Source organism: Kineococcus gynurae, assembly GCF_042433995.1.
GTDB lineage: Bacteria > Actinomycetota > Actinomycetes > Actinomycetales > Kineococcaceae > Kineococcus > Kineococcus gynurae.
On sequence record NZ_JBHLUI010000012.1, the window covers coordinates 396,844 to 452,583 of the forward strand.

The 55,740-nt window shown below is 73.4% G+C and carries 55 protein-coding genes and 1 pseudogene (2 of these 56 cut by a window edge); 30 read left to right on the forward strand and 26 right to left on the reverse strand.

From position 1 onward, the window contains the following. The 4 genes from ACFFKU_RS17795 to msrA form a co-directional block, all read right to left on the reverse strand. Nucleotides 1-724 carry the 5' portion of a hypothetical protein gene (locus ACFFKU_RS17795; protein WP_380140093.1) on the reverse strand. The gene continues 374 nt to the left of window position 1, outside the view, so 724 of the gene's 1,098 nt are visible here — the first part of the coding sequence; its start codon is at nt 722-724; its stop codon lies beyond the left edge, outside the window. After that, nucleotides 721-1,965 carry a sensor histidine kinase gene (locus ACFFKU_RS17800; protein WP_380140095.1) on the reverse strand — a complete coding sequence of 415 codons (1,245 nt, stop codon included), beginning with the start codon at nt 1,963-1,965 and terminating at the stop codon, nt 721-723. The genes ACFFKU_RS17795 and ACFFKU_RS17800 overlap by 4 nt, the downstream gene beginning before the upstream one ends. Before the next feature lie 24 nt (nt 1,966-1,989). Further along, nucleotides 1,990-2,724 carry a response regulator gene (locus ACFFKU_RS17805; protein ID WP_380140097.1) on the reverse strand — a complete coding sequence of 245 codons (735 nt, stop codon included), beginning with the start codon at nt 2,722-2,724 and terminating at the stop codon, nt 1,990-1,992. 87 nt (nt 2,725-2,811) lie between these two features. Further along, nucleotides 2,812-3,528: a peptide-methionine (S)-S-oxide reductase MsrA gene (gene msrA / locus ACFFKU_RS17810; protein WP_380140099.1), complete on the reverse strand. Its 717-nt coding sequence runs from the start codon at nt 3,526-3,528 to the stop codon at nt 2,812-2,814. A 103-nt stretch (nt 3,529-3,631) separates the two neighbouring features. On the opposite strand from msrA, the gene ACFFKU_RS17815 reads away from it, so the two are divergent. Beyond that, nucleotides 3,632-4,819 (forward strand): cystathionine gamma-synthase, encoded by a 1,188-nt coding sequence (locus ACFFKU_RS17815; protein ID WP_380140101.1) that lies wholly within the window; start codon nt 3,632-3,634, stop codon nt 4,817-4,819. 7 nt (nt 4,820-4,826) lie between these two features. On the opposite strand, the gene ACFFKU_RS17820 is transcribed toward ACFFKU_RS17815, so the two are convergent. Next, nucleotides 4,827-6,071, reverse strand: a complete 1,245-nt coding sequence (locus ACFFKU_RS17820; protein WP_380140103.1) for an MFS transporter — start codon at nt 6,069-6,071, stop codon at nt 4,827-4,829. 498 nt (nt 6,072-6,569) lie between these two features. After that, entirely contained in the window at nt 6,570-6,707 is a 138-nt protein-coding gene (locus ACFFKU_RS17825) for a hypothetical protein (protein WP_380140105.1), read from the reverse strand. A gap of 115 nt (nt 6,708-6,822) precedes the next feature. Here ACFFKU_RS17825 and ACFFKU_RS17830 point away from each other — a divergent pair, with 115 nt between their 5' ends. Together ACFFKU_RS17830 and ACFFKU_RS17835 are read left to right on the forward strand one after the other, a co-directional pair. Continuing rightward, a complete protein-coding gene (locus ACFFKU_RS17830) occupies nt 6,823-7,143 on the forward strand; it encodes a helix-turn-helix transcriptional regulator (protein WP_380140107.1) in 321 nt (106 codons plus the stop codon). After that, nucleotides 7,140-7,670: a hypothetical protein gene (locus tag ACFFKU_RS17835; RefSeq protein WP_380140109.1), complete on the forward strand. Its 531-nt coding sequence runs from the start codon at nt 7,140-7,142 to the stop codon at nt 7,668-7,670. The genes ACFFKU_RS17830 and ACFFKU_RS17835 overlap by 4 nt, the downstream gene beginning before the upstream one ends. A gap of 43 nt (nt 7,671-7,713) precedes the next feature. On the opposite strand, the gene ACFFKU_RS17840 is transcribed toward ACFFKU_RS17835, so the two are convergent. From ACFFKU_RS17840 to ACFFKU_RS17850, 3 genes and pseudogenes are all read right to left on the reverse strand, one after another. Then, nucleotides 7,714-8,460: an aminoglycoside phosphotransferase family protein gene (locus ACFFKU_RS17840; RefSeq protein ID WP_380140288.1), complete on the reverse strand. Its 747-nt coding sequence runs from the start codon at nt 8,458-8,460 to the stop codon at nt 7,714-7,716. Between the two features lie 33 nt (nt 8,461-8,493). Beyond that, on the reverse strand, nt 8,494-10,548 hold the full coding sequence (locus tag ACFFKU_RS17845; protein WP_380140112.1) for a vWA domain-containing protein: 2,055 nt from the start codon (nt 10,546-10,548) through the stop codon (nt 8,494-8,496). 55 nt (nt 10,549-10,603) lie between these two features. Beyond that, nucleotides 10,604-12,048 (reverse strand): annotated as a pseudogene (locus ACFFKU_RS17850) (sugar porter family MFS transporter). Between the two features lie 182 nt (nt 12,049-12,230). Here ACFFKU_RS17850 and ACFFKU_RS17855 point away from each other — a divergent pair. The 6 genes from ACFFKU_RS17855 (at nt 12,231) to ACFFKU_RS17880 (ending at nt 17,256) form a co-directional block, all read left to right on the forward strand. After that, a complete protein-coding gene (locus ACFFKU_RS17855; RefSeq protein WP_380140114.1) occupies nt 12,231-13,787 on the forward strand; it encodes a CoA-acylating methylmalonate-semialdehyde dehydrogenase in 1,557 nt (518 codons plus the stop codon). 174 nt (nt 13,788-13,961) lie between these two features. Next, the gene (locus tag ACFFKU_RS17860; RefSeq protein WP_380140289.1) at nt 13,962-14,435 is read left to right on the forward strand and encodes an RNA polymerase sigma factor; all 474 of its coding nucleotides are present in this window, start codon (nt 13,962-13,964) and stop codon (nt 14,433-14,435) included. Then, complete coding sequence (locus ACFFKU_RS17865) at nt 14,432-14,911, forward strand: hypothetical protein (protein ID WP_380140116.1); 480 nt, start codon at nt 14,432-14,434, stop codon at nt 14,909-14,911. Before ACFFKU_RS17860 ends, ACFFKU_RS17865 begins: the two co-directional genes overlap by 4 nt. Nucleotides 14,912-14,949: 38 nt before the next feature. Then, complete coding sequence (locus ACFFKU_RS17870) at nt 14,950-15,195, forward strand: hypothetical protein (protein ID WP_380140118.1); 246 nt, start codon at nt 14,950-14,952, stop codon at nt 15,193-15,195. Between the two features lie 23 nt (nt 15,196-15,218). After that, on the forward strand, nt 15,219-15,671 hold the full coding sequence (locus ACFFKU_RS17875) for a hypothetical protein (RefSeq protein WP_380140120.1): 453 nt from the start codon (nt 15,219-15,221) through the stop codon (nt 15,669-15,671). Between the two features lie 265 nt (nt 15,672-15,936). Beyond that, nucleotides 15,937-17,256: an HNH endonuclease signature motif containing protein gene (locus tag ACFFKU_RS17880; RefSeq protein ID WP_380140122.1), complete on the forward strand. Its 1,320-nt coding sequence runs from the start codon at nt 15,937-15,939 to the stop codon at nt 17,254-17,256. A 12-nt stretch (nt 17,257-17,268) separates the two neighbouring features. On the opposite strand, the gene ACFFKU_RS17885 is transcribed toward ACFFKU_RS17880, so the two are convergent. Beyond that, on the reverse strand, nt 17,269-18,321 hold the full coding sequence (locus ACFFKU_RS17885; RefSeq protein ID WP_380140290.1) for a LacI family DNA-binding transcriptional regulator: 1,053 nt from the start codon (nt 18,319-18,321) through the stop codon (nt 17,269-17,271). 237 nt (nt 18,322-18,558) lie between these two features. On the opposite strand from ACFFKU_RS17885, the gene ACFFKU_RS17890 reads away from it, so the two are divergent. Then, nucleotides 18,559-20,658, forward strand: coding sequence for a nucleoside/nucleotide kinase family protein (locus tag ACFFKU_RS17890; protein WP_380140124.1), 2,100 nt, complete (start codon nt 18,559-18,561; stop codon nt 20,656-20,658). 7 nt (nt 20,659-20,665) lie between these two features. Here the strand turns inward: ACFFKU_RS17890 and ACFFKU_RS17895 are convergent, their stop codons facing one another. Together ACFFKU_RS17895 and ACFFKU_RS17900 are read right to left on the reverse strand one after the other, a co-directional pair. Then, nucleotides 20,666-21,568: a hydroxymethylglutaryl-CoA lyase-like TIM-barrel protein gene (locus ACFFKU_RS17895; protein ID WP_380140126.1), complete on the reverse strand. Its 903-nt coding sequence runs from the start codon at nt 21,566-21,568 to the stop codon at nt 20,666-20,668. Further along, complete coding sequence (locus tag ACFFKU_RS17900) at nt 21,565-22,797, reverse strand: CaiB/BaiF CoA transferase family protein (protein ID WP_380140128.1); 1,233 nt, start codon at nt 22,795-22,797, stop codon at nt 21,565-21,567. Before ACFFKU_RS17900 ends, ACFFKU_RS17895 begins: the two co-directional genes overlap by 4 nt. A gap of 49 nt (nt 22,798-22,846) precedes the next feature. Here ACFFKU_RS17900 and ACFFKU_RS17905 point away from each other — a divergent pair, with 49 nt between their 5' ends. Beyond that, entirely contained in the window at nt 22,847-23,431 is a 585-nt protein-coding gene (locus ACFFKU_RS17905; protein WP_380140130.1) for a DUF1802 family protein, read from the forward strand. 4 nt (nt 23,432-23,435) lie between these two features. Here the strand turns inward: ACFFKU_RS17905 and ACFFKU_RS17910 are convergent, their stop codons facing one another. Then, complete coding sequence (locus tag ACFFKU_RS17910; RefSeq protein WP_380140132.1) at nt 23,436-24,863, reverse strand: sigma 54-interacting transcriptional regulator; 1,428 nt, start codon at nt 24,861-24,863, stop codon at nt 23,436-23,438. A gap of 104 nt (nt 24,864-24,967) precedes the next feature. Between ACFFKU_RS17910 and ACFFKU_RS17915 the strand changes: the two genes are divergently transcribed. Further along, a complete protein-coding gene (locus ACFFKU_RS17915; RefSeq protein ID WP_380140134.1) occupies nt 24,968-26,266 on the forward strand; it encodes an ATP-binding protein in 1,299 nt (432 codons plus the stop codon). 45 nt (nt 26,267-26,311) lie between these two features. Continuing rightward, nucleotides 26,312-27,451: an AI-2E family transporter gene (locus ACFFKU_RS17920; protein ID WP_380140136.1), complete on the forward strand. Its 1,140-nt coding sequence runs from the start codon at nt 26,312-26,314 to the stop codon at nt 27,449-27,451. Between the two features lie 48 nt (nt 27,452-27,499). Here ACFFKU_RS17920 and greA read toward each other — a convergent pair whose 3' ends face one another. Together greA and ACFFKU_RS17930 are read right to left on the reverse strand one after the other, a co-directional pair. After that, nucleotides 27,500-27,988 carry a transcription elongation factor GreA gene (greA, locus tag ACFFKU_RS17925; protein WP_380140291.1) on the reverse strand — a complete coding sequence of 163 codons (489 nt, stop codon included), beginning with the start codon at nt 27,986-27,988 and terminating at the stop codon, nt 27,500-27,502. A gap of 159 nt (nt 27,989-28,147) precedes the next feature. Further along, the gene (locus tag ACFFKU_RS17930) at nt 28,148-28,579 is read right to left on the reverse strand and encodes a DUF4307 domain-containing protein (RefSeq protein WP_380140138.1); all 432 of its coding nucleotides are present in this window, start codon (nt 28,577-28,579) and stop codon (nt 28,148-28,150) included. Nucleotides 28,580-28,700: 121 nt separating this feature from the next. Between ACFFKU_RS17930 and mca the strand changes: the two genes are divergently transcribed. Both mca and ACFFKU_RS17940 read left to right on the forward strand, forming a co-directional pair. Further along, nucleotides 28,701-29,603 (forward strand): mycothiol conjugate amidase Mca, encoded by a 903-nt coding sequence (gene mca, locus ACFFKU_RS17935; RefSeq protein WP_380140140.1) that lies wholly within the window; start codon nt 28,701-28,703, stop codon nt 29,601-29,603. Further along, the gene (locus ACFFKU_RS17940) at nt 29,600-29,851 is read left to right on the forward strand and encodes a hypothetical protein (RefSeq protein ID WP_380140142.1); all 252 of its coding nucleotides are present in this window, start codon (nt 29,600-29,602) and stop codon (nt 29,849-29,851) included. The genes mca and ACFFKU_RS17940 overlap by 4 nt, the downstream gene beginning before the upstream one ends. Here ACFFKU_RS17940 and ACFFKU_RS17945 read toward each other — a convergent pair. Next, complete coding sequence (locus ACFFKU_RS17945) at nt 29,848-30,777, reverse strand: Gfo/Idh/MocA family protein (RefSeq protein ID WP_380140144.1); 930 nt, start codon at nt 30,775-30,777, stop codon at nt 29,848-29,850. The genes ACFFKU_RS17940 and ACFFKU_RS17945 overlap by 4 nt on opposite strands. 126 nt (nt 30,778-30,903) lie before the next feature. Here ACFFKU_RS17945 and ACFFKU_RS17950 point away from each other — a divergent pair, with 126 nt between their 5' ends. Together ACFFKU_RS17950 and ACFFKU_RS17955 are read left to right on the forward strand one after the other, a co-directional pair. Continuing rightward, entirely contained in the window at nt 30,904-31,686 is a 783-nt protein-coding gene (locus tag ACFFKU_RS17950; RefSeq protein ID WP_380140146.1) for a hypothetical protein, read from the forward strand. Nucleotides 31,687-31,741: 55 nt separating this feature from the next. Beyond that, entirely contained in the window at nt 31,742-33,796 is a 2,055-nt protein-coding gene (locus tag ACFFKU_RS17955) for a thioredoxin domain-containing protein (protein WP_380140148.1), read from the forward strand. Between the two features lie 7 nt (nt 33,797-33,803). Here ACFFKU_RS17955 and trhA read toward each other — a convergent pair whose 3' ends face one another. Then, complete coding sequence (trhA, locus tag ACFFKU_RS17960) at nt 33,804-34,493, reverse strand: PAQR family membrane homeostasis protein TrhA (RefSeq protein ID WP_380140150.1); 690 nt, start codon at nt 34,491-34,493, stop codon at nt 33,804-33,806. A gap of 88 nt (nt 34,494-34,581) precedes the next feature. On the opposite strand from trhA, the gene ACFFKU_RS17965 reads away from it, so the two are divergent. The 3 genes from ACFFKU_RS17965 (at nt 34,582) to ACFFKU_RS17975 (ending at nt 37,980) form a co-directional block, all read left to right on the forward strand. Then, nucleotides 34,582-35,343, forward strand: coding sequence for an isoprenyl transferase (locus ACFFKU_RS17965; RefSeq protein ID WP_380140152.1), 762 nt, complete (start codon nt 34,582-34,584; stop codon nt 35,341-35,343). A gap of 385 nt (nt 35,344-35,728) precedes the next feature. Then, the gene (gene phoH2 / locus ACFFKU_RS17970; RefSeq protein ID WP_380140292.1) at nt 35,729-36,976 is read left to right on the forward strand and encodes an RNA 5'-3' helicase PhoH2; all 1,248 of its coding nucleotides are present in this window, start codon (nt 35,729-35,731) and stop codon (nt 36,974-36,976) included. Nucleotides 36,977-37,302: 326 nt separating this feature from the next. Beyond that, nucleotides 37,303-37,980 carry an aggregation-promoting factor C-terminal-like domain-containing protein gene (locus ACFFKU_RS17975; protein WP_380140154.1) on the forward strand — a complete coding sequence of 226 codons (678 nt, stop codon included), beginning with the start codon at nt 37,303-37,305 and terminating at the stop codon, nt 37,978-37,980. A gap of 21 nt (nt 37,981-38,001) precedes the next feature. Here the strand turns inward: ACFFKU_RS17975 and ACFFKU_RS17980 are convergent, their stop codons facing one another. Then, the gene (locus tag ACFFKU_RS17980) at nt 38,002-38,892 is read right to left on the reverse strand and encodes a hypothetical protein (RefSeq protein ID WP_380140156.1); all 891 of its coding nucleotides are present in this window, start codon (nt 38,890-38,892) and stop codon (nt 38,002-38,004) included. A 214-nt stretch (nt 38,893-39,106) separates the two neighbouring features. Here ACFFKU_RS17980 and rpsD point away from each other — a divergent pair, with 214 nt between their 5' ends. The 3 genes from rpsD to ACFFKU_RS17995 all read left to right on the forward strand — a co-directional run bounded on the left by rpsD (nt 39,107) and on the right by ACFFKU_RS17995 (nt 40,556). Continuing rightward, nucleotides 39,107-39,715 carry a 30S ribosomal protein S4 gene (gene rpsD / locus ACFFKU_RS17985; protein WP_380140158.1) on the forward strand — a complete coding sequence of 203 codons (609 nt, stop codon included), beginning with the start codon at nt 39,107-39,109 and terminating at the stop codon, nt 39,713-39,715. A gap of 95 nt (nt 39,716-39,810) precedes the next feature. Continuing rightward, entirely contained in the window at nt 39,811-40,362 is a 552-nt protein-coding gene (locus tag ACFFKU_RS17990) for a ferritin (RefSeq protein ID WP_380140160.1), read from the forward strand. 50 nt (nt 40,363-40,412) lie between these two features. Beyond that, complete coding sequence (locus tag ACFFKU_RS17995) at nt 40,413-40,556, forward strand: hypothetical protein (RefSeq protein ID WP_380140162.1); 144 nt, start codon at nt 40,413-40,415, stop codon at nt 40,554-40,556. Between the two features lie 34 nt (nt 40,557-40,590). On the opposite strand, the gene ACFFKU_RS18000 is transcribed toward ACFFKU_RS17995, so the two are convergent. Then, nucleotides 40,591-41,055, reverse strand: a complete 465-nt coding sequence (locus tag ACFFKU_RS18000; protein WP_380140164.1) for a peptidase inhibitor family I36 protein — start codon at nt 41,053-41,055, stop codon at nt 40,591-40,593. Between the two features lie 161 nt (nt 41,056-41,216). Between ACFFKU_RS18000 and ACFFKU_RS18005 the strand changes: the two genes are divergently transcribed. Next, nucleotides 41,217-42,245 carry a LuxR C-terminal-related transcriptional regulator gene (locus ACFFKU_RS18005; RefSeq protein WP_380140166.1) on the forward strand — a complete coding sequence of 343 codons (1,029 nt, stop codon included), beginning with the start codon at nt 41,217-41,219 and terminating at the stop codon, nt 42,243-42,245. A 50-nt stretch (nt 42,246-42,295) separates the two neighbouring features. On the opposite strand, the gene ACFFKU_RS18010 is transcribed toward ACFFKU_RS18005, so the two are convergent. After that, on the reverse strand, nt 42,296-43,696 hold the full coding sequence (locus tag ACFFKU_RS18010; protein ID WP_380140168.1) for a class II fumarate hydratase: 1,401 nt from the start codon (nt 43,694-43,696) through the stop codon (nt 42,296-42,298). Nucleotides 43,697-43,864: 168 nt separating this feature from the next. Here ACFFKU_RS18010 and ACFFKU_RS18015 point away from each other — a divergent pair, with 168 nt between their 5' ends. The 5 genes from ACFFKU_RS18015 (at nt 43,865) to ACFFKU_RS18035 (ending at nt 49,791) form a co-directional block, all read left to right on the forward strand. After that, nucleotides 43,865-45,193: an extracellular solute-binding protein gene (locus ACFFKU_RS18015; protein WP_380140170.1), complete on the forward strand. Its 1,329-nt coding sequence runs from the start codon at nt 43,865-43,867 to the stop codon at nt 45,191-45,193. Continuing rightward, complete coding sequence (locus tag ACFFKU_RS18020; protein WP_380140172.1) at nt 45,190-46,146, forward strand: carbohydrate ABC transporter permease; 957 nt, start codon at nt 45,190-45,192, stop codon at nt 46,144-46,146. The genes ACFFKU_RS18015 and ACFFKU_RS18020 overlap by 4 nt, the downstream gene beginning before the upstream one ends. Before the next feature lie 8 nt (nt 46,147-46,154). Then, a complete protein-coding gene (locus tag ACFFKU_RS18025) occupies nt 46,155-46,991 on the forward strand; it encodes a carbohydrate ABC transporter permease (RefSeq protein WP_380140293.1) in 837 nt (278 codons plus the stop codon). 13 nt (nt 46,992-47,004) lie between these two features. Further along, the gene (locus tag ACFFKU_RS18030; RefSeq protein WP_380140174.1) at nt 47,005-48,273 is read left to right on the forward strand and encodes an ABC transporter ATP-binding protein; all 1,269 of its coding nucleotides are present in this window, start codon (nt 47,005-47,007) and stop codon (nt 48,271-48,273) included. Between the two features lie 204 nt (nt 48,274-48,477). Further along, entirely contained in the window at nt 48,478-49,791 is a 1,314-nt protein-coding gene (locus ACFFKU_RS18035) for a GNAT family N-acetyltransferase (RefSeq protein ID WP_380140176.1), read from the forward strand. 3 nt (nt 49,792-49,794) lie between these two features. Here the strand turns inward: ACFFKU_RS18035 and ACFFKU_RS18040 are convergent, their stop codons facing one another. Both ACFFKU_RS18040 and glpX read right to left on the reverse strand, forming a co-directional pair. Further along, nucleotides 49,795-50,715: a carbohydrate kinase family protein gene (locus tag ACFFKU_RS18040; RefSeq protein ID WP_380140178.1), complete on the reverse strand. Its 921-nt coding sequence runs from the start codon at nt 50,713-50,715 to the stop codon at nt 49,795-49,797. A 7-nt stretch (nt 50,716-50,722) separates the two neighbouring features. Next, complete coding sequence (glpX, locus tag ACFFKU_RS18045) at nt 50,723-51,763, reverse strand: class II fructose-bisphosphatase (protein ID WP_380140180.1); 1,041 nt, start codon at nt 51,761-51,763, stop codon at nt 50,723-50,725. Nucleotides 51,764-51,827: 64 nt separating this feature from the next. Between glpX and ACFFKU_RS18050 the strand changes: the two genes are divergently transcribed. Next, the gene (locus ACFFKU_RS18050) at nt 51,828-52,433 is read left to right on the forward strand and encodes a DUF4245 domain-containing protein (protein WP_380140182.1); all 606 of its coding nucleotides are present in this window, start codon (nt 51,828-51,830) and stop codon (nt 52,431-52,433) included. Between the two features lie 43 nt (nt 52,434-52,476). On the opposite strand, the gene ACFFKU_RS18055 is transcribed toward ACFFKU_RS18050, so the two are convergent. The 4 genes in view from ACFFKU_RS18055 to ACFFKU_RS18070 are tightly spaced (at most 5 nt apart) and all read right to left on the reverse strand, a layout consistent with a single transcriptional unit that may run on beyond the window. After that, nucleotides 52,477-52,731 (reverse strand): exodeoxyribonuclease VII small subunit, encoded by a 255-nt coding sequence (locus tag ACFFKU_RS18055; RefSeq protein ID WP_380140184.1) that lies wholly within the window; start codon nt 52,729-52,731, stop codon nt 52,477-52,479. A gap of 5 nt (nt 52,732-52,736) precedes the next feature. Beyond that, nucleotides 52,737-54,032 (reverse strand): exodeoxyribonuclease VII large subunit, encoded by a 1,296-nt coding sequence (gene xseA / locus ACFFKU_RS18060; protein WP_380140186.1) that lies wholly within the window; start codon nt 54,030-54,032, stop codon nt 52,737-52,739. Beyond that, a complete protein-coding gene (locus tag ACFFKU_RS18065; RefSeq protein ID WP_380140188.1) occupies nt 54,029-55,474 on the reverse strand; it encodes a sensor histidine kinase in 1,446 nt (481 codons plus the stop codon). The genes xseA and ACFFKU_RS18065 overlap by 4 nt, the downstream gene beginning before the upstream one ends. Then, nucleotides 55,471-55,740: the final stretch of a response regulator transcription factor gene (locus tag ACFFKU_RS18070; RefSeq protein ID WP_380140190.1), read on the reverse strand. Its footprint extends 423 nt past the window's final position; 270 of the gene's 693 nt are visible here — the last part of the coding sequence; its start codon lies off the right edge, out of view; its stop codon occupies nt 55,471-55,473. Before ACFFKU_RS18070 ends, ACFFKU_RS18065 begins: the two co-directional genes overlap by 4 nt.

The window sequence follows — 55,740 nt, forward strand, 5'->3', positions numbered from 1 at the left end:
GCAGCTGCCGCTCCAGGGTCCGGGCCGCCCGGGCCGCCGTGTCCCAGGCCGCGTCGTCGTCGGGGGCGGTCCGCGCCACCGTCGACAGCAGGGGCACGACGGTCTGCTCCAGGTCCGTGCGCCGGGACCGGTCGCTGACGGCCCGCGCGGCCGTCGCGGCCCGCTCGGCGGCCACGCTCTCGACCTCCGAGGAGTACCGGGCCAGGGTCCGGGCCGTGGCGTCGAACAGGTGGCGGGCGGCGAGCGAGGCCGAGAGCCAGAGCAGGGCGGGCTGGTTCAGGGCCGCGATGGTCCCGCCCCGTGACCACGGCAGGTCCTCGGCGGTGAGCACGCCCGCGGTGATGACTCCCGCCGAGGCCAGCACGGCGGCCACCGCGGGGAGGCGCCGGTGCCGCAGCACGAGGGCGACGACGATGATCTGACCGGCCCCCGGCCACCAGTTGGGGTAGGTCCGCCAGCTCTCCGGTTCCAGGAACGGCATGACCAGCAGACCGCTCAGCGGGACGACCGCGGCCGCCGCCCAGGCCGCCCGCCGCCCGAGCGCCAACGGGCGTCCGAGCAGCGGGCGCAGCAGGTACGCCGAGGTGCCGACCACGAGCAGGCAGGTGAGGGACATGAGGACCGGCTGGGTCGTCGCCCCCAGCCCGAGCAGGGTCACCAGGACGGCGTGGGAGAAGAGCCAGAGCCCGGCTCCCACCAGGCAGGCGCGTTGCAGGGGGGTCATGGTCGGACCCGCCCGGGCTCCGGATCAGCGGGGCCACCCGGGTCGTCCGGGGCCGAGGGGACCCCCGAGGTCTCCGGCCCGGGCAGCGTGGGGACCCGCAGCCGCACCCGGGTGCCCTCGCCGCGCCGGGAGGTGATCGTGGCCGAGCCGCCGACCGAGGCCATCCGGCCCCGGATCGAGACGGCCAGCCCGAGTCCGCGCCCCCCGGAGCGGTCGGGGTCGAAACCGACCCCGTCGTCGGCGACGTCGACCACGAGGGTGTCCGCCGGCCCGGGCACGACCTCGAGGTGCACGGTCGGCACGGACCCGTCGGGACGGCCGGCGTGGCGGGCCACGTTGCGCAGCGCCTCGGCGGCGGCCACGGTCACCGCCTCGGCCACGTCGGCCCCGACCCGCGCACCGGTCGTCGGCGGGGCGACCCCCACGAGCTGCACCCGTTGACGGCGGGCCATCCGGTTCAGGTCCCGCGCGAGCAGTCCCACGGCGACCGAGGACGCGGGGGGCGCGGAAGGGGCGGTGTCGCCGCCGAGCTGGGCGCGGGCCCCGGCCGCGGCCCGGGTCGCGGTCCGCCGGTCCTGCCGGGTCCGGGCCGCGGCCACCGTCCCCAGCGTCGCCAGCACCTCGTCGTGCACGATCGCGTCCCACCGGGCCTCGGCGGCGGCCCGCGCCGCGACCGCGGCCGCCTCCGCGGTCGCCTCGGCCAGCCGGGCGCGGGCCCGGCCGACCCCGTCGGCGGCGTCGACCATGGCCTGCGAGGCCACCGCCGTCATCGGGGCGACGACCAGGAGCAGGGTCAGGTCGACGACGGTCTGCGTCGCGGGGCTGCCCGGCCCCATGAGCACGTCGTGGAGCACCCGCAACCCGCAGTGCGCGAGGCCGGCGATCAGGCCCCCGCGCAGACCGAACGCCAGCGCCCCGGCCGCCATGGTCAGCGGGGACAGTCCGAGCACCCAGGGCGGTTCCGTCCCCACCGGCGGTCCGAGCAGGGCGTGGGTCAGCAGCGCGAGGTCGCCCCACACCAGCAGGAGCAGCCCGGGGCCGCGCAGGGACGGTCCCGGGTCGCGCAGCAGCCAACCCAGCCGGGCCGCGACGGCGACACCGCTGACGGCGACCGCCACCGTCCACGCCGGGGCCTGCCGCCCCACCGCGAGCGCCGAGGCGGTCGAGAGCCCGGGCAGCGTGCTCAGCATCGACAGGACGAGGGTGAGCAGCACCAGCCGCCGGGCGTTGACCGGGGTCACGTCGAGCTGACCGCGGGCACGGCCTCAGCCCTCGCCGGGGCCGCTGCCGGTCACCGGCGCGATGACGCCGTCCTCGACCGCCCGGTGGTACAGCTCCATGCGCGTGTAGGCCGGTCGGTCCACGGCCGCGTACTTGGCCCGGATGCGTTTGAGGTAGCTCTTGGCCGTCTCGTGCCCGACCCCGAGGCGCAGCGCGACCGATCGGGCCGGCATCCCACCCGCGTAGAGCTCGAGCACCCGCCGTTCCTGCAGGGAGAGGTGGTCGGCGAGGGTCTGGGAGTGCTGGAGGGTCGCCGCGGTCTCGGCCGACTCCGGGGTCTCCCCGGCGCCGGCCGCCCACAGCGCCTCGGCCACCGTGGCCACCGGCCGGTCCTTGAGCAGGACACCCAGGGCCCCGGCCCGCAGGGCCTCCAGGGCCGCGTCGGGACTGCGTCCCTCGGTGTAGACGAGCACCGCGACCCCGGCCCGGAGGAGCCGCTCGACGTTGCGGGCCGGGCGCGACTCGTCGCCCAGGCGCAGGTCGAGCAGCACCACGTCGACCGGTGGGGCCTCGGGCGCACGGCTCACGGACCGCGCGAACCCGGCGAGGAGTTCGTCGACGGTGGGGGCGGTGGCGACCAGCCGGATGCGGTGGTCGAGCTGGGCGAGCTCGACCCGCAACCCGCTCAGCAGTGCGGGGTGGTCGTCGACGGCGGCGACGCGCAGGTCCCCGCCGCCCTCCGCCCCGTCCCCGCCCGGGTCGTGCACGCCGTCCGGCACGACGGCCCCCTCCCTGCCCGGACCCGCTGCCCGGGCCACGAAGGTATACACCGTAGCGATGTCGTACAGGGTGCAAGGTCCCTACCCTCACCCGGCGGGAGGGTAGGAGACCCGGGCAATCAAACGGCGACGGTCAGCTGCCGGTGCGGCCAGGCCGATCTGGCAGGTCAGGCCGTTGGGACCGTGCGTGCAGTACCCGTTGGGGATCTTGTGCAGGTACTGCTGGTGGTGGTCCTCGGCGTAGTAGAAGGGGCCGGCCTCGCTCACCGGACGGATCTCGGTGGTGATCTGCCCGTGCCCGTGCGCGGTGACCTCGGCCTGGAAGGTCTCCCGGGTCTGCTGCGCGGCCCGCAGCTGCTCGTCGGTGCTCGTGTAGATCGCCGAGCGGTACTCGGTGCCCCGGTCGTTGCCCTGCCGGTAGCCCTGGGTCGGGTCGTGGTTCTCCCAGAACACCTTGAGCAGCTGTTCGGCCGAGGTCTGCTCCGGGTCGTAGGCGACCAGGACGGTCTCGGCGTGGCCGGTGCGACCCGTCACGGACTCCTCGTAGGTCGGGTTCTCGGTGAACCCGCCCTGGTACCCGACGGCGGTCGTGACGACCCCCGGCTGGCGCCAGAAGATGCGTTCGGCCCCCCAGAAGCAGCCCATCGCCAGGGACAGGGTCTGGGTGCCCTCGGGCCAGGGGCCCTCGAGCGGCGTACCGAGCACCTCGTGCGTGCGGGGCACGAAGAACGGACGGGTGGGCCGGCCCGGGAGGGCGTCGGCGGCGGTCACCATCTCCGTCTTGAAGCGGTTTCCGAACAGCATGTCGTCAGGCTCCTTCCGCTGTCGTACCCCGATCAACCACGACCGGCCCGCAGACGTTCCCGGCGCCCGGGGCCGGGTCGCGGGCCTCGTAGACTCCTCCGCCGTGAGCACCCCCGCGACCCCCCAGCACGGCTTCTCCACCCGCGCGCTGCACGCCGGTCAGGAGCCCGACCCCGCGACCGGTGCGGTGGTCACCCCGATCTACCAGACCTCCACCTACAAGCAGGACGGCGTCGGCGGTCTGCGCACGGGGCTCGGGACCGGCTACGAGTACTCGCGCTCGGGCAACCCGACGCGGACCGCGCTGGAGATCCAGCTCGCCTCCCTGGAGCAGGGTCACCAGGCCTTCGCCTTCGCCTCCGGCCTCGCCGCCGAGGACGCGATCCTGCGGGCCCTGCTCAAGCCCGGCGACCACGTCGTCGTCCCCAACGACGCGTACGGCGGCACCTACCGCCTGGTCAAGCGCGTCGCCGAACCGTGGGGCGTCGAGCACACCCCGGCCGACCTCACCTCCCTCGACGCGGTCCGCGCGGCGATCCGTTCAGGGACCACGCGCCTCGTCTGGGTCGAGACCCCCACCAACCCGCTGCTCTCGATCGGCGACATCGCGGCGCTCGCCGAGCTCGCCCACGAGGTGGGGGCCCTGCTCGTGGTCGACAACACGTTCGCGACGCCCTACCTGCAGACGCCGCTGACCCTGGGCGCCGACCTCGTCGTGCACTCCACGACGAAGTACTGCGGCGGGCATTCCGACGTCGTCGGCGGGGCGGTCGTGGTCCGGGCCGGTGACGACGGTCGCGGCGAGGACCTCGCGGAGCGGATCGGGTTCCACCAGAACGCGATGGGGGCCGTGCCCGGGGCGTTCGACTCCTGGCTGGTGCAGCGCGGGCTGAAGACGCTCGGGGTCCGGATGGACCGGCACTGCGAGAACGCCGAGCGGATCGTGGAGTTCCTGCTCGGGCACCCGCGGGTCGCCTCGGTCCTCTACCCGGGGCTGCCCGAGCACACCAACCACGCCGTCGCGGCGCGGCAGATGTCGCGCTTCGGCGGGATGATCTCGTTCCGGACCCGCGGCGTCGAGGACGCCCTGCAGGTCTGCAAGTCCACCGAGCTGTTCACCCTGGCGGAGTCCCTGGGCGGGGTCGAATCGCTCATCGAGCACCCGGGTCGGATGACGCACGCCTCGGTCGCCGGGTCGCTGCTGGAGGTCCCCGACGACCTGGTCCGGTTGTCGGTGGGGATCGAGGACGTGGCCGACCTCATCGCCGACCTCGACTCCGCCCTGGCCTGACCCCGGCTCAGCGGGCGGCGTCGGAGTGCGCGATGCGGGACAGGCTGCGCCAGATCAGGACCAGGAACACCGCCGACCCGAGGAAACCCCACCAGAACGGTGCGGTGATCCCGAGGTGCTGGGCCAGGAACCCGCCGATCGCCGCCCCCAGCACCAGCCCGCCGTAGGTGGCGACGGAGTTAAGGGCGGTCACCCGTCCCTGCAGGGGCAGCGGGACCGCGCGCTGGCGCACCGTGATGGACGTGGTGCCCCAGACGAAGGCGTGCACGCCGAAGACGAAGAACACCGGCAGGGCCACGAACGGGTTGCGGGTGAGGGCCAGGACGAGGTGGGTCAGGGTCTCCACGACGAGGCCCGCCCGCATGATGGTCCCGAGGCTCGTCCAGCGCGTGAGCCGGCCGTAGAGCACGGTCCCGAGCAGGCCGCCGGCGGCGATCGTGGTGCTGACCAGGCCGAAACCCACGGCGCCCAGCCCCAGCCGGTCGCGCGCGTAGAGGACCAGCAACGACCACGCGGCGCCGTAGGTCAGGTTGAACACGAAGATGGTCAGCAGCAGGGTGCGGACCGCGTCGTGCCGGACCGTCCAGGCGAAACCCTCGCGCAGGTCCTGGCGGATGCGGCTGCGGGGGCGGTCGGCGTCCGGGGCCGACGTGCGGATGCGCGCCACCAGGACCGCGGCCAGCCCCGCCAGGGCGGCCTGAGCGGCGAACGGCGTGAAGGCGGTCAGGGTGAACAGGAACGCGCCCAGCGGCGGTCCGACCAGTTGGTTCACGGTGATGAAGCTGGCCTGCAGGCGGCTGTTGCCCAGGGCCAGGTCGTCGCGGTGGACGATCATCGGGAGCAACGTGCTGGCCGTGTTGTCCACGAACACCTCGGCGGTCGCCTGGACGAACAGCACCCCCAGGACGACGGCCACGGGCGGGTCCCCGGACGCGACGAGGACCACCAGCACGACCACGACCGCCGCCCGGACCAGGTCGACCGTGAGGATCAGGCGGCGACGGTCCAACCGGTCGGACAGCACCCCGGCGGGCAGGGCGAACAGCAACGGCGGCAACCACTGCAGGAGCGCGGCGAGGGCGACGACGAACGGGTCGCGCGACAGCGAGGCCACCAGCAGCGGACCGGCGGCCAGCGCGATCCCGTCGCCGAGGTTGCTGGTGAACGAGGACCCCAGCAGCCAGCGGAAACTCCGCCCCAACCGGGACGGCAGCAGCACCTCGACGGCGACCGCCGGCCCGGGGATCCTCACCGACCCACCCTGGCGGAGCCGGGGGAGGGCGGGCAAACCCGTTACGGAGGCGGGCTGGACCGCACCCTCTTTCGGTCATGACTCGAGCGCGGCAGTCGCGATGGTGTGGACCTCGGACGAATCCGGCACCGGGGTGCTCATAGGCGCAGATGGAGAGCCAGTGGCCGCACGGATGGTGCTTGCGGCTGCGGACGCCTTGCACGACGCCGTCATCGACGAGCTGCTGCTGGGTCTCACCACCTGGCCCCCCTGTCCGCTGCATTCAGCCAGTCACCCGCTCAGTCCCCGCTTGAGAGCACCAGTAGCGGAGCGCAGACAAGATCTCGACGAGGCCCTCTATCCCGAGGTCGACGTGGTATGGGTGTGCTTGCGGACCGGCGAGGTGGTCTGCCGGGTCGGAGAACTGAGGACCATGCCGTCCCGCACAGCACGAAAGGGATCTGTCGCCGGGGAGGAATCGTGACCCTTCCGATTGCCGACGGGGGTGTGTTGAAAGAATCACCGACTCTGTCTCTCATCGCCTAGCGTCGTCCAGGGTTGGTCCAAGCCGGTCCGCAGCGACGACAGCCCGGCCTTGCGGACGTGGCCGTCGAGAACGGCGACGTCGGCCTCGGAGAGGCTGGTGCTGAGCTTCACGCCCTCGATGCTGCCGCGGTAGTACCGAGCCCGCCGCCGTCTGGGCAGCGGGGTCGACTCCCTGAGGGGCCGCACGACTCTTGTGCTCGACGTTGTGTTCCCGCAACATTGAGGCATGGCGCGCAACGTCGGGGGGTCGAACGACAACAAGCACCTGTACAACCGCCTCGCCGTGCTGCGCGCCGAGCGGGGCACCACCCGCCGCCAGCTCGCCGAGGCCGTCGGGGTCAATGTCCAGACCATCGGCTTCCTCGAACGGGGTGACTACGGCCCCTCCGTCGAGCTCGCTCTGCGGCTGGCCGGCCACTTCGGTCTCCCCGTGGAAGCGGTCTTCTCCCTCACCCCGTTCCCGCCCATGTCCGCCCAGCTCTACCCCGCCCCCACGGCGCCGGCTGCGCCGCCGACGACGTCCGCCCAGGCAGGAGCGACCACATGAACCCCCTCGGCACCCACCGGGCCCAGACCGACGCCCGGTTGCAGGAACGACGTCAGTCGCCGTTGCCGCCGTGGTTGGCCACCCGCATCTCGCGCCGGGCCCTCGCTCTGCTTCCCGTGGCCACCTTCGGGCTCGGCGTGACCGCTGCCACGGTCGGTGGGCCGGCAACCCCGACGGTGGTGGGTGCGATGGCCGTCGTGGGCAGCGTCGGCCTGGGCGCGCTGCGCCGCGCGACCCGGATGCTCGACCACGCCCCCGAGAACCTGCTCGACGAGCGGGAGATCAGCGACCGCGACCACGCCTACCGGCGCGGTTCCCGGCTCACCATGGTCCTGCTGGGTGTACTGGCCGGGCTGGCGATGCTCAACGACTTCCTGGTGCGGCAGGCGGACGGGCGACTCGTCGAGAGCCAGGGCTGGTGGGCGCTGACCTTCTCGGCGCTCCTGACCGCGGGCATGCTGCCCGCGGCCGCGCTGGCCTGGTACTGGCGCGATCCGGTGGACGAGGGCGACGACGTCGTCGGCTGAGCCCCGTCCTCAGACCCGTCTCACGACGCGGTGCCCCACGACGTCACTTCTGCGCCTTCAGGACGTCGACCTCACAGCCTGGCGCGAACGGGTCGAACCCGTGCTCGACCAGCCACTGGATGGCCGACAAGCTGCGAAACGACCACCAGCCTCGGATCACGGCCAGGTCGACGGACGAGTCGTAGCCGGTGAGGACGTCGGTCAGGTGCTCCTCGTGCCCGAAGGTCAGGGTTGCCACGTCGAACAGAGCATCCCCTGGTGCGGCCTCGGACCAGTCGATCACCCCGGTGACGACGTCCCCGTCCACGAACACGTGGTTGCTCTGCAGGTCCCCATGGATGAAGGCCGGGGTCCACTCTCGCAGGGCGACCCGAGCGATCTCGTGGTTGCGTGAGATCAGGTCGACCGGGAGCACGTCGTTGTCGAGGAGCCAATGGCACTGCCGGTCGAGGTTCGTCTCGATCTCCTCCAGTTCTCGACCTGGCCAGGGAGGGAGCGGTGCGTCGTGCAGTTGTCGAAGGGCGGCGCCCGCAGCGGTCCAGGCGCGGGGCGACGCGGTCGAGAGCTGCCCCAGGCGTCCCAGCGCTGACCCCGGCAGGGCGGCCAACGCGAGAACGAGCCGGTTGTGCCAGAGGACGCGCGGTGTGGGGACTGGCGCCAACGCCATGGCGGCCATCTCGACGTTCGTGCGCGCCGGGTCTGCGTCGACCTTGAGGAAGACCTCGCCGACGCGCAAGGTGGCCCGCTCCTGGTGGGCGACGACGATCTCGACCTCAGTCACGCCCATCATCATGACCGCAGCCATGCTGCCCTCGGACCCGTCTCACGACGCGCGCCGCGCCCGCCGCCCGCCCCGGGCCCGCAGGTAGTCCGCGACCACGAACTGCCCCAGCCGTTCCGGGCTGGGGGACAGCATCCGTCCTCCGTTGCGCCGCACGACGGACTCGACGAACCGCCGCATCCCGGCGTCCTCACCGAGCATGAACACGTTGATGACGGCCCCGGCCCGGGTGAGCAGGTCGACCTCGTGCACGGTGGCGCGGATGGTCTCGGGCAGCGGAGGCCAGTGGAACAGTGGTTCCGGGCCGCTGCCGTAGCCCTCGTCGTGCAGGTGGGCGGTGGGTTCTCCGTCGGTGATGACCAGGACCACCGGTTCGGCGTCGGGGTGGCGGCGCAGGTGCCGTCGCGCCAAGGAGAGCGCGTGCTGGAGGTTGGTGCCCTGCACGAAGTCCGGTTCGACCGCGGCCAGTTCCCCGACGGTCATCGGTTGGGCCTGCAACCCGAACCCGATGATCTGCAGGGCGTCGCCGGGGTAGGTCGTCGCGGCGAGGTGGGCCAGGGCCAGCGAGGTCTCCTTCATCGGCCCCCAGCGTCCACCGGAATCCATCGAGTAGGAAAGATCCACGCACAGCGCGACCGCGGCCCGCGACGTGCGTTCGGTCTCGACGACCTCGAAGTCCTCCCAGGACAACCGGACCCGCGAACCCCCTGCCGCGGTCTGCTCCGGTCCGCGCCGCAGCGCGTTCGTGATGGTCCGGACGACGTCGAGAGGTTGTTCGTCACCGAACTCCCAGCGGCGGGAGGCGCCGGTGGGTTCCCCCCCGGACCCGGCCGAGACGTCCTGGTGGGTTCCTCGACCGCGGCTGCCGACGCGGTCGAAGACCGCCTGCAGCGCCGTCTGTCCGATGCGGCGCAACGCTCTGGGCGACAGGGTCATGCTCTCGCCGCTGCGGGCGAGCCACCCCTGCCGTTGCAGTTCCCGTTCCAGTTCCCGGAGCCGACGGACGTCGTCGGCAGCGCCACGACCGAGCTGACGTTCGACCGCCTCCACGTCGATGTCGTCGAGGGTCGCGCCGGGGTGCTCCTGCCCCAGCGACTCCAGCAGGTCGTCCAGCTCGGAGACGTCCTGCAGCGCGTCCGCGGCCTGCGTGTAGTCGAGAGGATCGCTGCCCGGCAGCCCGCGGACCCGCTCGCCGCGGCGGTCCAGGTCGGGACGCAGCGCGCGCAGGTTGTCCTGCAGGCGTGACGCCTCGCCGGCCAGACCGTCCGGCCCGCCGGAACCGAGGGCCTGGTCCATGAGGTCGGCGAGCTCGGCCCGCTGCTGGGCCGAGAGGGAGCGCATCAGACGGTTGGCGGCCGCCGAGCGGCGGGCCAACGTGTCCAGCAGGGCGTCGAGATCGTTCACCCCGCGCGCGTCGGAGCCGAGCATCTCCCCGTGCTGGGCCATGAACTCCTCGAAGTCGGCCTGGGTGTCCTCACCCCGGGCCCGCTTCTCCAGCAGGTCGTTCAGGTCGCGCAGCATCTCCTGCATCGCGGCCAGGGCCTGCGGTCCGCCGTTCTGCAGCGCCTCCTTCATGCCCCGGAACTGCTGGTCGAGGACGTCGTCGCGCAGCCCCTGCAGGATCTGCTCGAACTGGGCGCGCGCCTCCGGGGAGGCCCACTCGTAGTCGCTGAGCTCGCGCACGGCCTGCGCGGTCGAGCGGGGCAGGGCGTCGAGGCGGGTCTCGGCGAAGCGGGCGTCGTCGTCGTCGCGTCCGGCCAGGGCCTCGCGCTCGGCGGCCAGAGCCTGGTCCAGTCGGGCGCGCGCCGTGGTCAGCGCGCCGTCGAGGTCCCCGCGACGCGCGGCCTCGCGCCGCAACCGCGCGGCGCGGGCCCGCAGGTCGTCCAGACCCCGGCCGCGGTCGCCGCGCTCACCCGGCGGGCCCGAGCGCAGCAGGTCGCGCAGGGCGTCGCGGAGGCTGCCGCCCTGCAGCACCTCCCGACCGACCGCGTCGACCGCGGCCCGGACGTCGTAGGGCGGGGCGAGGGGGTCCGGACCGCCGGCCCAGGCGCCGTACCGGAAACGTCCCGGGCGGCGCCGGTCACGGGCGTCGGACATGCGTGCTCCCCTCGACGGGGCCGCTCCGGGAACGGAGCCGGCCCTGCAGGAGAAGCTACGTCCGCTTCCGCGACTCCGCCACGCTCCGGTCGCGGACGTCGAGGGTGCGCCCGCCCCGGCCGCCCGCGGGTGCCCCGGTGGCCCGGGCGCGCAGCTCGGCGTCGACGTCCTCCAGACTGCGCCCCTTGGTCTCCGGCAACGCCTTGGCCATCCAGATCGTCGCGAGCAGCCCGAACACCCCGAACAACCAGAACGTTCCGGTCTCGGTGAACGTCGAGATCATCGTCAGCACGGTCAGCGAGATGATGAAGTCCAGCCCCCAGTGCGTGAACGTCCCCATGGACGAGGCCTTGCCGCGGATGGCGGTCGCGTGCACCTCGGAGTTCACCAGCCAGATGGCGATGCCGAGGGAACCCGCGAACGCGGCGATGTAGACGCAGAGGGCCCCGACCAGCAGCCAGGACACCGTGCTGACGTCCTCCACCAGGTACAGCGCCCCATCACCCCCAGCGCCAGGGTCGACACCGCCGTCCCGCCGATCAGCAGCGGCCGCCGCCCGAGCCGGTCCACGAACATCAGGGCCAGCACGGTGACGATCATGTTGACCGTGCCGATGCCGACCTGGGCCGCGATCGCGGCCGACGAGCCGAACCCGGCCTGGGTGAGCAGCGTGGGCGCGTAGTAGATGACCGCGTTGACGCCGATGAGCTGGTTGGCCGCGGCGACCCCGATCCCGAGCCGCAGGGCGGGGCGGACCTCGGGGCGGAGCAGGTCGCGGTAGCTGGAGCGGGACTCCTCGCGCAGGGTGTCGGCGATGTCGCGCAGCTCGGTCTCGACCTCGTCGGCGGGGCGCAGTCGCTTCAGCACCTCGCGGGCCTCGTCCACCCGGCCGACGCTGGCCAGCCAGCGCGGCGACTCCGGCTGCTTCAGCAGGCCGAGGAACATCACGGCCGAGGGGACCGCCGCCAGGGCCAGCATGAGCCGCCAGTTCTCCGAGGAGGAGAGGGCGAACCCGACCAGGTAGGAGACGAAGATGCCGACGGTGATGAGCAGCTGGTTCATCGAGACGATCCGGCCGCGGGTCGCGGCGGGGGCGATCTCGGCGAGGTAGGCCGGGACCGCGGCCGAGGAGACGCCGATGGCGATGCCGAGGACGATCCGGGCGGCGATCAGCAGCCAGGTGTCGGGGGCGAGTCCGGCGGCCAGGGCGCCCGCGGTGAACACCACCGCGGCGACCTGCAGGACCCGGCGGCGCCCGAAGCGGTCCAGCACCGCCCCGGCCACGAGCGCCCCGACGATGGCGCCGGCCAGCAGGGAGGCGACGACCACCTGCTGCGCGGTCTCGGACAGGTCGAAGGCGGGCGTGATGAACAGCAGCGCGCCGGAGATCACCCCGGTGTCATAGCCGAAGAGCAGACCACCGAGGGCGATGACGCCCACGGTGCGCCGGACCGCGGTCCGGACGGCCGCGTCGGCGGCGGGGGTGGACGGGTCGGACATGGACGCCTCGATTCCGGTGCGTACGGGTCTCCACGATGAGCCGCGACGACGCTACGCCGCACCGGGCCGGACGGCCCGCCGAGCGATGTCGGTGTGAGTATGTCTGGACAAATGGGGGTCCGAGGGTGGCACAATGCCCGTGCACGACGCCCTGCACGGCACCGTTCGAGGAGGATCTTTTCGTGACCACGACCACCGCCAGCTCCACCGCCGCCGCTGGCCAGGCCGACGGCGGCGCCGTCGTCCAGCACTGGATCTCCGGAGCGCAGGCCGCCGGCTCGGGTGAGCGTCGCGCCGACGTCTACGACCCGGCCACCGGTCAGGTGACCAAGCAGGTCGTGCTCGCCTCCGAGCAGGACGTGAACGACGCGGTGGCCGCGGCCAAGGCCGCCTTCCCGGCCTGGCGCGACACCTCCCTCGCCCGCCGCACCACGGTCCTGTTCAAGTTCCGTCAGCTGCTGGACGAGCGCAAGGGTGAGCTCGCCGAGATCATCACCGCCGAGCACGGCAAGGTCGTCTCCGACGCCCTGGGTGAGGTCTCGCGCGGGCAGGAGGTCGTGGAGCTCGCCTGCGGCATCAACACCCTCCTCAAGGGCGGGTTCTCCGAGAACGCCTCCACCAAGATCGACGTGTACTCGATCCGGCAGCCCCTCGGCGTCGTCTCGATCATCTCTCCGTTCAACTTCCCCGCGATGGTCCCGATGTGGTTCTTCCCCATCGCGATCGCGGCCGGCAACACCGTGGTCCTCAAGCCCAGCGAGAAGGACCCCTCGGCGGCGAACTTCATCGCGCAGCTGTGGAAGGACGCGGGCCTGCCCGACGGCGTGTTCAACGTCCTGCACGGCGACAAGGTCGCCGTCGACGGCCTGCTCACCCACCCCGACGTCGCCTCGGTGTCCTTCGTGGGTTCCACCCCGATCGCGCAGTACGTGTACGAGACCGGCACCAGCCACGGCAAGCGCGTGCAGGCCCTGGGCGGGGCGAAGAACCACATGCTGGTCCTGCCCGACGCCGACCTCGACCTGGCCGCCGACGCCGCGGTCAACGCCGGTTTCGGTTCCGCCGGGGAACGCTGCATGGCCGTCTCCGCGCTGCTGGCCACCGACTCCATCGCCGATGAGCTGATCGCCAAGATCAAGGAGCGTGTCGCGACCCTGCGCACCGGCGACGGCCGCCGCGGCTGCGACATGGGCCCCCTGGTCACCGGCCCCCACCGCGACAAGGTCACCGGCTACGTCGACGCCGGCGTCTCCGAGGGGGCCGAGCTGGTCATCGACGGCCGCGAGGTCGTCCCCGACGCCCAGGACGAGCAGGCCGTCGCCGAGGGCTTCTGGCTGGGCCCGACCCTGTTCGACAAGGTCAGCACCGACATGTCGATCTACACCGACGAGATCTTCGGCCCGGTCCTGTCCGTGGTCCGCGTCGCCGGCTACGACGAGGGCATGGAGCTCATCAACTCCAACCGCTACGGCAACGGCGTCGCCATCTTCACCAACGACGGTGGCGCGGCCCGCAAATTCCGCAACGAGGTCCAGGTCGGCATGATCGGGATCAACGTCCCGGTCCCTGTCCCGGTCGCCTACTACTCCTTCGGCGGCTGGAAGGCCTCGCTGTTCGGCGACACCCACGCCCACGGCGCCGAGGGCGTGCACTTCTTCACCCGCGGCAAGGTCGTCACCGAACGCTGGCTCGACCCCTCCCACGGCGGCCTGAACCTCGGCTTCCCCCAGAACGCCTGAAATCCCTCCCGGTCCTCCGGGATCCGTCGACGGCCGTCCTTCCCCGCAGAGTGCGGGGGAGGGCGGCCGTTCGCGTGGGGGGACCGATCATTTCTTCCGCAACGGCTGCAACGCCAGGGGCCGCCCGGACGACGAGGCAGGTGTGAGCGACCCCCGAGCCTGCAGCGCCCCACGCTGGAGGCGGCCTACCGCCGGCACCATGCACCCTTGCTGCGCCTGGCGATGCTGATGACCGGCTCGCGGCACGACGCCGAGGACATCGTGCACGCGGTCTTCGCCAGTGCCTCCCCGCGGTGGGACGACATCGAGGACCCTGCCGCCTACCTGCGTCGCGCGGTCGTCAACACGGTCAACGACCATCACCGCCGCCGCTACCGCGCTCGCCGGTTCACGGCGTTCTTCGACGCCGAACCCGTGGTGCTTCCACCCGAGACGGACGACACGTGGGTGGAGCTGCGGCAGCTTCCCCCGACGCAGCGTGCCGTCGTGGTGCTGCGCTTCTACGAGGACCTCCCGTTGACCCAGATCGCGGACCTGCTGGGTCGCCCGGCCGCAACCGTCCGCTCCGACCTGCACCGCGCCCTGAAGACGCTGCAGCGAACGCTGCCAGGGCCGACGCACACGACCCCCGGAAAGGACCGGCCGTGAACAGCATCGACACCGAACTGGCCCGACTCGAAGCCGACCTGGGGCCCCGCCTCCACCGCGACCTGACGCGCATCGCCGCCCAGGTCCCCGACCTCGACCATCGCGGTGGCGGCAGTCCCCGAGCATCGCGTCCACGCCGGGTCGTCGTCCTGGTCGCCACCGGGGTGGCCGCGCTCGGTCTGGCCGCCGCCGGGTACGGGCTCCGGGTGCCCGACCCCGAAGCCGTCCTGATCAGCGGGACGACGGACGGGCGCGACTGGTGGGTGCAGCCCAAACTCCTGCCCGACGCCTGCGGTGGCCCGCCGCTGTTGGGTCTGAGCACCTTCTCCGACGGTTCGGGGTGGACGGGCCGGCGACTGGGCCACGCCGGCGTGGCCTACGCCGAACCGATCGACACCGACGACGGACTCTGTGCCGGCGACACCAGGCCTGGCTGGACGACCCCTCGCGCATCACCTCGCAGTTGTCATTCTTGAACAGCGGCGGGGAACCCGGGTCAGCGACCGTGTGGTCGGTGATGGTGGCCCGCGACGTCGCCGCCGTCCAGGTCTGCGTGGATGGCGAACCCGCACCGGCGCTCACGGTGGAGACGAAGGCGTTGGTGCCCGGGGAGAACGTTCCGCGGGTCGCGGCCTTCACCCTCCCGGCGGACGTCGAGACCGTGGACCTCGCCGCCGTCACCACGGGAGGGATGGTCGTGCCCGACACCGCGGGGACGATCCGGGTGCCGTTGCCGACCGACCTGGAGAATCAGAACTGATCGGACCACGACGAGATGGCAGCATGGCTGTCAGGAGTGGCAGGGCCGGGTCGTCCGCAGCGGAGCAGGCCCCGTTCGGCGAGGGGTTTCACGTGGGGCGGACCATGATCGGCTCGGTGCCGTCCGGCGACGGCTCCGGGCGTCGGAAGCAGCGGCTGACCCGGGCCGAGCGCCGACGACGAGTGTCGGCGGCCATCCTCGTCGACAACTTCGCGACCGGGGACGACCTCGAGGACTTCCTGTTCCGTCACGGCGCCGACGAGATGTACGCGGCCGGCCTGCCGGAGCTGGCCCGGTGGACGGCGTTCCGCGACCAGCATTACCGACCGCAGGACCTGGACCAACTCGCCCACGACTTCCTGCTGGCCCAGACCATCACCGACGACCCGTACCACCGTGCTGCTCTGGCCGAGGCGGCGGACGTCGTGCGGCGGTGCCGCGAGAACGGGTGGGAACTGGACGCCACCGTGGACTGAGAGTCCGATGCCTCGGCAGTGTTCGACGACGATCCCTGACCCGATTCTGGCGGTAACTCGTTGTGCAGCAACGACTTCGGACAAACTCTGCGTTGATCACGGGCAGCTGTTCGAGTAGAATTCGCACATGAGTGCGGGGGTCGTGGAACCGGATTTCGAGCTGGTGGACGTAGGGGAGCAGCTGTCACCCCGCGACGCGCTCACCGAGTTGTTGTAGGCCTCCGAACGCGTCCGTTCCGCCGGTCACGCCCTGGCCATCGACGCCGTGATCGCGCTGCTGGACTGGGTCCGCCGCGAGCACCCCGACGTGGTCCGCGCCCGCGACCTCGGCTGCACCCGCGACGGGGAGAAACTCACCCCCGAACTCCTCGACCACCTGGTGGCCGAGGTGGCCGCGATGATTCTGGCCGAGGCGCGGCACCTGTCCCACCTGCAAGCCGTGGGGCAGGTCGGCGACGCGGAGGACGCCCTCAAGGACCCGGTCCTGCACGACGCCTACCGGGCGGGGGACATCACCGCCACCCACCGCGCGGTGATCCGCCGCGCCCACGACCGCCTCGCCGCCCGAGAAGCCACCCTCGTCCCCATCGAGGGTTCGGAGGGTGTTCGGGTGGGCGCGTTCGGGGAACCCGTCCTCGACGGCGACACCTTGATCGCCGCCCAGGCCGAACTCACCCGCAGCGCGCTCGGATTCATCGCGCAGGTCCACCCGACCCCGCAGCAGTTGACCCGGCACTGCACGAAGGTCATCCGCCGCCTCACCCCCGACCACGTCCCGGTCGCGGTCCGGGTCGCCGACGCGAACCGTCACGTCTCGGTGGACCTGTGCGACGCAGGTGAGGACTCCGGTCTCTCGGCCCACCTCACCGCGCTGGTCGGCAAGGACGTCGCGGTGCGGTTCGACCGGTGGTTGACCGCCGCCGCCGACGCGGCGGCCGACCACGCCACGGCCACCGGAACCCGTGACCACCGGACGCATCAGCAACGCCGGGCCGACGTGTTCACCGACGTCCTGACCACCGTGATGCGCGACGGCGTCCCGGCCTTGTCGGACCCCACCGAGCTCGCGGAGGCGGGAGAGGGGAACCCGGTGAAGCACGTCCGCGCCCACCGCCCCGCCTCCAGCACCACCGTCCACGTGACGATCGCCGCACGGACGTTGCTGGGTCTGGACGAGGAACCCGGCGAGGTCGCCGGGATCGGCCCGGTCCCCGCCGCCCTGGCCCGCGCCCTGGCCGCGGACTGGGACTGGCGAAGGGTCCTCACCGACCCGGTGTCGGGCGAGGTCCTGGACGTGTCTCCCCGGGTCTACCGCCCCGGCACCGCGCTGCGACGGTTCGTACAGAGCCGTGACAAGACGTGCACGACGCCGGGCTGCCTGGTGCCCGCGATCGACTGCGACCTGGACCACCGGGTCCCGTTCGAGGAAGGCGGGCGGACCGTGCGGTCGAACCTGCACGCCTCCTGCCGGAGGCACCACCGGCAGAAGACGCTGTACGTCTTCGAGACCCGCGCCGCCCACCGACGCCGGGTCCGCGACACCGTGACGTCGAGCTGGGGTGGCGGCGACGCGCCCCCGTTCTGAGTACCCGCCGGGTCAGCCGGCGGCGACGACCTGAGCAGCGGGCCAGAAACTGCGCCCCGCCGGGCTGGAGCGGGGGAACAGTCCCGGTTCGGCGGCCGACCATCCGCAGGACTCCCGTTCGCGCAGGCGGACGGGGAGGATGTTGCGGCGCTGGTAGTGGCGGTCCGGCTGCTCGATCCGGTCCACGACCCGTTGGGCGGCCATGCGGCCCAGGGCCACCGGGTCCTGGTCGATGACGGTGATCCCCGGGGACAGCATGTTCGCCATGGGGAAGTCGCCGAATCCCACGATCGCCCAGTGCCCCCCGGCCACGGCGGGGACCAGGTGCATGGTGCAGCGGGCGTTCGAGGAGAAGATGGCGGTCGGGGAAGCGGGATGGGCCGAGAGGCGGGACACCGCCTCCTCCGCCCCGGTCGCGTCCGTCGCGCCGAGGAACACCAGATCCTCGTCGACGACCAGTCCCGCGTCGCGGAGGGCGTCCTGGTACCCCTCGAACCGGTTGCGGACCGTGGTGATGTCGAAGCTGTCCCCAAAGAACGCGATGCTGCGGTGCCCGTGCTCGGCCAGGTGCCGGGTCGCCAGGTACGCACCGGCGTGGTCGTTCTCGGTGAAGGAGTCGGCGTCGAGGTCGACCGGGCACCGGTCGACGAAGACCAGCGGGATCCGCTCGGCCCACTGCCGGAGGTATCCCTGGTCGGTCGAGGTGGGCACGATGACCAGGCCCCCGGGCTGCCGGCTGATCAGGGCCTCGAGGGCCGCGGCCTCGGCGGCCGCGTCCCAGCCGATGTCGGCGATGAACACCGTCATCCCGTTCTCGCTGGCCACCTGGTCGACGGCCTTGGCCACGGCCGAGAAGAACGGGTCGGCGAGGTCGGGGACGGCGACGCCGATCGAGGTGACCCGGCCACGGCGGAACGTCGTCGCGACGGTGTTGGGGACGTAGTGCAGCTCCCGCAGCACCGTCTCGACCCGCGTCCGGGTCTCGGGGAGGACGTGGGGGTCGTTGTTGAAGACCCGGGACACGGTCTTCACGCTGACCTGGGCCAGCTGCGCGACCTCGCGCATGGTCGCCACCCTGGCCTCCTCGGTCCGTCCGTCCGGTCGCGGTCCCTCATGGAAGCACAGACGGGGGGCCCTTGTCACCGGTGTCATGGCCGAGCCGGGGTCGTGATCGCCGGCCGACCCCGTGTCGTTGACACCGGTGTCATCCCGACCGTACGGTCCCCACCTGCCCCCTCGCCCGGCTCCGCCGGGCCCGTCGAAAGCGACGTCCGACCCGTGAACCGTGAACCCGGTGTGCCGATGACCGTCACCCCCGAGGACCTCGTACGCCGGGCCCGCGACCTGCAGGCCTCCGGGGGGCGACGACTGATCGGCATCACCGGCGCCCCCGGCGCCGGCAAGTCCACGGTCTGCGCGGCCCTGGCCGACGCCCTGGGTGACGACGTCGTGATCGTCGGGATGGACGGGTTCCATCTCGCCAACGTCGAGCTGGACCGGTTGGGCCGCCGTGGCCGCAAGGGTGCACCGGACACCTTCGACGTCGCGGGCTACGTCGCCCTGCTGCGGCGGATCCGGGCGCAGCAATCGGGAACCGTCTACGCCCCGGTGTTCGACCGTGGGCTCGACGAGGCGGTCGCGGGGGCCCAGGCCGTCCCCGCCGACGTCGCGCTGGTGGTCACCGAGGGGAACTACCTCCTGCTGGACGACCACGGTTGGGGCGAGGTCCGGGAGCAGCTCGACGAGGTGTGGTTCCTCGACGTGGACGCCGGCGAGCGGGAACGCCGGCTCACCGCCCGCCGGGCGAGTTTCGGCGACCACGGCGAGACGGCCCTGGCCTGGATCCGCGACGTCGACCTGCCCAACGGCCTCCGGGTCGAGCAGACGCGGGAACGGGCCGACCTGGTGCTCGCCCTCCGACCACGACTCGACCTGACCGTCCCCGGGACCGACCCGACGCACCCGGCGCTGCCGGCCTACGACCGCTCGGCGGTGCGGACGGGCATCGTCCACCTCGGGGTCGGCGCGTTCCACCGGGCCCACCAGGCGATGTTCTTCGACCGGGTGCTCGCGGCCGGGCACCCGGAGTGGGGTATCTGCGGGGTCGGGCTGCTGCCCGGCGACGCCCGCACCCGCGACGTCCTCCGCGCCCAGGACCACCTGTTCACGTCGCTCACCCTGGACGACGCGGGACGCTCCGAGGCCCGGGTGATCGGGTCGTTGCACCGCTACCTCTTCGCCCCGGACGACCCCGAGGCCGTGCTCGCCGAACTCGCGGCACCCGGCACCCGCATCGTGTCGTTGACCATCACCGAGGGCGGGTACAACGTCGACGACGCGACGGGGGAGTTCCGTCCGGTCGACGCCGAGGTCCTCGCCGACCTGGAGGCGGCCGGTCGCGGCGGATCGTGGACCCCGCGCAGCGCGCTCGGTTTCCTGACCCTCGCCCTGCAGCGACGACGGGCGGGGGGCACGGTTCCGTTCACGGTCGTGTCGTGCGACAACCTGCCCGGCAACGGGACGTTCTGCCGCAGCGCCCTGGTGGGGTTCGCCAGCCGGGTCAACCCGGAGCTCGCCGCCTGGATCGCGGCCGAGGTGGCGTTCCCGAACTCGATGGTGGACCGCATCACCCCGGCCACGACCCCCGAGGTCGCCACCGTCCTGCACGACCGCCACGGCATCGTCGACGCCTGGCCCGTCCGCAGCGAGGTGTTCGTGCAGTGGGTGCTGGAGGACACGTTCCCCGCCGGGCGGCCGCCGCTGCAGGACGTGGGGGTCCAGGTCGTCGCGGACGTCGAACCCTACGAGCTGATGAAGCTCCGCCTGCTCAACGCCTCCCACCAGGTCATGGGATACCTGGGCCAGCTGGACGGGGCCGAGATGGTCCACGAGGTCTGCCTCGATCCCGGGTTTCGGGAGTTCCTGCGGGCGTGGATGGACCGTGAGGCGCGCCCCACGCTGCCGCCGGTCCCCGGGATCGACCTGGACGACTACTGCTCCACGCTGCTCGCCCGGTTCGGCAACCGGGCCATCGCCGACACCCTCGCCCGGCAGGTCGCCGACGCCTCCGACCGGATCCCCACCTTCGTGCTGCCGGTGGTGCGCGACCGGATCGCGGCCGGGGTGGTCCCGCCCGTCGCCGCACTGGTGGTCGCCGGGTGGAGCGTCTGGCTGGAACGCCGGTGGGCCGCGGGGGAGGCGGTGCCCGACCGGCGGCACGACCGGTTGGTCGCGGCGATCGCCGCCGAGCACCAGACCCCGGGAGGGTTCGTCGCCGCCCTGCCCGAGGTGTTCGCCGACCTGTCGACCCACGAGGGTTTCCGGGCGGCGGTCGCGCGAGCGCGGGCCGAACTCACCGAGCTCGGCACCCGCGGCGCGATGGCTGCGGCGCTGGCCCGGTAGGTCGCGTTCAGAGCACCCAGCCGAACGCGGCTGCCCGCGAGCGTGCCCCCTGCGCCGCACGGGAACTGTTGTTCTCGCCGAGCTCGGCCGTCAGGTCCTCGCCCAGCCGCACCAGGGCGCGGAACGCGTCCGGGGTCGCGAACTCCGGGCGCAGCCCGAAGGCGAGGTCCTCGCTCGCGGTGTTGCCGCTGGCCCCCGGGGCGAAGGGGCACCCGCCCAGACCGCCGAGGGTCCCGTCGACGAAGGCGGCCCCCGCCCCGACCGCGGCCACCGCGTTGGCGACCCCCTGCCCCCAGGTGTCGTGACCGTGGAACCCGATGCGGCGCGGCGGGGTCTCGTCGCGGACGCGGGCGACGAGGCTCGCCACCTCGCCCGGACGCGCCTGTCCGAGCGTGTCGCAGACGACCACGTCCTCGGTCCCGGCGGTGCGGGGGTCGTTCGCGATGCGGACGACCTCGCCGGGGTCCACGGGCCCCTCGAACGGGCAGGTGAAACTCGTGGCGAGGGTCAGCTGCACGCGCCCGCCGTTCGCGGCGGCCACACCGTCGGCGACGGTGTCGAGGCTCTGCTCGGTGCTGCGGCCGAGGTTCGCCCGGTTGTGGGCGTCGGAGACCGACAGGCAGTACTGGAAGTTCACGACCCCGCGTTCCCGCGCCCGCCGGACGTGACCGGGGGTGGCGACCCAGACCCAGCACCGGGCGAGTTCCTCGGGCGTCAGGGCGTCCACGATGTGAAGCGTGTCGGCCAGGGTGGGAACGAGGTCGCCGCGGGCCATCGACCCGATCTCCAGGGAGGGCACCCCGAGGGCGAGGAGTTCCCGCGCGATCTCGACCTTGCGCGCCGTCGACGGCGCCTTCCCGACCAGCTGCAACCCGTCCCGCAGCGTCACGTCGCGCAATTCGACCGTCACTTCTCCTCCAGGAACGTGTCGATCCGCTGCGCGTCCCAGCCGAGGACCTCGGCCAGGACCGCGCGGGTGTGCTCCCCGAGATCGGGCCCCACGGACCGGACGGGCAACGAGGTCTCCCCGAGGACGGGGACGATCCCGGGGAAGTCCACCGCCTGCGGCCCGCGGCCCGCGTCGACCGTGAGGGACTGCACCATGCCCCGGGCCGCGAACTGCTCGTCGGAGCGGATGTCCGCGGCCTCGTAGATCGGTCCCGCGGGCACCCCGGCGGCGTCCAGCGTGGCCAGCACCTCCGACCGGGGTCGCGCCGCGGTCCAGGCGCCGATGGCGTGGTCGAGCTCGTCGCGACGCCGCCAGCGCTCCGCGTTGGTCTGCAGCGCAGGGTCGTCGGCGAGGTCGGGTCGGTCGATGGCTGTCATGAACCGCCCGAAGATGGAGTCGCCGTTGCCGGCCACCACCACCGACCCGTCGGCGCAGTCGTAGGCGTTGGACGGGGCGATCCCCTCCATGCGGCCGCCGACCCGGGTGCGCGTCACCCCGTAGGCGGAGTGGTCGGGAACCAGCGACTCCATCATGGAGAGCACCGCCTCGCTCAGGGCCACGTCGACCTGCTGGTCGCGGGGGCCGGGCGCCGCCCGACCGCTCGCGGTGCGCCGGTCACGCTGGAACAGGGCCATCACCACGCCGAACGCGGCGTACAGGCCCGCGATCGAGTCGCCGATCGAGACCCCGGTCCGCGCCGGCGGTCGGTCGGCCTCGCCGACCAGGGCCCGCAGGCCGCCGAACGCCTCGGCGACCGCGGCGAAACCCGGTCGCGCGGCCAGCGGGCCCGTCTGGCCGAAGGCCGAGATGCGGGCCACCACCAGGTCGGGGTTCACCGCGTGCAGTTCCTCGGCCGACATCCCCCAGCGGTCGAGCGTCCCCGGCCGGAAGTTCTCGACCAAGGCGTCGCACGCCCCGACCAGGTCCAGGGCCACCGCGCGCCCCTCGGGCGAGCGCAGGTCCAGCACGATCGACTTCTTGCCGCGGTTGACGGTGCGGTAGAGCATCGAGGTGTCCCCGGCGTACAGCCGCCAGTTGCGCAGTTCGTCGCCCGTGCGGGGGCGCTCGACCTTGATGACCTCGGCCCCGAAGTCGGCGAGCAACCGGCCCGCGGTCGGGGCGGCGATGTAGTTGCCGAGTTCGAGGACCCGCACCCCGGCCAGGGGGAGTTCTCGGTCGTCGTCGGTCACGGGATTCCCTCTCGTCGGGGTGGAAGGCTAGCCGGGTAGGGTCGCCCGTGTGGACGGGGTCGGGCTGGGACGGGTCGGGCCGACCGGGGTCCCGGCGCTCAAGGAGTGGGCCGGGGTGGTCCACGCGCTCCTGGAGGGCCGCCAGACGCTGCTGCTGCGCAAGGGCGGAATCCGGGAGAAGCGGTTCGAGGTGGGGGCCCGCGCGTTCCTGCTGTTCCCGACCGTCGCGCACGGCCACGCCGACGCCGTCCGGCCGGGGTTCGCGGACCTCTTGGTGTCCGGCCAGGACGACGTGAGCGAGGACCGGGTCGTGCTGCGAGCCGCGTGCGAGGTGGTCGACGCGATCGTCGTCCGCCGTCCGGACCGTCTCGCCGAGGTCGAGGAGTTCCACCTCTGGACCCGGGAGTCGGTGCAGCGCACCCGGGTCGACTTCCGTCCCCGCCACGAGCTGACGGCGCTCGTGGTCCGGACCCGTCCGCTGACCCCGACGGTCGAGGCGCCCCGGACCCGGGAGCAGGTGGGGTGCTTCAGCTGGCTGACCCTCCCCGGCCCGCCGCCCCCGGCCGGGGACCCGGTCCGCGGCGACGCCGACCTGTCCGCCGTCGCCGCCGCGGTCCGCGACCGGGTGGGGTGACGGCTCAGCCGCCGTAGACCGTGCGGCCGTCCTCGAGGACGATCTTGTCCAACCGGCGGGTGAGGTGCAGCGCCTCGAGCACGAACTCGACGCCGCTGGCGGCGCGGCCGGGGGAGGGGTCCTCCAGGCCGAGCCGGTCGAGCACCTGCCCGAGCCCGGCCACCGAGCCGACCTGCTCCAGCAGCCGTTCCGCCGCGACCAGCTCCCCGGTCTCGATGGTGCGACCTTCGGCGACCAGCTCGGCGAACGCGCCGAGCTCGGCCCCGCCGAGCCGCGCCCGGTAGGTCTCGGCCACGGCGACCCGCAGCAGGTGCTGCAGGACCTCGGCCTCGCGCCCCTCCTCGCCCTGCTCGAACTCCACCTTCCCGCCGAGCACGGGGACGACCGACCAGAGGTCGCCGACCCGGGCGACCGGGGCGCCGGCCTCGTCGGTGAGGGCCGAGCGGCGCAGCGCGGCGGCGGCCACCGTCTCGACCGCGGCGATGGTGAACCGGGCGCTGACCCCGGAGGCCGGGTCCACGGCGGGCGACTCCCGCACGCCGCGGGTGAAGCGGGCCAGGACCTCCAGCAGGTGCTCGGGGACCTCGGCGACGGCGTCGGCCTCCTGGCGCACGAGCTCCACCTCGAGAGCGACCTCGAGCGGGTAGTGGGTCCGGATCTCGGCCCCGAAGCGGTCCTTGAGCGGGGTGATGATGCGCCCGCGGTTGGTGTAGTCCTCGGGGTTGGCGCTGGCCACCAGCAGCACGTCCAGCGGCAGCCGCAACTGGTAGCCGCGGACCTGGATGTCACGCTCTTCCAGCACGTTCAGCAGGGCGACCTGGATCCGCTCGGCGAGGTCGGGGAGCTCGTTGATCGCGAAGATGCCGCGGTTGGTGCGGGGGACGAGGCCGAAGTGGATCGTCTCGGGGTCGCCCAGGGTCCGGCCCTCGGCGACCTTGACCGGGTCCACGTCGCCGATGAGGTCGCCGACCGAGGTGTCCGGGGTCGCGAGCTTCTCGCCGTAGCGCAGCGACCGGTGCAGCCAGCCGACCGGCAGGTCGGCGCCCAGCTCCCGGACCCGCCGTCGGGAGGCCGCGCTCAACGGGGCGTAGGGGTGCTCGTTCAGCTCGCTGCCCTCGATCACCGGCGTCCACTCGTCGAGCAGGCCGACGAGCGAGCGCAGCAACCGCGTCTTGCCCTGGCCGCGTTCACCGAGCAGCACGATGTCGTGCCCGGCCAGCAGGGCCCGTTCGAGCTCGGGCTCGACGGTCTCCTCGTACCCCACGACCCCGGGGAACCGCTTGCCGCCGGCCCGCATCCGGTCCAGCAGGTTCTCCCGCAGCTCGGTCTTGATGCCGCGGTACTCCACGCCCGCCGCGCGCAGCGCGCCCAGCGTGCGGGGAAGGTCGGCGGGAACGTCCGGGAGGGTGGCGGGAACTGCGCTCGACGTCACGCGACCGAACCTACGTCCGCCCGCCCGTACCCGCACCAGAGGCAGGGTGCCCTAGGCTCACGGACCTCCCGGCCCGAGGAGGGCCCGAGTTCGAGGGACGGCCCGTGAACCAGGTCAGCATCCGACCCTTCCACCCCGACGACCTCGACGCGGTCCTCGCCCTCTGGGAGGCGCAGCGGGCCAGCAGCGGGGAACCGGTCTACGCGCTCTCGGAGGTCCTGGCCTCCTGCCAGAAGGACTTCGCGGTCGTCGCGCTGCACCGCGGGGCGGTCGTGGGGGTCGCGGTCGGTCGCGCGGCGCACGCCCAGGGCTGGGTGGTCTTCCTGGCCACCGACCCCGCCCAGCGCAGCACCGCACCGCGGTTGCTGGCCGCCCTCGAGACGGCCATGACCGACGACGACACGGAGGCGACCGCGGGCCTGACGAAGCTCTCGGCCCTGCTCAACGACGACGACGCCACCCTGGACGGGTTCCGCCGCGGGGGTTTCGTCGCCAAGAAGGACCTGCACTACGTCGAGCGGGAGCTCCCGTTGCAGCGCGGGGAGGTCGCGCTGCTGGCCGAGCTCGGGGGCCGGCTGCTGCCGCGCGGGCTGTGGGACGGGATCGGCGGGATGGAGAACGAGAAGGGGCTGCTGGAACGACGCCTGGTGACGCCCCTGGCCAACCCCGACCTCGCGGCCCGCTTCGGCGTGGCCCCGCCGCGGGCGGTGATCCTGTTCGGACCGCCCGGGACGGGCAAGACCACGTTCGCCAAGGCGATCGCCTCCCGCCTGGAGTGGCCCTTCGTCGAGGTCTTCCCCTCCCGCCTGGCCGGGGACCCCCGCGGGTTGGCCGGGGCCCTGCGCGACACCTTCGCCCGCGTCGCGCAGCTGGAGCACGTCGTGGTGTTCATCGACGAGGTGGAGGAGATCGCCGCCCACCGCGGCGGGGAACCGCCCTCGGCCATGCAGGGCGTCACCAACGAGCTGCTCAAGCTCATCCCGGCCTTCCGTGAGCAACCCGGTCGACTCCTGGTGTGCGCGACCAACTTCATCCGGGCCATCGACGGGGCGTTCCTGCGGCACGGCCGCTTCGACTACCTGCTCCCGATCGGCCTGCCCGACGCCACCGCGCGGGCGGCGATCTGGAGCCGGTACGTGCCCGAGCCCGTGCGCGCCGACGTCGACCTGGCCCGCGTGGTCGAGGAGAGCGAGGGGTTCTCGCCCGCCGACATCGAGTTCGCCGCCCGGCGGGCCTCGCAGGCGGCCATGGAGCACGCCCTCACCCTCTCCGCCGAGGACGCCGCCCACGCGGGACCGCGCACCGAGGACTACCTGGACGCGGTGGCCGTCACCCGGGCCACGGTCTCGGCCGAGACGGCGGCGGAGTTCTCCGAGGACATCGCGCGCCTCGGCCGCGTCTGACCCGCCTCGGCGCGCGCGCCGGTGATCACGGAGCAGGATGGCCCCATGCCCGAGGCCCCCTCCACCGCGCCGTCCTACGTGAGCCCGGCGGTCCGCACCGCCGCCTCCTGGTCCTGGCGGTTCCTCGTGATCGTCGGCGCGGTCGTCCTGCTGGCCTTCGGGCTCAGCTTCCTCTCCGAGATCCTCATCCCGGTGCTGGTCGCGCTGCTGCTCACCGCCCTGCTCTCCCCGGTGGTCGCGCTGCTGCGCCGGGCCCGTCTCCCGCGGGCGCTGGCCGTCGCGGTCACGATGCTCCTGGCGGCCGGCATCCTCTCCGGGCTGGTCACCATCGTCGGCTCGCAGGCCGCGGACGGGTTCTCCGACCTGTCCCGCTCGGCCACCCAGGGCGTCGCCGAGGTCGAGTCGTGGCTCGCCTCGGGGCCGCTGCACCTGGACTCCACGGCCCTCTCCGACCTGCTGAGCCGGGCCGAGGCCACGCTGAAGGAGAACCAGAGCAGCCTGGTCTCCGGGGCGCTGGGCTTCGCGACCACGGCGACCCACATCATCGCCGGGTTCTTCATCACCCTGTTCGCGACGTTCTTCTTCCTCTTCGAGGGGCGCCGCATCTGGTCCTGGCTCGTGCACCTGCTGCCCTCCCCGGCGCGACGACCGCTCGACTCCGCCGCGGGGCAGTCCTGGGTGACCCTCACGCACTACATGCGGGCCACGATCATCGTCGCGCTCACCGACGGGACCGGGGTCGCCATCGGGGCGGCCGTGCTCGGCGTCCCGCTCGCGATCCCGCTGGGCCTGCTCGTCTTCCTCGGTGCGTTCATCCCCATCGTGGGGGCGCTGCTCTCGGGAACCGTGGCGGTGCTCGTCGCCCTCGTCGCCCAGGGGCCGGGGACGGCGCTGATCATGCTGGGCGTCGTCATCGGCGTGCAGCAGCTGGAGAGCCATGTCCTGCAGCCGTTCCTGATGGGCCGGGCCGTGGCGGTGCACCCGCTCGCGGTCATCCTGGGCGTGGCCGGCGGGGCCACCGTCTTCGGCATCGTCGGCGCCCTGTTCGCGGTGCCGCTGATCGCCGTCCTCAACACCGGGATCACCGCGCTGGCCCGGGGCGGACGCCCGCAGGAGCAGGTCGAGGAGATCGAGGAGTCCGACGCGCCCCTGGCCCCGGAACGACCCGACCCGACCACGTCCTGAGCGGACGGGCCGGGCCGGGGCGGACGCGCGGGGGACCCCCGCGGCGGTTCAGCCGGTGAAGGGCTTGGTGCTCTTCACCGTGACCGCGAACTCCTTGCCGTTCGGGGCGGTGTAGCTGACCTCGTCGCCGGGCTTGCGGCCCAGCACGGCCGAACCCAGCGGGGACTTCTCGCTGTACACGTCGAGACCGGCTCCGTCGCCCATCTCGCGGCTGCCCAGCAGGAACGTCATCTCGTCACCGGCGAGCTCGACGGTGACGACCGAGCCGAGCACGACCTCGCCGCTGGCGGGCACCTCGGCCTCGCCGACCTTGGCCGTCTCGAGCAGGTGCTTGAGCTGACGGATCCGCAGCTCCTGCTTGCCCTGCTCCTCCTTGGCCGCGTGGTAGCCCGCGTTCTCCTTGAGGTCACCCTCCTCGCGGGCCTGCTCGATGCGCTTCGCGAGCTCGGTGCGGCCCTCGCCGGACAGGTGGTCGTACTCCGAGCGGAGCCGGTCGTACGCGTCCTGCGTCAGCCAGGTGACGCTGCCGTCGGTCATCTCGCTCACGGGTGGTTCGCTCCTCTCACGGGGGGACCCGGACGGCCGCCCCCTACGCCAGAGTCGCCCGTCCCGCGGCGCGGGAGCGAGCGACTCGAAGGGTCAACGGTAGCCCGTCGGCGCGGGCTGTCCAGCCCGGACCCGTCCGTCCGGGGACGCTCAGGAGGCGCGGACCTCGCTGCACGAGCCCACCCGGACGGTGACCGCGCGGGCCGTGGTGCGGACGGTGACGGTGCGCTGCACCGCCGCCGGCTCGTCCGCGGCGACGTCCACGTCGAGCAGCCCGACCTCGGCCGACGTCTCGCTGAGCGCCGCCACGGTGCAGCGCGCCGCCACCCCCGGTTCGTGGTTGATCTCCAGGCGCAGCTCGGCGGTCGAGTCGTCGAGGATGCGGTGCCCGATCTCGGTGGCCGTCGGACCCTGGGTCTGCTCCACCGCGATCCAGGCGCCGTAGGCCAGGACGAGCAGCGCGGCCACGACCGCGCCCAGCAGCGGCAACGGCCGCCGGTACCAGGGCCGCCCCCCGCGCGGGGACCGGCCGTAGCGGGCCGCGAGGTGGTCGGCCGGGACGTCGGCGGACGGTCGGCTCATGCTGCTGGGGCTCCCGGTGCTGGCAGACCCCCGCCGATCGGCGAGGATGGTCCCGATGGTCGCACGGCCCCGCCGAGGGGTCCGGCGGCGGCGAGACGGATTGACCGAGGGAGAGGGAACGGTGGCGGAACCGCTGCGGCTCATGGCCGTGCACGCGCACCCCGACGACGAGTCGAGCAAGGGGGCCGCGTCGATGGCCCGCTACGCGGCCGAGGGCGTCGAGGTCCTGGTCGTCTCCTGCACGGGCGGGGAGCGGGGCGACGTGCTCAACCCGCGCCTGCAGGGCGACGCCCGGCTCGCGCGGGACATGGCCGAGTACCGCCGCCGGGAGATGGCCGAGGCGGCCCGGGTGCTCGGGGTGCAGCACCGCTGGCTCGGCTACGTCGACTCCGGGCTGCCCGAGGGCGACCCGCTGCCCCCGCTGCCGCCGGGGTGCTTCGCGCTGGAGCCGTTGGAGCTGACGACGAACGCACTGGTCCACGTCGTGCGGGAGTTCCGCCCCCACGTGATGACCACCTACGACGAGACGGGCGGCTACCCCCACCCCGACCACATCATGTGCCACAAGGTGTCCCTCGCCGCCTTCGAGGCGGCGGCCGACCCCGAGGCCTTCCCGGCGGCCGGGCCGGCCTGGCAGGTCGACAAGCTCTACTACCACGCGACGTTCCACCGGCGCCGGATCCGGGCGTTCCACGACGCGATGATCGAGCGCGGGTTGGAGTCGCCCTTCGCCGAGTGGGTGCAGCGCATGGACGCCGACGCCGAGGAGGGCCACGCCCACCCCGCCCCGCCGGAGCTCGAGATCACGACCCGCGTCGAGTGCGCCGACTGGTTCGAGACCCGCGACCGGGCGCTGCTCGCCCACGCCACCCAGATCGACCCCGACGGGTTCTTCTTCGGGGTGCCGATGGACCTGCAGCGCGAGATGTGGCCGACCGAGGACTACCACCTCGCGGTGTCGCACGTGCCGACGACGACGCCGGAGGACGACCTGTTCGCCGGGCTGCGCGAGGGGGTCGCGTGAGCAGCGCCCTGGTGCTGGCCCTGGTCGCGGCCACCAGCACCCCGGTTCCCACCCGCCAGGAGACGCCGCCGGCCGATCTCGTCTCGCCCGGCATCGGCGGGTTCCTGGCCCTCTTCCTGCTGGCGCTCGCGGTCTACTTCCTGGGCCGCAGCATGGCCCGGCGCGTCCGCCGGGTGAACCAGCGGGCCCAGGTCGAGGCGGAAGCGGCTGCGGCGCAGCAGGAGTCCGAGACCCCGCGGCAGGACTAGGAGACCTCGACCCCGCGCTCGCCGGGTGCGCGGGCGGCGAACTCCTCGGCCGCGGCGAGCACGGCGACGGTGTGCCGGTTCGCGCTGACGTCGAGCTCGTCGGGTCGGCCCGTCCCCGCCGCCTCGCGCAGCCGGTCCACCGCCCGGGCGAAACCCTGCTGGGGGGTCTGGGTGAACCGGGGCAGGTCGTGCCGGCCCCCGGGCCCCCACACGGTGGCGAAGCTGCCGCCCGCCCCGGCGGGGGCGGTGAGGGTCAGCGACATCGAGGAACCGGCCGCGGACTCGTGCTCCAGGGCCACGACGAGCGCGTCGCGCACCCCGCGCCCGGCGGCGACCCGACGGACCGGGCCGAGCAGGGGCAGCAGGACCGACAGGGCGTGCGGTCCGGTGTCCCACAGGCCCCCGCGCTCACGGCGCCACATAGAGGCGCCGTACGGGTTGCCGGGGACGTCGATGGACCCGGCCCAGCGGGCCACCGCCCCCTCCCAGGGGCCGTCCCGGCGGGCGCGCGCGGCGAGCTCGTCCAGCCAGTCGGTGATCTCGGGCTGGAACCGGTAGGTGAGGTAGACGACGGAGGCGACCCCGGAGCGCCGCACGCCCGCGACCAGCTCGTCGGCGGCGGCGAGGTCCAGCGCGATCGGCTTGTCCAGCAGCAGGTGCCGCCCCGCCGCGGCCGCCCGGAGCGCGACCGTGGCCTGCACGTCCGGGGGCAGCGCGACGGTCACCGCGTCGACCCGGTCGAGCAGGACGTCGAGGTCGTCGAACCCCTCCCCGCCGTGCTCGGCGGCGGCGGCCCGGGCCCGTCCGACGTCCCGGCCCCAGAACCCGACCAGCTCGACGTCCGGGTGCGCCGCGAGGGTGGCCCCGTGGCAGGTCCGGGCCCAGTGACCGGTGCCGAGCACGGCGAAGCGGGTGGGGGTCTTCACCGTTCCACCCTGACAGATCCGCCGGACGTCCTCCCGGGACCGTGAACGTCCGGGCCCGCCCCCGCGTCGTAGGGGTGTCCGGGGCTCCCCGGTCGCCGATCGCCGCGCAGCAGGAGGATGAGGACCATGGCCGGCTCCGAGGAACGCCGTCCCCGACGTCCGGGCGCCCGGTGGCGTCGGGCGGCACCGACCCCGGGGTTGCTGGCCGCGCTGGTGCTGGCCGGTTGCGGCGGGACCGGGGAGGGAGCCGCGATGGGCGCTCCGACGAGCGCCCAGACCAGCGCCGCCCAGACCAGCGCCGCCCCGACCAGCGCCGCCCGGACCAGCGGCCCCCCGGCCGGCGCGGGGTCGGCCACGGTGGTCGACCTCGACGGGGACGGTCGGCCCGACACCCTGTGGTTGGCCGACGTGGACGGGGTCCGGACCCTGGGGGTCACCACGACCGGGCACGGCACGCAGTCGGTCCCCTTCACCTCGGCCGCGCCGCAGGCCGCCTCGGCCTCGGCCGCGATCCTGCAGGGCGGTCAGCCGGTCGTCCTGCTCGACACCGGGCGCTCCGTCCTGCTCTACGGCTACCGCGTCGAGAACCCCGGGCTGGTCGAGCTGACGAACCCGCAAGGGCAGCAGTACACCTTCGGCCTGGGTTTCACCGACGTCGGGACGGGCCTGCAGTGCCGGCCCGGTGACGACGGGCTCGACCTGTACGGCGTCGACGCGCGCAGCGGTCCCGACGAACGGTGGACGGTGACGCGGACCCGGGTCGTGGTCGACGTGAACCGCAGCAGCGCGCACAACGACGCGACCACGACCGTCGTGAGCGGGGTCACCGCGGACGACCCGGCCGTCGCCGGGGCGCACGGCACCGTCTGCGGCGACGACTCCGGCGTCGCCGACGAACCCCAGGACTGATCCCGGCCGGCATCTCGGCGGGCCGGACCCCGCAGGGGACGCCTACTCTCGCGACGTGGCGAACCGGTTGGCGCAGGCGACGAGTCCGTACCTCCAGCAGCACCGGGACAACCCCGTCCACTGGTGGGAGTGGGGGGCCGACGCGTTCGCGGAGGCCGCCCGCCGGGACGTCCCGGTGCTGGTCTCCACCGGGTACGCGGCCTGCCACTGGTGCCACGTCATGGCCCACGAGTCCTTCGAGGACCCGCAGACCGCGGCCGAGATGAACGCGGCGTTCGTCTGCGTCAAGGTCGACCGGGAGGAACGTCCGGACGTCGACGCCGTCCACATGGCGGCGACGACGGCGATGACCGGTCAGGGTGGCTGGCCGATGACGACGTTCTGCACGCCCGAGGGGCAGATCTTCTACGCCGGAACGTACTTCCCGCCGCGGGCGCACCCGCAGCTGCCCGCGTTCCGGCAGGTGCTGGCCGCCGTCGCCGAGGCGTGGCGGGACCGTCGCGAGGAGGTGCTGGCCTCGGGGGCGCGGATCGCCACGGCGCTTGCGACGCCGCAGCTGCCCGCCTCGGCCGAGGTCCCCACCGATCGCCTCGCCGCCGAGGCCGTCCGGCGCCTGCTCACCGAGGAGGACCGCGAGCGCGGGGGTTTCGGCGGCGCCCCGAAGTTCCCGCCCTCCATGGTGGTGGAGTTCCTGCTGCGCCACGCCGCCCGCACCGGATCGGCGGAGGCGGCCGGGCTGGCCTCGCGCACGCTGACCGCGATGGCCCGGGGTGGCATCCACGACCAGGTCGGCGGGGGTTTCGCGCGCTACGCCGTCGACGCCGCCTGGGTGGTCCCGCACTTCGAGAAGATGTTGTACGACAACGCGTTGCTGGCCCGGGCCTACGTCCATTCCTTCCGCGCGACCGGGAACGCGGAGCACCGCCGGGTGGCCGAGGGCACCTGCGACTGGATGATCGCCGAGCTGCAGACCTCCGAGGGGGCCTTCGCCGCCTCGCTCGACGCCGACACCCCCGTGCCCGACCCGGACGGTCGGGTGCACGCCGTCGAGGGCGCCACCTACGTCTGGACCCCCGCGGAACTGCTCGAGGTGCTCGGGGTGGAGGACGGTCCGTGGGCCGTCGAGCTGTTCCGGGTGAGCGAGACCGGGACCTTCGAGCACGGCACCTCGACCCTGCAGCTGGACCGGGCCCTGGCCGACGACGAGCTCGACCGGTTCGCGCGGGTCCGGGAACGGCTGGCCGCGGCCCGGGCCGACCGGCCCCAACCCGGCCGCGACGACAAGGTGGTGCTCGCCTGGAACGGTCTGGCGGTCGCCGCCCTGGCCGAGGCGGGGGCGGTCTTCGGCCGTCCCGACCTGCTCGTGGCCGCCCGCCGGGCCGCGGAGCTCCTGGTCTCGGTGCACCGCGTCGAGGGTCGCTGGCGGCGGGTGTCGCGCGACGGGGTCGTCGGGGAACCGCCCGCCGTCCTGGAGGACCTCGGCGACCTCGGCGAGGGTGTGCTGGCCCTCTACGCGGTGTCGGGGGAGATCCGCTGGTTCGACGTCGCCCTGGACCTCGGCGAGCAGGTCCGCACCGCGTTCACCGACGAGCAGGGTCGGTTGGTCGACGTGGCCGAGCACGCGGTGGACCCCGCGCTGGCCGCGGCCCGGGCGGGGGAGGGGCGGGCCACCGACCCCACCGACGGGGCCACGCCGTCGGGCACGTCGGCCGCCGCGGGGCTGCTGCTGAGCCTCGGGGCCCTGACCGGGGCGGAGGAGTTCCGGGAGGCGGCCAGTCGTGCACTCGGCCCCGCCGTCGCCGTGGGCGGGGCGGCACCGCGCTTCGCCGGGCAGGGGCTCGCCGTCGCCGAGGCCTGGCTGGACGGCCCGCGCGAGGTGGCGGTGCTGTCCGACCCGGGCGACCCGGCCGGGGCCGAGCTGCACCGGACCGCGCTCGCCGGGACCGCGCCCGGGCTCGTCGTCGCCCGGGGCCTGCCCGGCTCCGAACGCCCCGAGCTGCTGGCCCACCGGGGTCTGGTCGGGGGCGAGCCCGCCGCCTACGTCTGCCGCGGTCAGGTGTGCGACGCCCCGACCACCGACCCGGCCGCCCTGCGCGCCGCCCTGAGCTGAGCCGCGGTCAGGCGGCGGTGGCGTGGACGCCGTAGGTGGCCAGGGAGATCCCGACGTAGTGGGCCGCGAAGGCGACGACCGTGAACGCGTGGAACACCTCGTGGAACCCGAACCAGCGGGGTGAGGGGTTCGGCCGCTTGAGGCCGTAGACCACCGCCCCGGCCGTGTAGAGCAGCCCGCCGACCACGACCAGGACGGCGACCGCGAGGCCGCCGCCGCGGGTGATGTCACCCAGGTAGCCGACCGCGACCCAGCCGAGGGCCACGTAGATCGGGGTGTACAGCCAGCGCGGCGCCCCGACCCAGAACACCCGGAAGGCGATGCCGGCCACGGCTCCCGACCAGACCAGCCACAGCAGGACCTGGGCCCGCCCCGGGGGGAGGGTCGTCACCGCGATCGGGGTGTAGGTGCCGGCGATGATCAGGAAGATGTTGCTGTGGTCGAGCCGGCGCAGCACGGCGTTCGCCCGCGGTGACCAGACCCGCCGGTGGTAGAGCGCGCTGGTGCCGAACAGCAGGGCCGCGGTCACCGTGAACACGGCCGCGGCGACCGTCGCGGCGGTCGTCGGGGCGAGCGCGGTGAGCACGGTCCCGGCGGCCACGGCGGCGGGGAAGGTGCCTGCGTGCAGCCAGCCGCGCCACCGGGGGCGGAGCGCCGCCGCGAGGGTCGGGGGATCGATCGGGAGCGCCGGGCTCATGCCCCCGACGGTAGCCTACGCAACCGTAGGTTCGGGGGGGCGGCGGAGCTGCCGGGCGGGGTGCCGGACGGGGTATACGGTGACGCCGATGGCCTTCCGCGACCTGCTCTACGGCGCGTACGGGCGGCGGCTGGAGAAGTCGCTGGACTCGGCGGCGCTGCCCCGCCACGTCGGCATCATGGTCGACGGCAACCGGCGCTGGGCCAAGGCCTTCGGCGAGACCTCCGCCCACGGCCACCGCGCCGGGGCCGACCGGGTCGTGGAGTTCATGGGGTGGTGCGCCGACGAGGGCATCGAGGTCGTCACCCTCTACCTGCTCTCCACCGACAACCTCCGACGCCCGGCCGAGGAGCTCGCCCCGCTCATCGAGATCGTCGAGGACTGCGTGGCCCGCGTGGCGGCGGCCCGCCGGTGGAGGGTGCACCCCGTCGGCGCGCTGGACCTGCTCCCGGCCGAGACCGCCGGGCGGCTGCGGCGGCTGCAGGAGGAGACCGCCGACATCCGGACGGGTCTGGTCAACGTCGCGATCGGGTACGGGGGTCGGCAGGAGATCGCCGACGCCGTCCGGTCCTTGCTGCGCGAGCACGCGGCCAGGGGCACCTCGATGGAGGAGCTGGCCGACGTCGTGACCGTCGACCACATCGCCGACCACCTCTACACCAAGGGTCAGCCGGACCCCGACCTGGTCATCCGGACCTCCGGCGAGCAGCGGCTGAGCGGGTTCCTGCTCTGGCAGAGCGCGCACTCGGAGTTCTACTTCTGCGAGGTCCTCTGGCCGGACTTCCGCAAGGTCGACTTCCTGCGGGCGCTGCGCTCCTACGCCGCGCGCGAACGCCGCTACGGCGCCTGAGGGGCCAGTCCGCCAACGGGGACCGACCGTGACACGAACGGCGGAGTTCCCACGGCGGTTCTCCCGCGGTTCGGGGTGATCGGGGATAGCGTCGGGGACGTGGGGAGGCATCCGCCGCCCCACCCGGGAGGTCCTTCGTGTCCGCTGCCGCACGCAGCAGGGAGGCCCGGACCCGGGTCGCCCGACGGGAGACCTGAGGTCCCGGTTCCTTGCCGAGGGGAGCCGGTCCGCGCGCCGCGGTCGGTTCCCGAGACGGGAGACGTCCGTGGTTCAGAACCTCACGACCGCAGCGCCCACCCCGACCGCCGCCCGCGCGGCCGACGCCGCCGTCCACCGTCGGACCTTCGTCCTCGACACCTCCGTCCTCCTCTCCGACCCCGGTGCGCTGCAACGCTTCGACGAGCACGACGTCGTCCTGCCCCTGGTCGTGGTCTCCGAGCTGGAGGGCAAGCGTCACCACCCCGAACTGGGCTACCTCGCCCGTGAGTCCCTCCGCCGCCTCGACGACCTGCGCGTGCGTCACGGCCGGCTGGACCGGCCGCTGCCCATCGGGGAGCAGGGCGGCACGCTGCGGGTCGAGCTCAACCACTCCGAGATCGCCACCCTCCCCGCCGGGCTGCGGGTGGGGCCCTCGGCGAGCAGCAACGACACCCGGATCCTGGCCGTGGCCCGCAACCTGGCCGACGAGGGGCTCGACGTCACGGTCGTCTCCAAGGACGTGCCGCTGCGGGTCAAGGCCTCCGCGGTGGGGCTCGCCGCCGAGGAGTACCGCGCCGAGCTCGTCCCGGACTCCGGCTGGACCGGGGTCAGCGAGCTGGGGGCGAGCGCGGAGGAGGTGTCCGCGCTCTACGAGACCGGGCGCCTCGAGCACGCCGAGGGTCGGGAGCTGCCGACCAACACCGGGGTCGTCCTCGCCTCGCCGCGCGGCCACGCCCTGGCCCGGGTGCTGCCGGACAAGCAGCTGCGGCTGGTCAAGGGCGACCGCGACGCCTTCGGGGTCCACGGGCGCTCCGCCGAGCAGCGGATCGCCCTCGACCTGCTGCTCGACCCCGAGGTCAGCATCGTCTCCCTCGGTGGCCGGGCCGGGACGGGCAAGTCGGCCCTCGCGCTCTGCGCCGGGCTGGAGGCCGTGCTGGAACGCCGGGAGCACCGCAAGGTGGTCGTGTTCCGGCCGCTCTACGCCGTCGGCGGTCAGGACCTCGGCTACCTGCCCGGGACCGAGGCCGAGAAGATGGGGCCCTGGGGGCAGGCCGTCTTCGACACCCTCGAGGCCCTCGTCTCGCCCGACGTGGTCGAGGAGGTGCTGGCCCGCGGGATGCTCGAGGTCCTCCCGCTCACGCACATCCGCGGACGCTCGCTGCACGACTCCTTCGTCGTGGTCGACGAGGCCCAGTCCCTCGAGCGCAACGTCCTGCTGACCGTCCTGTCCCGGATCGGGCAGAACTCCAAGGTGGTGCTCACCCACGACGTCGCCCAGCGGGACAACCTGCGGGTCGGGCGGCACGACGGGGTGGCGGCCGTGGTCGAGGCGCTGAAGGGGCACCCGTTGTTCGCCCACGTCACGCTCACCCGGTCGGAGCGCTCACCGGTGGCCGCACTCGTGACGGAGCTGCTGGCCGACTTCGGCGCCTGATCGTTCACCCGGATGCGTGTGAGGTTGCCCACGAAAGTCGACGAACAGTCGCGCCACTGTTACCTCTCCGTGACGAAACCGAGTCTGGACGTTTGCCAGGAGGCCGGGGGAGCAGGCACCGTCGTACCTCGACAGCACGCACCACCGGCTCCCCCTCCCGCCCGCGGCTCCGCTCCCGGGCATGTGCGGGACCGGACCTCACGACGGGATCGCACCCCTGGCGGGTGACGCTGCCCCACGGCCCCGAGCGGGCCGGGCTCCCGTGATCCGGGGTGGTGCGCGAAGATCGACCGGGCGTGGGCCGGGCGACCGAGGGAAGGCCTCGTTTGCCGCACCGTCCGACCCACCGTTCGACCACCGTCCGCCCCGAGCGCCCGACCGAGAGCACGCGCGGCTTCGTCCGCCGCCGCGCCCTCGCGGGGACGGCCGTCCTGACCCTGGCCGCAACCGTGGTGCTCGGGGCCTCGGCGGCCACCGGCCCGGCCCCCGAGGCCGAGGCGGCCGAGCCGGACCACCTGTACCTGGCCGCCGTGGCCGCCCACCAGGACCTGACCGCCGACGCCTTCTTCTCGGCGCGGGACTCCCGGGCGGCCACCAACGCGCGCATCGCCGAGGAGCAGCGCCTGGCCGCCGAGGCCGAGGCCGCGCGGCTGGCCGAGGAGGCCCGCATCGCGGCCGCCCAGGAGGCCACCCGCAACGCCCAGCGCGACCCGCAGGCCGCGGCGCAGGCCCTGGCCGCCGACCGCGGCTGGGGTGCCGACCAGTTCGGCTGCCTGGTCAAGCTCTGGAACAAGGAGTCGGGCTGGCGCTGGGACGCCGACAACCCCTCCTCCAGCGCCTACGGGATCCCGCAGGCCCTCCCCGGCAAGAAGATGGCCTCCGCCGGGGCCGACTGGGAGACCAACCCCCTCACCCAGATCACCTGGGGCCTGGGGTACATCGAGAACCGCTACGGCTCGCCCTGCCGGGCGTGGTCGCACTCGCAGTCGGTCAACTGGTACTGATTCCCGGGCGCGATCCCGGACTCAGCGGCGGTGCGAGAGCCCGCCGCAGGGGCAGGCGAAGAGACGGCAGAGCGCTTCGCCGAGCGGGTGCTCCCGCCCGACCGCCCGGTCGAAGGACCCCCGCAGGGTCCGGGTGCGCGTCCCGGTCGTGACGAGCACGTCGAGGCCGTAGCGGTCCACGCCGAGCACCGACACCTCGCGCACCTCGGCGGCCTCCGCCGCCCTCAGCCGCCCGAGCACCCAGCCGATCAGCGCGTCGCTGTGCTGGTGCTCCAGGTGGGCGACGAGGGAGTCTTCGTCGACGTAGAGCGGGTCCGGCGTGGCCAGCAGCACCTCGTCCTCGTCCAGCAGGTGGACCTCCGAGCCGGTCGTGACCCGCACGTCGGCGACCTCCAGGCGCCACAGGCGACGGGAGGAGCCCACGTCGAGCAGGGCCCCGAGGGGCCGGACCGAGGCGGCGTCCCCGGCCAGTTCGCGCTGTCGTGCGGAGGAGACCGCCTCGACCCATCCGGTGATGCACAGTCGCGCCCGCGGCAGGCTCGCCCGCCCGGGCGGCACGTCGAGGACGTCGAGGGCCGCCGGGACCCCGTAGGTGGCCCCGCCGTGGGCGGCGTGCGCGGCCTGACTCGTCAGCTCCAGCAGGCGCACCGCCAGGGGCGAGTCGTCCTCCACGAGCAGCAGCAACCCGCCCATCGGGTCGGTGAGGTGCTGGACGGGGTGGCCCACGGTGCCGGCCCGGGCCTGCCGCTCCCGCCCGCCGGAGCCCGCGTGGGCGCCGGGGCAGTCGGTGGCGTGCCCGTCGTCGGTCGGCAGGACCAGCGTGCCGGGGACGACCCCCAGGGCCAGCGTCCGCGCCCACTGCGCGGGGGAGGGGCGGCGGTCGCCGGTGGGCGCCTCGATGGTCGGGGGCACCCCCGCCTGACCGGTAGAGTTGGGCTCGGTGCGCTCCGTGCCGTCACTCGACGTGGCGGTGCTGGGTGCGGTGGTCCAGGCGGTGCTGGAACGAGTACCCGGCTGAGTCACTGTGCCTCCTCGGAGCGCGATCGTCCTGTGCTGGCGGTGTCGGAGACCTCTGATGAGGTCTCCCTTCGGTCAGGACAGGCTTACCTTACGATCAGGAGACGGAATGAACAACGCACGACCCAAGGTGCGCATCTCTCGCGCGCTGGGCGTGGCCCTCACCCCGAAGGCCGCGCGCTACATGGACCGTCGCCCGTACCCGCCGGGCATGCACGGCCGCAAGCAGAAGAAGGCGTCGGACTACGCGACGCAGCTGAAGGAGAAGCAGCGCCTTCGGTACCAGTACGACATCAGCGAGACCCAGCTGCGTCGGGCCTACGACCTGGCCAAGCGCAAGCCGGGCAAGACCGGTGCGAACCTGGTCACGCTGCTCGAGACCCGTCTCGACGCCGTCGTCTGGCGGGCCGGCTTCGCCCGCACCATCTACCAGGCCCGGCAGATGGTCGTGCACCGTCACATCGTCGTCGACGGCCTGCGCGTCGACCGTCCGTCCTACCGGGTCGTCCCCGGCCAGGTCGTGGAGGTCGCCCCGCGGTCCAAGGCGAAGACCCCGTTCATCGTGGCCGCCGAGGGTGGCTGGTCGGACAACGAGATCCCGGGCTGGCTCGACGTGCAGCGCCAGGACCTCTCGGCTCGCATCCTCGCGCTGCCGGTCCGTGAGCAGATCCCGGTGACCTGCGACGAGCAGCTCGTCGTCGAGTACTACTCGCGCTGAGGCCCGAGCAGGGTTCCACCCGGAGGGCGTCGACCGCACGGTCGGCGCCCTCCGGCGTTCCCGGGCCCGGTCCCGTTTCCAGTACGGTGCCGATCATGACCCAGGTGCAGACCCCGCCGACCACCACCTCCTTCGCCGACCTGCTCGTCGGGCAGGTCGCCATGGAGTTCCACGCCCACCAGCAGTACGTCGCGCTGGCCGTGTGGTTCGACGCCCACGACCTGCAGCAGCTGGCGAAACTCTTCTACGCGCAGGCGTTGGAGGAGCGGAACCACGGGATGATGATGGTGCAGTTCCAGCTCGACCGGGACCTGCCGGTGACCATCCCGGCGACCCCCGCGGTGCGCAACGACTTCACCGAGGTCAGTGAACTCATCTCGCTCGCGCTGCAGCAGGAGAAGGCGGTCACGACGGCGATCGAGGGTTTGATGGCCGCGGCCCGACGCGAGTCGGACTTCATGGCCGAGCAGTTCGTGCTGTGGTTCCTCAAGGAGCAGGTCGAGGAGGTCGCGAGCATGTCGACGCTGCTCACGATCGTCCAGCGCGCCGGGGACGACCTGTTCAAGGTCGAGGACTGGATCGCCCGCGAGCACGGCCCCGAGGGTGCCGACCCGACCGCCCCGCCCGTGGCCGGCGGGGCGCTCTGAGGGCGCTGCTCCCGGGGGCCGGCGCCCGGGCCCGGTGCTAGCGTCGCGGGGTGGCGAAGAAGCGGCGGTGGCCCAAGCAGAAGTGCTGCGTGTCCAAGCCGCGGTGCAGTCGCTGCCCCCTCCAGATGCTCAAGGACGGGACGCTGCCGGAGGGGTACACGGTCAAGAAGCGGAAACTCGTCAAGGTGGCGTGACCGGTCCGGTCACGCCACCTCGGCCGAGGGTGGTTCAGAGGAACTTGTGCGAGGCGTTGTTGTCGCGCAACGAAGTGTTGAGGTTCGTGTACGAGTTCGCGGGGATGAGCTGCGACGCCCCCGAGTAGTTGCTGTTGTAGTACACCCGAACCGCGCGGGTCGACCGGTTCCAGACGGACTGCACGTTGTTCTTGATGCAGGCGTTGTAACCGGACAGTCCCCGGGTCTTGAACACGTAGCAGGTCGCGGGGTCGGTCCCGTAGGTGGACACGGAACTCGTGAAGTCGGACAACGAGCCCTGGTAGTTCGAGAGGTAGTAGAAGCAGACCTCCCCGCTCTCGCACACGCCGTTGCGCGGGGTGGCCGCGTCGGCGGCGGTGACCGGTCCGACGACGGCAAGGCCGCTCACGGCCAGGGCGGCCGCGACGACGCGGCGGGCCCGACGGGTGCGCGGGGAGGTGCGGGTGGAACGGGTGGCGGACGTGCCGGTGCTGAGCATGAGCAGACTCCCTGTCTGGTCTCACCGCCCACCGCGGGCGGCGTCCCACCGTTGTAGGCCGCGCGGCCGCGCGGGGTGGTCGGCCTACGCAGTTCTGCGTAGTTCTCGGTGGGTGGTGGGCGTCCGGCGCGCCGCTCGGAGATCCGTGATACCCCAGGCGCATGCTCAGCGACGCTCAGTGGCGGTCGGTGCGTGACATCGGGTTCGACCTGCTCGACGCCGAGGGGGAGAGCGATCCGTACCGGGCCGAGCTGGAGTGCCTGCTCCGCCTCGTCCCGGCGGAGGTCGCCGGGTCCGGGGAGCTCGACCTCGTCACCGGGGCCGGGGAGATGCGCGAGACCCCGGACCTGCTGATCCCGCTCGCCGTCAACGGGGTCGAGGAGGTGCTGGCCCACAACCCGGGCATGCGCCACCTCGCCGAGCGGGGGGACCTGGCCGCGGTCCGGGCCGAGCAGATCCCCGAGTCGGGGGACTGGGCCCGCAACCCTTGGCGGCGCGAGCTGCTGGACCCGGTCGGGCTGACCCACGCGGTGGTCATCGGCCACCGTCTGCCCGGAGGGCGGGTCGTGCAGGGGTGGGGGGTGAACCGCGACCGGCCGTTCCGCGACGACGAGGTCGAGATGCTGCAGGCCCTCGACCCCGCTCTCCGGCGCGCCGCGCGGGCCCGTCGTCGTCGGGAGGTCGTGCTCCACCTGGACCGGGCGGTCGCCGAGGGCGCGGGTCTGGTGATCTTCGGGCCGGTGGCCGTCGTCTACCGCAACGCGGAGGCCGACGAGCTGCTGGAGCGGCACCGCGTCGCGTTGGCGACGCTGCGGGGGGTGACGTGCGGGCAGTTGTCCCCCGGACGTCCCGAGGGGTCGATGTCGACGGCGGTCGGGATCCTGCGGTTGCAGCGACGTCCGGCCCTGCCCGGGTGCTCCGCGGTGGTGCTGGACGAGGTCGGTGCGGGCCACCGGGTCCCGGGCGGGCTCACGCCCCGCCAACTGCTGGCCCTCGGCCACCTCGGGGAGGGACGGACGGCGGCGGCGATCGCCCGACTGATGGGCGTCAGCGAACGGACCGTCCACAAGCACCTGGAGAACCTCTACCGCACCCTCGGGGTGGGGGACCGGCTGTCGGCCGTGCTCAAGGGCCGGGAACTGGGGCTGCTTCCCGTGCTGGACCCGGCGGTCGCCGACCCCGACGCCTGATCGCGCCGGAGGCCGGCCCCCGCGGGGGGACCGGCCTCCGGTGTGCCGGTTCAGGCCTTCTTGGGCGTCGTCATGCTCATGACGTCGAGGGCGGCGTCGAGCTGCTCCTCGCTCACCTCACCGCGCTCCACGTACCCGAGTCCCACGACCGCCTCGCGGACGGTCAGGTTCTCCTTGACCGCGTGCTTGGCCACCTTGGCCGCAGCCTCGTAGCCGATGACCCGGTTGAGCGGGGTCACGATCGAGGGGGAGGACTCGGCGAAGCGGCGGCACTGCTCGACGTCGGCCTCCAGACCGTCGACGCAGCGGTCGGCGAGGAGTTTCGAGACGTTGCCGAGCAGGCGCGCGGACTCCAGCACGTTGCGGGCCATGACCGGGATCTGCACGTTCAGCTCGAACGACCCCGACGCCCCGGCCCAGGCCACTGCGGCGTCGTTGCCGACGACCTGCGCGGCCACCATCAGCGCGGCCTCGGGGATGACCGGGTTCACCTTGCCCGGCATGATCGAGGAACCGGGCTGCAGGTCGGGCAGGCGCAGTTCGCCGAGGCCGGTCCGCGGGCCGGAACCCATCCAGCGCAGGTCGTTGCAGATCTTCGTGACGCTCACGGCCACGACGCGCAGCGCCCCGGAGAGTTCCACGAGCGCATCGCGGGCGCCCTGGGCCTCGAAGTGGTCCTCGGCCTCGGTGAGCGGCAGCCCGGTGTCGGCGGCCAGCAGCTCGATGACCCGCTGCGGGAAGCCGGGCGGGGTGTTGATGCCGGTGCCGACCGCGGTGCCGCCCAGGGGGACCTCGGCGACGCGGACGACGGTGGCCTCGACCCGCTCGATCCCGCGCCTGACCTGGGCCGCGTACCCGGCGAACTCCTGGCCCAGCGTGACCGGCGTCGCGTCCATCAGGTGGGTGCGACCGGACTTCACCACCGGGGCGAACTCCTCGGCCTTGCGCCGCAACGAGGCCTCGAGGTGGCGCAGGGCCGGGACCAGGTCGTTGACCACGGCGGAGGTCGCCGCGACGTGGACGGAGGTGGGGAACACGTCGTTGCTCGACTGCGAGGCGTTGACGTGGTCGTTGGGGTGGACGGGGGAGCCGAGCCGCTCGGTCGCCAGGGTCGCGATGACCTCGTTGGCGTTCATGTTCGAGCTGGTGCCGGACCCGGTCTGGAAGATGTCGACGGGGAAGTCCCCGTCGTAGGCGCCGCCGGCCACGTCCTCGGCGGCGGCCGCGACGGCGTCGGCGACGTCCCGCTCCAGCACGCCCAGCTCGGCGTTGGCCAGCGCCGCCGCCTTCTTGATCCGGGCCAGGGCCTCGATGTGCGCACGTTCGAGGCCGGTGCCGGAGATGGGGAAGTTCTCGACGGCGCGCTGCGTCTGCGCCCGGTACTTCGCGGCCGCGGGGACGCGGACCTCACCCATGGTGTCGTGTTCGATGCGGTACCCACTCTGGTCCATGGGGACCATCCTGCCGTGCGCCGGACCCCCTCCGGACCCCGGGGCGGGTGAGGCCGGACACACAACGGTGGGGTCACGATCCGCCCCTCGCTGTGTTCTCACCGTGCCCGAACTGTGAGCCGGGTGTAGCCATGTCCCGTCGCGACGAAGCACACCTGAGGAGGCGCGATGAGACGAACGAGCAGCGGTGGGGGCGCCCCCCACCTGCGGCGACGGACCGGGCTGGGGGCGGGCTGCGCAGCGGCGGTCCTGGCCGCGACCCTCACCTCGTGCGGGTCCTCGGCGGGGTCCGGACCCCCCGAGCTGACCTGGTACGTGAACCCCGACAACGGCGGACAGGCGACCATCGCCCAGCAGTGCACCGAGGAGTCCGGCGGCGCCTGGTCGTTGGAGGTCTCGGTGCTGCCGAGCTCGGCCTCGGCGCAGCGCGAGCAGCTGATGAGACGCCTCGCGGGCAACGACTCCTCGATCGACCTGATGAGCCTGGACCCGGTGTTCGTCCCGGAGACGGCCGAGGCCGGGTTCCTCCTGCCGCTGCCGGCCGAGCTCCAGGACACGTTCACCGACGGCATCGTCGAGGGAGCCGTGCAGGGGGCCTCCTGGAAGGACGAACTGGTCACCGCACCGTTCTGGGCCAACACCCAGCTGCTCTGGTACCGCACGTCGATGGTCGAGGCCGCCGGGCTGGACCTGTCCCAGCCGGTCACCTGGCAGCAGGTCATCGACGCCGCGGCGTCGCAGGGATCGGTCCTCGCCGAGCAGGGCGCGCGGGCGGAGTCGATGACGGTGTGGGTCAACGCCATGGTCGAGTCCGCGGGCGGGTCGGTGATCGAGAACCCGGAGGCGTCGGCCGACGAACTGCGTCTCGGCCTCGACTCCGACGCCGGGCGCGCGGCGGCCGACGTCATGCGGCAGATGACCGAGAAGGGGGTCCTCGGTCCGGGGATCGACAACCGCGACGAGGCCGCGACGGCCAACCTGTTCCAGCAGGACGGGGCCATGTTCATGCTGAACTGGCCCTTCGTGTACGCCCAGGCCGCCGCGGCGGCCGAGGGGGGCACGATGGACCGGGCCGTGTTCGAGGACTACGGCTGGGCCCAGTTCCCCCGGATGAGCGCCGACCAGGAGTCCGCGCCCCCGCTGGGCGGCATCGACATCGGGATCGGGGCGTTCACCGAGCACCCGGACCAGGCGCTGGAGGCGGTGCGGTGCATCGTGGCCGCCGACAAGCAGGCGGCCTACATGATCTCCGACGGGAACCCGGCGGCCGCCGTCGCGGCCTACGACGACCCGGCGGTGCGCGAGGCGTTCCCCATGGCCGACGCCATCCGGGAGTCCCTGCAGAACGCGGCCCCGCGGCCGCAGACGGCCTACTACAACGAGGTCTCCTCGGGGATCCAGGACACGTTCCAGCCCGTCTCGGGCGTGAGCGAACGGACCCCGGAGGAGGCGCAGGAGTTCATCACCGCCGTGCTGCGAGGGGAGCGGTTGCTATGAGTGTGGACACCAGTTCCCGGCGCGGGACGCGCGACGGGGGAGCGACGCCGGCCGGTCGACGCCCGAAGGCGACCGACCGGGCCCGGCAGGAGGCCCGGCTCGGCTGGTACCTGGCCGGGCCCGCGTTCGTCATCCTCGTCGCGGTCACCGGTTACCCCATCCTGCAGGCGCTCTACGACTCGCTCTGGAGCTACCGTCTCACCGCCCCGGCCGACCGGGAGTTCATCGGCCTGCGCAACTACGGGGTCATCCTGACCGACCCGCTGTGGCTGTCGTCGTTGGCGAACACCGTGCTCATCACGGTGGTCACGGTCGCGGTGGAACTCGTCCTCGGGTTCGCCCTCGCGATGGTCATGCACAAGGTGCTGGGGTGGCTGCGACCCATCGTCCGCACCGCGATCCTCGTGCCCTACGCCATCATCACCGTCGTCTCGGCCTACGCCTGGCAGTACGCGTTCGGGCTGACCACCGGGTTCATGAACGCCGTCCTGAACCTCGACGACTTCGACTGGTTCGCCAACAAGTGGACGGCCCTGCTGGTCATCTGCCTGTCGGAGATCTGGAAGACCACGCCGTTCATCTCGTTGCTGCTGCTGGCCGGGCTCGCCCAGGTGCCGGAGGACATGCACGAGGCGGCCAAGGTCGACGGGGCGACCGCGTGGGAGCGGCTGTGGAAGGTCACGCTGCCGAACATGAAGGCCTCGATCATGGTGGCCCTGCTGTTCCGGGCGCTGGACGCGTTCCGCATCTTCGACAACGTCTTCATCATGACCAAGGGGGCGGCCGACACCGAGACGGTGTCGTTCCTCGCCTACAACCAGACCATCTCCCGGCTCGAGATCGGGCTGGGGTCGGCCGTGTCGGTGCTGCTGTTCGTCTGCGTCATCGTCATCTGCTTCATCGCGATCAAGGTGTTCAAGGTCGACCTGGCCCGGGCGAGGGGGGAGTCCTGATGGGTGCGATGTCCACCAAGGAGAAGGTGCTCTGGTACCTCGGGGCGCTGCTCATCGTCCTGTACGCGCTGGTGCCCGTCGTCTGGATCGTCTCGCTGAGCCTCAAGAGCGAGGGGGAGCTCTCCCAGGCCGGGAACTTCTTCCCGACCAGCCCCACCTTCGCGAACTACAGCGAGATCTTCACCGGAAACGCCTCGGAGCTGTTCATCGCGGCGTTGCGCAACTCCATCATCACCTGCCTGCTCGCGACGTTCATCGCCGTGGTCTTGGCGATGTTCGCCGCCTACGCGATCGCCCGGCTGGACTTCCCCGGCAAGCGGGTCGTGCTCACCTCGGCGCTGGCGGTGGCGGTGTTCCCGGTCATCACGATGGTGACCCCGATCTTCAACCTGTGGCGGCAGATCGGGCTCTACGACACGATCCCCGGGCTGATCCTGCCCTACCTGGCGCTCACGCTGCCGATCTCCATCTGGACGATGTCGGCGTTCTTCCGGCAGATCCCGTGGGACATGGAGCAGGCCGCCCAGGTCGACGGCGCGACGAGCTGGCAGGCGTTCCGCAAGGTCATCGTCCCGCTGGCCGCACCGGGCGTCTTCACCACGGCGATCATCGCGTTCTTCATCGCCTGGAACGACTTCGTCTTCGGGATCTCGCTGACCTCGACGACGCGGGCCCAACCGGTCCCGGCGGCGCTCAGCTCGTTCACCGGGTCCAGCTACTTCGTGCAGCCGACGGGCGCCATCAGTGCGGCCGCGGTCATCGTCACCATCCCCGTCGTCCTGCTCGCGCTGCTGTTCCAGCGGCGGATCGTGGCCGGCCTGACCAACGGCGCCGTCAAGGGCTGAGGAGGAAGAACTCATGGCACGCATCGAGCTCAAGAACATCGTCAAGAAGTACGGCGACGGGTTCCCCGCCGTGAACGACGTCAGCCTGGACATCGCCGACGGGGAGTTCGTCATCCTCGTCGGGCCCTCCGGCTGCGGGAAGTCCACGCTGCTGCGGATGATCGTCGGCCTGGAGGACATCACCGAGGGGGACCTGCTCATCGACGGCAAGCGGGTCAACGACCTCGCGCCGCGCGACCGCGACCTGGCGATGGTCTTCCAGAACTACGCGCTCTACCCGCACCTGACCGTGGGGGAGAACATCGCCTTCCCGCTGCGGCTCGGGCACTCCAAGGTGGACGAGAAGGAGATCAAGGCCCGGGTCCAGCGGGCCGCGGACATGCTCGAGCTGAACGAGCACCTGTCGCGCAAGCCGGCCAACCTCTCCGGGGGGCAACGGCAGCGCGTGGCCATGGGGCGGGCCATCGTCCGCGACGCCAAGGCGTTCCTCTTCGACGAGCCGCTGTCCAACCTCGACGCCAAGCTGCGCGGGCAGATGCGCACCGAGATCGCCCGCATGCAGCGGTCGCTGGCCACCACCACGGTCTACGTCACCCACGACCAGACCGAGGCGATGACCCTCGGCGACCGGGTCGCGGTGCTGCGCAAGGGGTCGCTGCAGCAGGTGGCCAGCCCTCGCGAGCTGTACGAGCAGCCCGTCAACCTCTTCGTGGCCGGGTTCATCGGGTCCCCGCCGATGAACTTCCTGCCCGCCCGGGTGGCCGGGGACCGGCTGCAGCTGCCGTTCTGCGAGGTGCCGGCCCCGCCGGTGGTCCGCGACGGCGGGCACGACGGCAAGCTCCTCATCGTCGGCATCCGCCCGGAGCACTTCGACGACGCCGAGGTCACCGACCAGCCCGAGGGGGCGGCGACCTTCGAGGCTGACGTCGACGTGACCGAGTGGCTGGGCAACGAGCTCTACGCCTACCTGCCCTTCGAGGCCGAGGAGGAGACGAAGGCCCAGCTCGCCGAGCTCGACCGTGAGCTGGACGGCGAGAGCATGCGCAGCCAGCTGGTGGTCACCCTCGACGCGATGAGCGGGGTGCGCGACGGGGACCGGGCCCGGCTGTGGTTCGACCCCCGGCGGATGCACGTGTTCGACCCATCCTCCGGCGCCAACCTTACCCGGGACGAGGAGAAGGCCGCACGGATCGGGGAGCAGTCGGAGAAGCTGCGGCGGCGTTCCCTGGAGCGGGCCCAGCAGCAGCAGGACGAGCGCAGCCCGGCCCCCTCGGGGGCCTGACGGGCCGCTGCATCGTCGGCGTGATCGACGCAGAGTGGCTGTTTGACACTCTCCGTCGATGGGTGGGGGTCCGGTCGGGGCACGGCCGGGCCCCCACCCGCGTGCCGGACCCCGTCGTGTCGGACCCCCTGGTTAGTCTGCGGCCAGATCCAGCGACAGCCCCCGCGCGGGCTGCTCCGCCGAGCCCGAGGGAGGTGCCTGACGTTGTCGACGGACGCCCTGTCCTCCGGCCGTCCCGCCCTCGATCCCGAGGTCGTCCCGGTGCCCGCGCCGACCCCGGCGCCGGTGCTCGACGACCTGCAGGTGGTGCTCCGCCGCGGGCTCGCGGGCGCCCCCGTCCCGGAGTGGCGCGCGTTGCAGGTCGGGGCGGGCGCGCCCCCGTTCTGCGGGCCGGACTGGGTGCTCGCGGTGGCCGCCCACCTCGGCACCGGTGAACCCCTGCTCGTCACCGTGCGGCGCCAGGGTCGGCTGCTCGCCCTGGGCGCCTTCGCCGTGCATCCCGGTCTGCGTGCACCCGGGCGGCGCGGCGGCCGCCCCCTCATCACCTTCTACGGATCCGGGGTCAGCGACTACGCGACCGTGCTGTGCGACCCCACCTGTCCCGTCCCGGCGACCCGGCTGGTCGCGGCCGTCCTCGACGCCGTGGTGGCCGAGGTGCCCGGGGCCATCCTCGACCTGGAACGGGTCGTCGAGGGCGAACCCCTGCACGAGGCCCTCGACGTGTGGGCGCGGGCGCGGGGCTACGGCCTCCGTCGGCTGCGCCAGTCCAGCGTGCACGCCCTCGCCCTGCCCGCCACCGTCGCCGAGCACGACCGCGCCCTGGGCCGGCACGCGCGGCACGAGGAGCGTCGGCAGTGGCGACGGCTGCTGCGCCGCGGGCAGGTCGAGGCGGCCGACGACCTGCTGGCCGACGTCGCCCCGGGAGACCTGGACGCCCTGCGCGCGCTGGTCGCCGAGCTGGGGGCGGTCGACGCCGCGCACCCCCGTGCCGCCGAGCGCGAGCAGCCGTGGCGCGGGACGTCGGGCCGGACCCTGTTCCAGCTCCTGGCCACCACCCCCCGCCCGGTCCTGCAGCTGGCCGGCCTGCGGGTCGACGGGGACCTGATCGCCTACACCTTCTGCCTGGCCGGTCCGCGGGCGCTGCACGGGTACGTCCAGAGCTACCGCCGCGACTGGGCCGACGTGGGGCCGGGGGCCCTGCTGCTGCTGCGCCTGCGCCGGCGGGCGCTCGAGGCCGGCTACGACGAGCTCGACCTGCTGCGCGGGGAGGAGGAGTACAAGCGGCGCGGCGCCCGGCGGACCCGGACGACGGTCCGGGTCATCCTGCGCCCGGACGCGCCGCCGATGACCGCCCTGGTCGACCGGGTCGTCCTGCTCCGGCGCACCTACCGCGACGAGATCCGCCGCTCCCGTCGTCTCGACGGGGCGGTCTCCGGCCTGGGCCGCGGGGTGGACCGGGCCCGTCGGGAGACCGCCGCCTCCCTCGGCCGCTTGAACCGGCTCCGGCCCGGCCGCTGAACCTCAGCCCAGCTCGGCCCGGGTCGGCGGGTTGGCCCCGGCCCGTTCGCAGGTGATCGAGGCCGAACGGACGCTGGTCGTCACCACGTCGCGCAGCGTCGCCACGTCGATCGCGCGCAACGCCTCGCGTCGCCCCGCGCCCAGCAGGTCACGGACGGCCAGGGCGTGCAGCAACCCCGACATGCCCGCGTCGCCGGCCCCCACCGTGTCGACGACGTCGGTCGGCGGGGCCGGGACCTCGACCTCCCCGGCCCGGCTGAGGGCGAAGGCACCCTCGGGGCCGCGGGTGACCATGACCAGCGCGGGTCCCCGGGCCAACCACTCCCGGGCGACTTCGTGGTCGGGGACCCCGGGCCGCAGCCACTCCAGGTCCTCGTCGGAGACCTTGACGACGTCGGCGACGTCGACGAACGCCTCCACCGCGACGTTGGCGGCGGCCGGGTCGGCGAAGAACGCCGGCCGGATGTTGGGGTCGAAGCTCGTCGTCGCGGAGGCCCGACGGGCCGTGAGCAGGTCGAGCACCTCACCCGCCCCGGGTTGGACGGCGGTGGCGATCGACCCGGTGTGCACGACGTCGACCTCGTCGGGCAGCTCCACCGCCGGGACGCTCCACTCGAGCTCGAACTCGTAGCTGGCCCGGCCCTCGGCGTCGAGACGGGCGTGCGCGATCGCGGTCCGCCCCTCGTCGACCGCACCGGGGACGAGGTGGACGTCGGCCTGCGCGAGGTGTCCCCGGAGCAGGCTGCCGTAGGGGTCGTCGCCCATCCGCGTCAGCAGGTGGACCTCGTGCTCCAGGCGCCCCAACCCGTAGGCCACGTTGAACGGACTGCCGCCTGCGTAGTCGGCGCTGCTCCCGTCGGCCCGGGTGACCACGTCGACCAAGGCCTCGCCGACGACGACCGCGACGCTGCGTTGCGTGCTCATCGGCGGATCAGCGGGGGCCGCGGAAGTCGATCGCGGAGTACGCGGCGAGCTTCGAGAGCTGGTGCTCGGACTCGACCCGACGGATCGTGCCCGACTTGGAGCGCATGACGATGCTGGAGGTCGAGATGTGGTCGCCGCGGTAACGGACCCCGTGGACCAGCTCGCCGTCGGTGATGCCGGTGACGACGAAGTACACGTTGTCGCTGTCGACCAGGGTGCGGGTGTCGAGCACGGCGTCGAGGTCGTGGCCGGCGTCCAGCGCGCGCTGCTTCTCCTCGTCGTCCTGCGGCCAGAGCCGCCCCTGGATCGTCCCGCCCAGGCAGTGCATGGCGCAGGCGGCGATGATCCCCTCGGGGGTGCCCCCGACGCCCAGCAGCATGTCGACGCCGGTGCCCTCACGGGCGGCCATGACCGCCCCGGCGACGTCGCCGTCGGAGATGAACTTGATGCGCGCACCCGCGGCGCGGACCTCGTCGGCCAGCTTGGCGTGCCGCGGACGGTCGAGCAGGCAGACGGTGATGTCCTCGACCGCGGCCTTCTTGGCCTTGGCCAGGCGCCGCACGTTCTCCTTGACGGGGAGGCGGATGTCCACGACGTCGGCGGCCTCGGCCCCGACGACCAGCTTGTCCATGTAGAAGACGGCCGACGGGTCGTACATGGTGCCGCGCTCGGCGACGGCCAGGACGGCGACCGCGTTCGGCATGCCGCGGGCGGTCAGCGTGGTGCCGTCGATCGGGTCCACCGCGACGTCGCACTCGGCGCCGCTGCCGTCGCCGACCCGCTCCCCGTTGAAGAGCATCGGGGCGTTGTCCTTCTCGCCCTCACCGATCACCACGGTGCCGTTCATGCTGACCGTGCCGATGAGGACGCGCATGGCGTTGACCGCGGCCCCGTCGGCCCGGTTCTTGTCCCCGCGGCCCACCCACCGCCCGCCGGCCATGGCCGCGGCCTCGGTGACCCGGACGAGCTCCAGGGCCAGGTTCCGGTCCGGAGCCTCCTGCCCGACACTCAGCGAGGGCGGCAGCGACGTGCTGGTGGGCTGGGACATGCGTGACCTCCGGGCTCGACTGACCGGATCCTAGCCACAGCCCATCGCGTGGAAGCATGGCGGTGTGAGCTCCACCGGCAGCCCGACCGACCGCCCCTCCCGCCCGCGCGCCGAGCAGGGCGTGCCCCGCCGCCGGGGTGGCGGCAGCGTCTCGTCCATGATCATCTCGATGGCGCTCATCATCGGGGCCGTCCTCGTGATCGTGCTCCTGGTGCCCCGACCCAACACCATCGAGCAGCCGGCGGTCGACGTCGCGAACGCGGCCGAGGGGGCCACGTCCCGCCTGGACTTCGTGCCCCCGGTGCCCGTCGGGCTCGACGGCTGGACCCCGACCGCGGCCGTCGTGAACCGCTCGACGAACGACGTCGTGACCTGGCACGTCAACTACCGCACCGATTCCGGGGAGTACCTGGCCCTCGACGTCGCTCGCGGCGCCACCGCGGGGTGGGAGCGCGCGCTGTCCGCGGGCGGCGGGCCCGACGGGGAGCAGCAGATCGACGGACAGACCTGGGAGCGCCTCTACCAGGCCGACCGCGGGCGCTCGACGCTCGTCCGGGAGGCCGACGGACTGACCGTCCTGGTCTCGGGCGAGACCGGCTACCCGGTCCTGGCCGAACTGGTCCAGGCCACCGAGCGGGCCTGGAGCGAGCAGGGTCGCACCTGGGGCTGAACCGGTCCCCGGGGCCGGGGCGAGGAGACCGAACTCACGTCCCTCAGGCCTGCTCGGGAGCCGCCGTCCGGCGGTCCAGGCGCTCGCGGGCCCCGTCGAGGATGTGCTGGCAGCGGTCGGCCAGGAGCTCTCCGCGCTCCCACAGGGCCAACGACTCCTCCAGCGGCGTGCCGCCCGCCTCCAGCCGACGCACCACGTCGAGCAGCTCGTCGCGGGCCTGCTCGTAGCCGAGCCCGGACTCCTCCGGCGTCGACCCCTGGTCGTCGGGGCCGGGTGCGGGGGTGGTCTTCGCGGGCACGGGCGTCATCCTGCCCCACCGCCGCGACCCGCGACCGCCTCCGCCCCCTCCGCGACCGCTATCAGCGCCCCCTCGGCGACCCGGATCCGCAACCGCGCCCCGGCGGGGACGGCCGCCGGGTCGTGCACGAGGCCGGCGGGTCCCTGCACGACGGCGTACCCGCGTCGGAGGGTCGACAGCGGCGACAACGCCCGGACCTGGGCCCGCAGGTGCCCGACCTCCACCCCGGCGCGCTCGATGCGGCGGTGCAGGCCGTCGCGCCCGCGCGCCCGGGCGGCCCCGACCTCCTGCTCGCGGACGTCGAGCAGCACGTGCGGGGCGGCGAGGACCGGTCGGCTGCGCAGGGCCGCCAGCGCGGCCGACTCCCGCTCGACCCGGGTGCCGATCCCGCGCCGGGCCCGCGCCCGCAGTGCCTCGACACCGTTCAGTTCCTCGGCCACGTCGGGGACGACCAGGCGGGCCGCGTCGGTCGGGGTGGAGGCGCGGACGTCGGCGACGAGGTCCAGCAGGGGTGAGTCGACCTCGTGCCCGATGGCCGAGACGACGGGGGTGCGGGCGGCCGCGACCGCCCTCAGCAGGGCCTCGTTGCTGAAGGGGAGGAGGTCCTCGACGCTGCCGCCGCCCCGCGCGACGACGACGACGTCGACCTCGGCCAGGGCGTCGAGCTCGGCCAGCGCGTCGGCCACCTCCACGACCGCGTTCGGGCCCTGGACCGCCACCTCGCGGATCTCGAAGCGGACCCCCGGCCACCGGGCCCGGGCGTTGTCGACGACGTCGCGCTCGGCGGCCGAGGCCCGCCCGCACACCAGCCCGACCACGCGGGGCAGGAACGGGAGCGGGCGCTTGCGGCCGACGTCGAAGAGACCCTCCGCGGCCAGGACCCGTTTGAGGTGCTCGAGGCGGGCCAAGAGTTCCCCGACCCCCACCGGGCGCAGGTCGTCGACGGCCAGGGACAGCGACCCGCGCTTGGCGAAGAACTCCGGCCGGGCGTGGGCGACGACCCGGGTGCCGTGGGTCAACCCGTCGGGCAGGACCTCGCGCAGGCGGGCGATCACGCGACGGTGGATGGTCACCGGCAACGACATGTCCGTATCGGCGTCGCGCAGGGTCAGGAACACCACGGAGGCCCCGGGCCGGTCGTTCACCTGGACGACCTGCCCCTCGACCCAGGTCCAGGGCATCTTGGCGATGTAGGCGTCCATCTTGGCCGCCAGCAGGCGCACGGGCCACGGGTTCTCGGCCGTGGTCTCCCCGGCGGTCGCGGGCCGGCGGCGGGGACCGGGGTCGGGGGCGGGGCTCACCCCTCCATCCTCAGGGCGAGCGTGAACACCGCCCCCGGCAGGGTCCCGGATGGCAGGTCCGGACCGGCGGGGTCGACGCAGGTCAGCGTCGCGCCCGAGGCGGCGGCCAACCCGCGGGCGATGGCCAGGCCGAGGCCGGAGCCGCCGTCCCCGGCCCGCGCGGGGTCGAGGCGGACGAGCCGCTCGAAGACGCGTTCACGGTCGGCCGGGGCGACACCGGGGCCGGTGTCCGAGACGACGACGCGACCCCGGGGATCCAGCTCGACGCGGACGCGCCCGGCCGGGGCGGCGCGACGGGCGTTGTCGAGCAGGTTGTCGACGATGCGCCGGACGTGCTCGGGATCGGCGTGCACCAGGACCGGGCGGGCGGGGAGGACGACCTCGGCCCCGGGCACCTCGGCGGCCTCCCGCAGCAGTCCGGCCGGGTCGAGGTCGCGGGGGGCGGCGCGCACCTCGGGCAGGCGGGCGGCCGTGAGCAGGTCGGCGACCAGACGGGCGGCGCGGCGGGCCTCGCGCACGGTGCGGGCGGCGGTCTCCTCCCGCGCCAGGCGGGCCGCGTCGGCGACGGCGGGATCCCCGTCCGCCTCGTCCTCCATGTCGTCGGAGTCCTCCGCCGCGGACGAGGACAGCAGCAGCCGCTCCGCCCCGACCACCACCCCGGTGATCGGGGTCCGCAGCTCGTGGGCCGCGTCGGCCAGGAACTGCCGGGTGGTCTCGCTGGCCTGCCGGGCCCGGGCCTCGGCCCCCTCAAGGGCGTCGAGCATGTCGTCGAAGGCCGCGGCGGTCCGCCCGAGCTCGGTGTCGGTGCGGTCGGGGGAGAGGCGTCGGCCGCGGTCGCCCGCCGCGATCGAGCGGGCCGTGGCGGTCATGGTGTCCAGCGGGCCGAGCGCGCGGCCCAGCAACCACCAGGCCGCCCCCGCGGCCAGCAGCAGCCCGACGACACCGCCGAGACCCATGAGGATGCGGAACTGGCGCAGGGTCTGCGTGATCGGGCTCAGCGACGTCGAGAGTTCCAGCGTCCGTTCCGGGCCGAGGCGGCGGGTCACGGTGATGACGCCGTCGTCCTCCGCGACGGCGTCGCGGGCGGCCGGTCCACCGTCGGCGGCTGGTCCGAGCGGTCCACCGGCCGGGCCGGGGCCGGGTTCGGCGGTGAGGGTGGAACCGTTGCTGCGCAGCACGACCGACGCCCCGGCGGTCCGCATCCGGTCGACCAGGGTCTGGTCGTCGACCGACCCGTCGAGCTGCACCGCGAGGTCGGCCAGCTGTACCAGACGGTCCTCGGCCTCGGCCCGCAACCGCACCCCGAGGCTCACGTCGACGAAGATCCCGACCAGCAGCAGCAGCGCGGCCATGACGGCCACCGTGACGGCGACGACGCGCCGCTTCAGCGACGCGGTGCGCAGCGGACGGTTCCCGGCCCGGTCCGCGGGGCGCCCGCTCACGGGGCCGGACGCAGCACGTAGCCCAGACCCCGCACGGTGTGCAGGATCCGGGGCCCGTGCGCCTCGAGCTTGCGGCGCAACGCGGAGACGTGGACCTCGACCAGGTTCGGGTCGTACGCCTCGTACCCCCAGACCTGGGTCAGCAGCTGCACCTTGGACAGGGTGCGACCGCGGTGACGGACCAGGTGGGCCAGCAGGCGGAACTCGGTCGCGGTGAGGTCCAGGGTGTGCCCGTCGCGCACCGCGGTCGTCGCGGTCTCGTCCAC

Bases quoted from the DNA above. Each gene is read 5' to 3' on its own strand.
- ACFFKU_RS18015 (WP_380140170.1), top strand. From the start codon at position 43,865: ATGAGACGAACGAGCAGCGGTGGGGGCGCCCCCCACCTGCGGCGACGG.
- ACFFKU_RS18020 (WP_380140172.1), top strand. From the start codon at position 45,190: ATGAGTGTGGACACCAGTTCCCGGCGCGGGACGCGCGACGGGGGAGCG.
- ACFFKU_RS17840 (WP_380140288.1), bottom strand. From the start codon at position 8,460: ATGATGGGCGTGACTGAGGTCGAGATCGTCGTCGCCCACCAGGAGCGG.
- ACFFKU_RS17990 (WP_380140160.1), top strand. From the start codon at position 39,811: ATGACCCAGGTGCAGACCCCGCCGACCACCACCTCCTTCGCCGACCTG.
- glpX (WP_380140180.1), bottom strand. From the start codon at position 51,763: ATGTCCCAGCCCACCAGCACGTCGCTGCCGCCCTCGCTGAGTGTCGGG.
- rpsD (WP_380140158.1), top strand. From the start codon at position 39,107: ATGAACAACGCACGACCCAAGGTGCGCATCTCTCGCGCGCTGGGCGTG.
- trhA (WP_380140150.1), bottom strand. From the start codon at position 34,493: ATGAGCCCGGCGCTCCCGATCGATCCCCCGACCCTCGCGGCGGCGCTC.
- ACFFKU_RS17885 (WP_380140290.1), bottom strand. From the start codon at position 18,321: ATGCGCGAGGTCGCGCAGCTGGCCCAGGTCAGCGTGAAGACCGTGTCC.
- greA (WP_380140291.1), bottom strand. From the start codon at position 27,988: ATGACCGACGGCAGCGTCACCTGGCTGACGCAGGACGCGTACGACCGG.
- ACFFKU_RS17950 (WP_380140146.1), top strand. From the start codon at position 30,904: ATGGCCGGCTCCGAGGAACGCCGTCCCCGACGTCCGGGCGCCCGGTGG.
- ACFFKU_RS17835 (WP_380140109.1), top strand. From the start codon at position 7,140: ATGAACCCCCTCGGCACCCACCGGGCCCAGACCGACGCCCGGTTGCAG.
- ACFFKU_RS17875 (WP_380140120.1), top strand. From the start codon at position 15,219: ATGGCTGTCAGGAGTGGCAGGGCCGGGTCGTCCGCAGCGGAGCAGGCC.
- ACFFKU_RS17965 (WP_380140152.1), top strand. From the start codon at position 34,582: ATGGCCTTCCGCGACCTGCTCTACGGCGCGTACGGGCGGCGGCTGGAG.
- ACFFKU_RS18040 (WP_380140178.1), bottom strand. From the start codon at position 50,715: ATGAGCACGCAACGCAGCGTCGCGGTCGTCGTCGGCGAGGCCTTGGTC.
- ACFFKU_RS18030 (WP_380140174.1), top strand. From the start codon at position 47,005: ATGGCACGCATCGAGCTCAAGAACATCGTCAAGAAGTACGGCGACGGG.
- ACFFKU_RS17930 (WP_380140138.1), bottom strand. From the start codon at position 28,579: ATGAGCCGACCGTCCGCCGACGTCCCGGCCGACCACCTCGCGGCCCGC.
- ACFFKU_RS18000 (WP_380140164.1), bottom strand. From the start codon at position 41,055: ATGCTCAGCACCGGCACGTCCGCCACCCGTTCCACCCGCACCTCCCCG.
- ACFFKU_RS17890 (WP_380140124.1), top strand. From the start codon at position 18,559: ATGACCGTCACCCCCGAGGACCTCGTACGCCGGGCCCGCGACCTGCAG.
- ACFFKU_RS18025 (WP_380140293.1), top strand. From the start codon at position 46,155: ATGTCCACCAAGGAGAAGGTGCTCTGGTACCTCGGGGCGCTGCTCATC.
- ACFFKU_RS17845 (WP_380140112.1), bottom strand. From the start codon at position 10,548: ATGTCCGACGCCCGTGACCGGCGCCGCCCGGGACGTTTCCGGTACGGC.
- ACFFKU_RS17830 (WP_380140107.1), top strand. From the start codon at position 6,823: ATGGCGCGCAACGTCGGGGGGTCGAACGACAACAAGCACCTGTACAAC.
- ACFFKU_RS18005 (WP_380140166.1), top strand. From the start codon at position 41,217: ATGCTCAGCGACGCTCAGTGGCGGTCGGTGCGTGACATCGGGTTCGAC.
- msrA (WP_380140099.1), bottom strand. From the start codon at position 3,528: ATGCTGTTCGGAAACCGCTTCAAGACGGAGATGGTGACCGCCGCCGAC.
- ACFFKU_RS17920 (WP_380140136.1), top strand. From the start codon at position 26,312: ATGCCCGAGGCCCCCTCCACCGCGCCGTCCTACGTGAGCCCGGCGGTC.
- ACFFKU_RS18010 (WP_380140168.1), bottom strand. From the start codon at position 43,696: ATGGACCAGAGTGGGTACCGCATCGAACACGACACCATGGGTGAGGTC.